Genomic DNA, 56,247 nt, shown 5'->3' on the forward strand with positions numbered 1-56,247 from the left:
CAACCACAGGCATGACGACCTCTACAAAGTACTGCTGAAGATGTTGCGGAAAATGACGTTAGGGTAAATTTGCTTCCTAAGCCCCTAAGCTAAAATGGCGGCCTTGCAAGCCAAGCCGCTCATCAGAAATTTCTTTTCGGTTGAACCCCCGCCGTTTGCGGCGGTAAAATTTGGTTTATCCGATAAGGGCGTGCCCTTTCCAGAACAGGGCAATACATAACATAGCTTTATGCTGCCCTGTGTGTTGAAACATTCTTGGAAAAAACATGTCTGCCATCAGCCTGAAAAAAATCTATTCCGGCAAAGTCCGCGACTTATACGAAATCGACGAAAAACGTATGCTTATGGTCGCTTCCGACCGCCTTTCCGCCTTCGATGTGATTCTTGACGACCCGATTCCCGGCAAAGGCGAAATCCTCACCCAGATTTCCAATTTCTGGTTCGGCAAACTCGCCCACATCATGCCCAACCACTTTACCGGCGATACTGTTTACGACGTGCTGCCTGAAGACGAAGCGCGTGCGTTGGAAAAACGCGCCGTGGTTGCCAAAAAGCTCACACCGGTTAAAGTGGAAGCCATCGTGCGCGGCTACCTGGCCGGCAGCGGCTGGAAAGACTACCGGCAAACCGGCACCGTGTGCGGCATCAAACTGCCCGAAGGCCTTCAGGAGGCGCAGCGGCTGCCCGAAGTGATTTTCACCCCCTCCACCAAAGCCGCCGTGGGCGATCACGACGAAAACATCAGCTTTGAAGAATGCGAAGCCATCATCGGCAAAGAGCTGGCCGCCGAAGTGCGCCGCAAAGCCATTCAGCTCTACACCGAAGCGGCCGCATACGCCGAAACCCGCGGCATCATCATCTGCGACACCAAATTCGAATTCGGCCTCGACGAAAACGGCATGCTGACGCTGATGGACGAAGTGCTCACGCCCGACTCGAGCCGCTTCTGGCCGGCCGACCAATACCGCGTCGGCACTAACCCGCCCTCGTTCGACAAACAGTTCGTGCGCGACTGGCTGGAACAAAGCGGCTGGAACAAACAGGCGCCCGCACCGAAAGTGCCCGATGAAATCATCCGCAAAACGGTGGAAAAATACCGCGAAGCGCTGAGCCTGCTCACACAGGGTTAAGCGGCCGCAAAGTTTGGGGTTTTTGCAAAATGCACCGAGGGCAGTTTTTTGAAGCTGCCGATATGGTTTGCAAAGCTTTGAGGCCGTCTGAAAATCTTTCAGACGGCCTCAAAGCTTTTATATAACGGATAAATTTAATTTCCACTATAAAACCGCAACCTGTTCTTTTTCCAACATTTCCCTGTCCATCAAGCCGCGTTCGTGCAATGACACCGCCTGCCGTGCCGTAACAACAAAATGATCGAGCAGAACCACGTCTACCAAATCCAGCGCCTGCGCCAGGCGGCGGGTGAAGGCGATGTCGGACTTTGACGGCTCGGGTGAACCGCCGGGGTGGTTGTGGGCGATAATTACGGCAGTGGCGTAATGTTCGAGCGAGAGCTTTACGATTTCACGCACATACACCGTGTTTTCCGCCACCGTGCCGCGCGACAGTTCGTGCAGGGCAATCAGTTGGTTGCGGCGGTTAAGCAGCAGCGCCACACTCACCTCCACCCGCTCGTGCCCCAAATGCAGCCGCAGTAAGTCGGCTACGTCTTGCGGGCGGTTGAAAACGGTGTTTTCCTGCAATTCTTCGCCCAGCACGCGCCGGCCGATTTCGCGCACCACCGCAAACTGCGTGTAGCCCGCCAAACCCATGCCTTTGTGTGCCGACAGGGTTTTGGCGTCGGCACTCAGCAATTTCCCCAAACTGCCGAATTCGTTGAGCAGGTGGCGTGCCAGATCCACCGCGCTCATGCCGCGCGTACCCACCCTTAACAGAATCGCGAGCAGCTCGGCATCGCTTAACGCCCCCGCGCCGCGCGCCAGCAGTTTTTCGCGCGGCCTTTCCCCTTCGGGCCACTGTTTGATACTCATGTTATTATTCCGAATATTATTATTTAATAATCATAACATCGTAATATTCGGAAAGAAACAGACCGGGAAAAATTTCAACTGTATCTCGAAAAAAATTGGGTATTTTCCAACTTAAGTAACAAATGACCGCCGATTGGTGTTTATTGTGCCTGAAAAAGTGCGCGGTAATGATGTGCGTATTGTGATTGAGCCGAACGGCAAAGAGTTGACGGCACATATGCCGGTTAATGCCTACGATAAAGACACAAGGCTGATAGCGGTGCGTCGGCCAAACGCCTTGCCGGTGCTGTTATGGAGCAATGCAGGGGTGATAAAGATACAGCAGAGATAAGTGTGTGAAGAATATTTTGAAAGGCGTTGGAAAAAGCCGGGTTCTGTTACATTGAAAAGAAACCGGCTGGCAGGGGCGGTCTGAGAAAGAGATGCTTTACCCCCGAGATCTTGGGGCAGTTTGGTTATTCAGACGGCCTTTGGGGTTATTTGCTGCGGTTCATCATAGAAGGCGGATGTTTGCCCGCCCGTTCGATAACCCGCTGCTTCAGTTTTTTCAGATCGGAAGGTGTTCCGTCTTCGCAGAATGCTCGGAAAAGGGGGGCGCGTACGGGGTCGGCTCCGCTGAGAATCGAACCGATGTTTTTCCAGCCGCCTGTGCGCGGTGCAATCCAGCGTTTGTTAACCGGATCACCATAACCGAACACTTTATAAGACGAACGTTTGCTCTCGCCGCCGAAAGAAGTGGGCGAGCAGTAAATGCCTTCGGCGGTTAAATTGTCGTGCCCCTGTTGCGACTGCACGTTCAACACATAACGGATAGTGCCGTCGGGCGCACGGCTGATGCTGTCGAGCAGGATTTTCGGCTGTTTACCGAAATTGTTGCCCACATAAATATCAAACCAGCCGCTGCTTTTCGTGTCGGGAAAAGCGGGCAGGGCAACATCGGCTTCTTTGAATTCGCGCGCCGCTTTGTCGGCTTCGTTTTCTTGATAGCGGGTGTTTTCGAGGGTGTCTTTATCGTGGTGCGGGGCGGCGGAAACCTGCAGGGCGGTTGCGGCCAACGCAAGCAGCAGAATACGTCGCATAAGGCTCTCCGTGGGTTGGAAACGCCGTCATTGTAAGGTGGCGGACAGGCGGGCGCAACGGCGCACGGCTGCGGCGGGCATTTTTTACGCAGCTTAGCATATGCTTGCAGAAAAGGCCGTCTGAAAGACGCAGGCGGGTTATCTGCACGGAAAAGGCGGAATTTTTCAGACGGTTCCGGTGTTTTACAAAATATCCCGAACGCGCCAATTCAGGCGTGTTTTATGCTAAAATGACGCAAAATTTTTTCTATGAAATCACTATTCCGCCATGACCGACGCAACCACACGCAACGACCATCATTTTGCCCTCGAAACCCTCCCCATCAGCCTTGAAGAAGAAATGCGCCGCAGCTACCTCGATTACGCCATGAGCGTGATTGTGGGGCGCGCGCTGCCCGATGTGCGCGACGGCTTGAAGCCCGTGCACCGCCGCGTGCTGTATGCCATGCACGAGCTGAAAAACAATTGGAACAGTGCTTATAAAAAGTCTGCCCGTATCGTCGGCGACGTTATCGGTAAATACCACCCGCACGGCGATTCTGCCGTATACGACACCATCGTGCGCATGGCGCAGGATTTTTCGATGCGCTATGTGTTGGTCGACGGCCAGGGCAACTTCGGTTCGGTTGACGGCGACGGTGCGGCAGCCATGCGTTATACCGAAATCCGCATGGCGAAAATCGCACACGAAATGCTGGCCGACATAGAAGAGGAAACCGTTAACTTCGGCCCCAACTACGACGGCAGCGAAAGCGAGCCGCTGGTGTTGCCCACCCGTTTTCCCGCCTTGCTGGTTAACGGTTCTTCCGGCATCGCCGTGGGCATGGCCACCAATATCCCGCCGCACAACCTGCCCGACACCATCGATGCCTGCCTGAAACTCTTGGCTGAGCCGCAAACCGATATCGACGAACTCATCAACATCATCAAAGCCCCCGATTTCCCCACCGGCGCCACCATCTATGGATTGGGCGGCGTGCGCGAAGGCTATAAAACCGGCCGCGGCCGCGTGGTGATGCGCGGCAAAACCCATATCGAGCCTATCGGCAAAAACGGTGAGCGCGAAGCCATCATCATCGACGAAATCCCCTATCAGGTAAACAAAGCCAAATTGGTGGAGAAAATCGGCGAACTGGTGCGCGACAAAGTTCTGGAAGGCATTTCCGATTTGCGCGACGAATCCGACAAATCGGGTATGCGCGTGGTGATTGAACTCAAGCGCAACGAAAACGCCGAAGTGGTGCTCAACCAGCTCTACAAACTCACCCAACTGCAAGACAGCTTCGGCATCAATATGGTGGCCTTGGTCGACGGCCAGCCGCGCCTGTTGAACCTGAAACAGATTTTGAGCGAGTTTCTACGCCACCGCCGCGAAGTCGTTACCCGCCGCACCCTGTTCCGCCTGAAAAAAGCGCGCCATGAAGGCCATATCGCCGAAGGCAAAGCAGTGGCTTTGTCGAACATCGACGAGATGATTCAGTTGATTAAAGAATCCGCCGACGCGCCCGAAGCGAAAGAAAAACTGCTGTCGCGCCCGTGGCAGTCAGGCTTGGTGGGCGAAATGCTCAGCCGCACCGATTTGGATATGCAGATGGCGCGCCCCGAAGGCCTGCCCGCAGGCTTGGGTTTGCAGGCGGGCGGCTACTTTTTGAGCGATATTCAGGCCGATGCCATTTTGCGCATGAGCCTGCGCAACCTCACCGGCCTCGACCAAGACACCATCGTGGCCGACTACAAAACCATCATGGGTCAGATTATTGATTTTCTGGATATTTTAGCCAAGCCCGAGCGCATTACCGCCATCATTCACGAAGAATTGGAAGAAATCAAAACCAACTTCGGCGACGGGCGCCGCAGCGAAATCAACCCCTTCGGCGGCGATATTGCCGACGAAGACCTGATTCCGCCGCGCGAAATGGTGGTAACGCTTACCCACGGCGGCTACATCAAAACCCAGCCCACCACCGATTATCAGGCGCAGCGCCGCGGCGGACGGGGCAAACAGGCTGCCGCCACAAAAGACGAAGACTTTATCGAAACCCTGTTCGTGGCCAATACCCACGATTACCTGATGTGTTTCACTAATTTGGGCCGCTGCCACTGGATTAAGGTATACAAACTTCCCGAAGGAGGGCGCAACAGCCGCGGCCGTCCGATTAACAACGTGATTCAGCTCGACGAAGGCGAAAAAGTGAGCGCCATCATGGCCGTGCGCGAGTTCCCCGAAGACGAATACGTATTCTTCGCCACCGCACAAGGTATGGTGAAAAAAGTGCAGCTTTCCGCCTTCAAAAACGTGCGCACGCAAGGCATCAAGGCTATCGCCCTCAAAGACGGCGACTCGCTGGTGGGCGTGGCCAAAACCTCCGGCACCAGCGACATCATGCTGTTCTCCAACCTCGGCAAAGCCATCCGCTTTAACGAATATTACGAGCGCAACGGCGAGGCCGACGATTTGGAAAACGAAGATTCAGACGGCCTTGATGCGGAAGCAGAAACCGAACACGACGAAACGGACGGCGCCGATGCGCCCGTGCTGAAAGGTAACGGCGTGCGCCCGTCCGGCCGCGGCAGCGGCGGCCTGCGCGGTATGCGCCTGCCCAAAGGCGGCCGCATTGTCAGCCTGCTGGTTTCCGCGCCCGACAACACCGAGCAACAGGTACTCACCGCCACGCAAAACGGCTACGGCAAACGCACGCCGATTGAAGATTACAGCCGAAAAGGCAAAGGCGGGCAGGGCATCATCGCCATCGACACCGGCGAGCGCAACGGCGAATTGGTGGCCGCAACTTTGGTTAACGAAAGCGACGATTTGATGCTGATTACCAGTGGCGGCGTGTTAATCCGCACCAAAGTCGAGCAAATCCGCGAAACCGGTCGCGCCGCCCAAGGCGTGCGCCTGATCAACCTCGACGAAGGCGAAACGCTGGTAAGTTTGGAAAGGATTGCCGAGCCGGAAGAAGACGAAGACGTGCCCGCAGAAGGCGGAGGCGTGGAAAATGATAGTGAAAACGCCGAAACAGAAGGTGCGGCCGACGGGGCTGCGGGCGATAACGCAGAAGCCTGACGGACAAAAAGCAGGTACTGTCAAGGCCGGTTTTCAACATTCCGCTCCAGCATACCCGGGATTGACCCGGGTATTTTTATCTGCAAAAACAGCAGATGTTTGGGGAAAGTCGGTGCATACAATGGAATAACCTATAGTGAGACAGAATAAAAGACAAGACTGAGGCCTTTGCAAAACCGCCATCTGCGGCGCATTTCTGCGTTGTGCGCTTATGCCCGTTAGGTACTGCCCTGCCCGCTGTGCTGCTGCGCCTTGAACCGCATCCGCATCTGACGGTTTTGCAAAGGCCTCAGACTGTTTGAAACGTTTGAGTATCGTTATTTGAGCCTGTGCGGAAACGGCAGGTTTCTGAAGTTGGCGGCAGTATTGTTCCGGTGCGGTTCTGATTTTTAAAACGGCTGCAATTTCGGGCTGTTAGCTTATTTTTTCGGATTGGTATAACATAGGCCGTCTGAAACCAATGATTCAAAGGGAAAATCTCATGGGTGACACACAGCATATCAGCGCGGTTCAAAAGGCCGGAATCCTATCGGAAGCCTTGCCGTATATCCGCCGTTTTTCCGGCAAAACCATCGTTATTAAATATGGCGGCAACGCCATGACCGATCCGCAGCTGAAAGACGGGTTTGCCAAAGACGTGGTGCTGTTGAAACTGGTGGGTATCAACCCTGTGATTGTGCACGGCGGAGGCCCGCAGATTAACGGTATGCTCAATAAGGTGGGTAAAGAAGGCGAGTTTGTGCAGGGCATGCGTGTTACCGACAGCGAAACCATGGATATTGTGGAAATGGTGCTGGGCGGTCATGTAAACAAAGAAATTGTATCGCTGCTCAACCTGCACGGCGGCAAAGCCGTAGGCATTACCGGCCGCGACAGCCATTTTATCCGCGCCCAAAAACTGTTTATCAATACGCCCGAGCGCAACGGTGTGGACATCGGCCAAGTGGGCGTGGTGGAAAGCATCGACTGCTCGCTGATTAAAAGCATCATCGCTTATGGTCATATTCCCGTGGTCGCCCCTATCGGTGTAGGCCGTAACGGCGAAGCCTTTAACATTAATGCCGATTTGGTGGCAGGCAGGCTGGCCGAAGAGTTAAGTGCTGAAAAACTGCTGATGATGACCAATATCGCGGGCGTGCTCGATAAAAACGGAAACCTGCTCACCAACCTCACGCCGAAACGTATCGATGAATTGATTGCAGACGGCACGCTTCACGGCGGAATGTTGCCGAAAATCAGCTCGGCGGTCGAGGCGGCGGTAAACGGTGTGAAAGCCACCCACATTATCGACGGGCGCGTGCCCAATGCGCTGCTGCTGGAAATCTTTACCGACTCCGGCATCGGATCAATGATTTTGGGCGGGGAGCGGGAAGAATAGGGCGTGCAACAGTTCTGGTATGGGTTGGAATTGTTTCCACCCTGTCAACCTTAATGCTGTCCGCATTTGGATTTCCGGCCGTCTGAAATATTTAATACCGTTATACCGCTTTTGAAAACACGGCATTAAATATTTCAGACGGCCTTTTTGTATACCGGGCTTATTTTTTCAGAAAGCTTTTCAAACTGCTTAAAAACTGGGGTTCAAGTTTGATCAGATAGGCAATCAGAGGCAGGTTGCCCGCCGCCACCGCCAGATAAAGAAGGGTGATGCTGTCGAACAGCCACAGCAGCGCGGCGCTCAAGAGTGCGGCGGTTACCATAAACAGGCCGTTGACGATATTGTTGGCGGCCACTGCGTGTGCGCGGAAGGCGTCGCTGCTGGCGGTTTGCAGCCAAGTGTAGAGCGGCACCGAGAAAAAGCCGCCGAAAAAGCCGATGGCAATCATGGTGAGGATAACGGGGTAGGCGTTGGCCTGCGACAAAAACCAGCCCAAACCTTGCAGCCCGGTAAAGCGTTGGCCGTGCGTGAGCCAAACCAGCAAAAGGCCGCCGGCGGTCAGGCCGAGCGCACCCACGGCCACCAAGCCCAAGTGCAGCCGTTGGCGGCTGACTTTGGCGCACAACACCGAGCCGGCGGCGATGCCGACGGAAAACAGCGCCAGCATCAGGTTAAATACGTTGTCGTTGCCGCCGAGGTGGATTTGCGTGAATGTGGGCAGTTGGGTGGTGTAAACCGAGCCGACGAACCAAAACCACGAAATGCCGATGATGGCGGCGTAGAGTTCGCGTTGGGCGAAGGTTTCTTTCAACAGCACCCAAGTGCCTTTGGCGATGTTGGGTTCGAGGCGGGCGGCGGGGTCTTTGGCGGGAACTGACGGCATAAACAGGCTGGTAACCGTGCCTGCTGCCGCCACCGCTACCACCATGATGCCGACGATATGCGGCGGAATGCCCGCCACCGCCGTGCCGAGAATCTGGCCGGACAGAATCGCCAGAAACGTGCCCGATTCGATCAGGCTGTTACCCATAATCAGCTCTTTATCGTTGAGGTAATCGGGCAGGATAGCGTATTTCAGCGGGCCGAACAGCGTGGATTGCGCGCCCATGCAAAACAGGCAGAACAGCAGCAGGGGGGCGGACTGCATATAAAAGCCGAGAGCCGCTGCCGCCATCACCACGATTTCCAACACCTTGATTACCCGTGCCAGCCCGGCTTTGTCGAATTTGGTGCTCAGCTGCCCTGAAATCGCAGAAAACAGAAAATAGGGCAGGATAAACAGCAGCGCGCCGAGGTTGAGCATCTGGCTGGCGGGCAGGAAATCGTTCTGCCCCAGGCCGTAGAAGCTGATCATCACGAACAGCGCGGTTTTAAACAGGTTATCGTTGAAAGCGCCGAGAAACTGCGTGCCGAAAAGCGGGGCGAAGCGGCGGCTGGTAGGGAAGTTGAGGTTGTCTTTAAGGCTCATTTTGTTGTTTTTCTTGCGGCTTGTCGGCGGCTTGTTTGTCGGTGGAATCATCGTCCATCAGAATGCGGTGGGCGGGGCCTTCCAAATCGTCGAACTGGCCGTTTTTGCCCGACCACCAGAAAAAATAGGCAATCAGAAACGCCAGAATAATGCTGATGGGTATCAGGATAAACACGCTTTCCATTAGAGGGTTCCCGTTAAATTGTTGAGCACCAGCGTTTGGCCGGCAAGGGTCAGGTATTCGCCGCGTATGCGGCCGAGGGCGGCGTTGTCGTCAAACAGGGCGACATGGTCTTTTTCGAGCGCCCAATAAAGCGGCGTTCCGGTGTTTTGGCAGGCGGCAAGCGCGCGCACGGCGGCGGTTTCCTGCGGCGGGTTTTCGCTTTGCAGCTTCACGGCGAAACGCCCGCTTTGCGGCGGGTTTTCGGATTCGTTGTCGGGCAGCATGATGAAAAAGCCCAAATGATCGCCTTCTTGAGTGTGGATGCTGAAATAGTGCATGGTTTTCAGACGGCCTTTCAGGTGGGTTAGGGCGTGTAGTCAGAAAGTGTTGCGGCGGTATTTTTGGTTTAAATCCGCATCTGCGCGTTAGGTAGCGAAGCGGACTTGCGAAGCTAAAATGCTCGCAAGATGTCTAATCTTGCTGTGCTTTTTGCCTTGCATCTGCGGATTTTTCCTCAAAAAACCGCTTCGCAAGCATTCTGACTACACGCCCTAATGTAACAGTTTGCGCGCGGGATAAAAAGGGGAAAATACGCAGAAACAAGGCGGTTTTGCTTTTCAGACGGCCTGAATGGTTTTGGCCGTCTGAAACATTTGCAGCCTTATTTGGGTTTGCTCGCCAGAATATTGATCACTTTTTTCGGCGCGGCGGCGGGCAGCCTGATTTCGCCATTTTCCGCTTTGAGACCGTCTGAAAACTGCTGCGGCACGGTTTCTTTATCGAAAGCCAGATCGCCGCCGTGTTTCAGTTTTTGGCCGCGCTGCAAACCGGCGAAGTCGAACAGGCCGGTGTCGGCCAGGTGGGAAGGCACCACGTTTTGCAGGGCGGAAAACATGCTTTCGATGCGGCCGGGAAAGCGTTTGTCCCAGTCTTGCAGCATTTCTTTAATCACCTGCCGTTGCAGGTTGGGCTGCGAACCGCACAAATTGCAGGGAATAATCGGGAACTGCCTGACTTCGGCGTAACGTTCCAAATCTTTTTCTTTCACATACGCAAGCGGGCGGATAACGATGTGTTCGCCGTTGTCGCTCACGAGTTTCGGCGGCATGGCTTTGAGTTTGCCGCCGTAAAACATGTTTAGAAACAGGGTTTCGAGAATGTCGTCGCGGTGGTGGCCCAGAGCGATCTTGGTGCAGCCTAATTCTTTGGCCACGCGGTAGAGCACGCCGCGGCGCAGGCGGCTGCACAGCGAACAGGTGGTTTTTCCTTCTTCAATCACGCGTTTGACCACCGAATAAGTGTCTTCTTCGATGATTTTATACGGCACGCCGATGCTTTCGAGATATTCGGGCAAAACGTGTTCGGGAAAGCCGGGCTGTTTTTGGTCGAGATTGACGGCCACCAGCTCGAAATCCACCGGCGCGGAGGCTTGCAACTGGCGCAGAATGTCCAGAAGCGCATAGCTGTCTTTGCCGCCCGAGAGGCACACCATGATTTTGTCGCCGTTTTCAATCATGTTGAAATCGTTGATTGCATCGCCCACGGCATGACGCAGGCGTTTGTTGAGTTTGTTGTTTTCAAGTTCGTGTTTGGGTTTTTTAGACATGGCAAAAAGCGGGCGGGCAAAAGCTATAATTGTACTCCAAAATCGGTTAGGCCGTCTGAAAACGAGCCGTGAACAAACGCAGCGAAGTTTTCAGCGTTTAAAATAAAACCGTGTTTGTTATCACGGGTTTTACATCACATATCGACTGAGCCGAACCGGCGGCGAACCGTTTTTCAGACGGCCTGACAAACTTTCCGCCGCTGGGCTATAATCCAAACCCGGTCTGTTTCTCTACCAAATGGAAGAGCTTTATGAAAAAGATTTTGTTAGCCGCCGCCGTGCTGCTGGTGGCCGCCTGCGGTTTCCACTTAAAAGGAATGGGCGGCATGTCCGGCACGCTGCCTTATCAATCTTGGCACGTTGCCAACGGCCAATCCATGCAGCAGCCGCTTGAAAATGCCTTGCGCCGCGCCAGCGGCAAACCGGTGGGCGCATCCGAAGCGCAGGCCACGGTAACAGTGAATCATATCGGCACCCGCCGCGATGTGTTCACCGTTACCCGCGCCGCCGTCATCAACGAATACCTGCTGGTGTTGCAGGTGGAAGCGCAGGCCAGTGTGAACGGCCGACCCGTGGGCGAACCGATAGCGGTGCAGGTCGAGCGCAAAATGGATTATGCCGACAGCGAAGTTTTGGGTAAGGCCGAAGAAGAAAACACCATTTGGTCGGAAATGCGCACCGATGCCGCCGACCAGATTGTGCGCCGCCTCACCTTTTTGAAAGCGCAGTAATGCCGGTGATGAATATCGGCGGGTTGTCGCCCGAACTGCCGCTCAAGCCCCTGTATGTGATACACGGCGAAGAAGATCTGCTGCGTGTGGAAGCTTTGGACGGCCTGCGCGCCGCCGCCAAAAAACAGGGTTACCTCAACCGCGAGGTTTATACCGCCGACAACGCTTTTGATTGGAACGAACTTCTGCAATCGGCAGGCAGCATGGGGCTGTTTGCCGATTTGAAACTTTTGGAAATCCACATTCCCGGTGGCAAGCCCGGCAAAAACGGCGGCGACGCACTGCAAACGCTGGCCGAACGCCTGCCCGAAGACACGGTAACCGTGGTGATGCTGCCCAAGCTCGAGCGGGCCCAAACGCAGGCCAAATGGTTTGCCTCACTGGCGGCGCACGGCGTGGTGCTGGAGGCCAAAGCTGTTACCGGCGCCGCGCTGCCGCAATGGATACGCGGCCGTCTGAACCGCCTCAACCTCGATATCGAAGCCGACGCGCTGGCGCTGTTTGCCGAGCGCGTAGAAGGCAACCTGCTGGCTGCCAAGCAGGAAATCGACAAACTCGCCCTGCTGCACCCCGCAGGACATCTGGTCAACATGGCCGATGCCGAAGCCGCCGTTGCCAACGTGGCCCGTTTCGACGTGTTCCAGCTCGCCGGCGCATGGATGGGAGGCGACGCCCCCCGCGTGGCGCGCCTGCTCGAGGGTTTGGAAGCGGAAGGCGAAGAACCCGTGCTGCTGTTGTGGGCGGTGGCCGAAGACGTCCGCACCCTTATCCGCTTAACCGCCGCCCTCAAGCAGGGGCAGAGCGTGCAGGCCGTGCGCAACAGCCTGCGCCTGTGGGGGGACAAGCAAACCTTGGCGCCGGCGGCGGTCAAACGCATCAGTATCAACCGCCTGCTTGCCGCCCTGCAAGACTGCGCCCGCATCGACCGCATCATCAAAGGAGCAGAAGAGGGCAACGCATGGGCCGAATTCAAACATCTGGTTACGGGATTGGCGGGATAAGGCTATAATGCGCCTGTTTTTCAAAAAGGCCGTCTGAAACCTTTCCGCCGCGCGGCAACTGCTTTCAGACGGCCTGTATCGAACCGAGAAGATTGTAAGGAACACCCGCATGGATAACAAAACCAAACTCCGCTTGGGCGGCTTGGCCGTTTTGGCCACGGCCGTGCTGAGCCTGATATTCGTTTTATTCACCGATTCGTGGCCGGTGGCCATTCTGCTGGCCGTTGCCGTGATGGCGGGCGTTATCGGCGGCATGATCTGGACAACGCGCCGCCAGCAGCGCCAGTTTCTCGAACGCCTGAAAAAGTTCGACATCGACCCCGAAAAAGGCCGCGTCAACGAAGCCAACCTGCGCCGTATGTACCACACCGGCGGACAGGCGCAGAAAGATGCGGTTACCATCATCTGCCTGTCGCAGAAATGCTCGGTGGAAGAAGCGCACGCCATGATGAAAAACCGCCCGACCCGCCAGCAGATGAACCAGATGGCACAGCAGCAGATGAAAGGCCAGCGCAGGCCGCACCGCTGACGGGGCATTACAGATAACGGCAGGCCGTCTGAAAGATTTTTCAGACGGCCTTGTTTATATAGTGGCTTAAATTCAAAATAGGACAAGGCGCCGAGCCGCAGACAGTACAAATAGTACGGCAAGGCGAGGCAACGCTGTACTATTTTGAATTTAAGCCACTATAACTTGGATTACTCGGTTCGTACTTTCTTCACTTCATAACCCAAAAAAGGTTTCGCGCACCATTGCTATTCCGCCGCATCCCTGCACACCTCCACCGCTTCCTGCAAACCGGCCACGCCGAAAATCTGCAAGTTGGGAAACTCTTTCGGATTGCGCGGCAGGTTGGCTTTGGGCACCACCGCACGTTTGAACCCCAGTTTCTCCGCCTCTTTCAGCCGCTCCTGCCCGCGCGCGACGGGGCGCACTTCGCCGCTTAAGCCGATTTCGCCGAAGGCCACCATTTTTTCGGGCAGCGGGCGGTTGCGGAAGCTGGATAACATAGCGAGGATAATCGCCAAGTCGGCCGCCGGTTCGTTGATTTTCACGCCGCCCACCGCGTTTAAAAACACGTCTTGGTCGAAGCAGGCGATGCCCGCGTGGCGGTTTAACACGGCCAGCAGCATGGCGAGGCGGTTTTGTTCGAGGCCGACGGTGAGCCGCTTGGGCGTGAAGCCGTGCGCGTCGTCCACCAGCACCTGAATTTCCACCAGCAGCGGGCGGCTGCCTTCCTGCGTAACCAACACGCACGAGCCGGGCACATCGTCGCGGTAACTGGCCAGAAAAATGGCCGAAGGGTTGGACACACCTTTCAAGCCGTGTTCGGTCATGGCGAACACGCCCAATTCGTTGGCCGCGCCGAAGCGGTTTTTGATGGCGCGTATCATGCGGTAGTTGGAATGCTGGTCGCCCTCGAAATAGAGCACGGTATCGACCATGTGCTCCAGCACGCGCGGGCCGGCGATGGCGCCGTCTTTGGTAACATGGCCGACCAATATCATGGCAATGCCCATCTGCTTGGCCATGCGGGTAAGCTGGGCGGCGCATTCGCGCACCTGCGACACCGAGCCGGGCGCGGAGGTGATTTGGTCGGAATACATGGTTTGAATCGAATCGATAACGACAACGGCAGGCCTGTGCTGTTTCAAGGCCGTCTGAATCGCTTCCATACGGATTTCGGCCAAGAGGTTCACGCCTTCGCTTTTCAAACCCAAACGCTGCGCGCGCAGCGCCACCTGCTGCGCCGATTCTTCGCCCGACACATACAGCACCTTTCGGCTTTTCGCCATCACCGCCACGGTTTGCAGCAGCAGCGTCGATTTGCCGATTCCGGGGTCGCCGCCGAGCAGAATTACCGCCCCGCCGACCAAGCCGCCACCGAGCACGCGGTCGAGTTCGCCGATGCCGGTCGGCTCGCGCGGCACTTCGACGGCGGTAACTTTTGACAAATCCTGCACCTGCGCCGTATCCGCCGCCCACGATTGGAAACGCGCGTTTTTCGGCTCGGGCGCGGCGAGGCTCTCTTGCAGCGTGTTCCACTCGCCGCAATGCGGGCATTTGCCCTGCCATTTGGGTGCGGTGCCGCCGCATTCGCTGCATTGGTAAACGGTTTTCGGGGCTTTTGCCATAGAGGTTCCTGCTGGATGGTGGAGGCCGTCTGAACGGCGGCGCAAAAAAGCCGATTGTAAGCGCAAAACCGCGCCGGATATACCCTTGGGCACTAAAAAATATCCGCATATCTTTATTTTGAATCTGATTAATATGCTTTTGTTATTATTTTTTTGGAATAATAACTTTGTATCGAACCATGAAAAAAAACGCATATTTCTGTTTAGCTGCCGCGGTGCCAGCCGTTTTTTCCCTGCCGGCTTCTGCCGACACCCGGGTGCCCGACCAACAGGCGCAATACGAGCTGGCACTGGCCTATGAAACCGGCAGCGGTGTCGAACAGAACCACGAACGCGCAGCCAAACTGTATCTCAAGGCTGCCAGAAAAGGCCATGCCGGTGCGCAGGCGCATTTGGGCACCATGTATCACGAAGGCCGCGGCGTGAAAGAAAACGCCAAAACGGCGGTGTCGTGGTACCGCAAAGCCGCCTCGCAGGGCAACGGCCATGCCCAAAACAACCTCGGCCTCATGTATTTTTACGGTTACGGTGTGGCGCAGGATTACAAACAGGCATTCGAGTGGTTTGAACAGGCGGCCGAAAGCGGCGACGACACCGCCCAGAAAAACCTTGCCTATATGTATGCGCACGGCACGGGGGGGAAGCAGGACATGAAACAGGCCGCCTATTGGTATGAACAGGCCGCTAAGCAAGGCTTGGCGGAAGCGCAGGCAGAAATCGGCTTCCTTTACGATGAAGGCCGCGGCGTGGAAGCCGATGCGCAGAAAGCCGCCCTGTGGTACACGCAGGCCGCCGACCGCGGCAGCGCGGTGGCCCAATATAATTTGGGGCATATGTATTTGGAAGGCCGTGGTGTGGCGAAAAACGTCGAGAAAGCCCATGCGCTGTTTCTGCAGTCGTGCAGCGGCGGCGACGAAGACGCATGCAAACTGGTATCACAGGCCGTGCAGGGCGGCAGCTGAACGGAGGGTTTGGCGGCAGCCGCAGCAAAGCATTCGTTCGGAGTTTCTGTAAAATATATTCAGGCCGTCTGAAAATCATTTTCAGGCGGCCTGAAACCTTTGCAAAGGTCTCAACAAAAAGATACTCGGGTCAAGCCCGAGTATGACGTATGTCATTGAGGTGCCGGTATGGCTTGAAAAGGCAGGCGTATCGGTTTGCCGCTGCTTAAGGGTAAGGCGCGGTGTTGGCGCATTCAAACCGTTTCTTTCACCGCACTGTGCAGCAATTTCCCACCCATCAGGCCAAGCAGGATGCCTGCGGTTTTATCCACATAAAAAGCGGCTTTGCCGAAGGCGCGGCGCACTTTGTGTTGCGAGAGTACGAATATAATCATCGTATCCCATACGAAAACCAACAACACCATCCACACGCCTAAGGCAACGGTAAGCCCCATGCTGATTTGCGGGGTCAGCACTACCGAAAACAGGCTTAAATAAAAGACAATGTTTTTCGGGTTGGACAGGCCCGAGGCGATGCCGAGGAAAAATTCAGCCCAAAAAGACGGCGCTGCTTTTTGCCGGGTATCCTGCGGTGTTTGCGTGATAAAGGCGTAATCGCTGCGTTTGGCGCGCAATGCGCCGTATGCCACATAGAGCAAAAAAACACCGCCTATGATTTTCAAGAGAAACATCAGCCATATGGAATGGGCAATTGCGGCACCCACGCCGACCATGCACAAAACAATATAGATGCCGTTTGCCAAGGCGATACCCAAGGCCACACCGACTGCACGGCGGCGGTTGTTGCGCAGGGCGCTGCGGATGACGAGTAAAAAATCCGGCCCGGGGCTGATTAAGGCCAAGAAATGTGCGACGACCACAGTGGCGATAATGACGGCGCTTTCGTTCATGTTTGTTCTCCGGATTTTTCAAGCAGGTGTAAATATTACGCTTGTTGATTTCGAGGGAAAAGGATTATTGGTGAGTTGCGCATCGGGCAAGCACGGCACGGTAGGTTGGATAAAAGCATCAATATGTTGGGTTTAACAACCCAACCTACGCTTGCTTGTGCAAGAGGGGAATCACTTTGGCCCAGTGGGCGGCGGCGCCCCAAAAGCCGTGTACCAATACGATTGCAGGTTTGTTCATGTTTATTTACTTTAAAGTTGATGTATGGATAGGCCGTCTGAAAGCCTGCAAACAAGCGTTCAGACGGCCTTTCGCTTTATTGCCCCGCCCAAGCGTAAAAGGCGGCGGCGAATTTGTTTAAAAATCCGGCGGTGCGCTCGTCGGCCACTTTGCCGTTGTCCAAAGCGGCGTTGGCGCGGCTTAGGAACACTTCGGGGGCGATTAACACGTCGGCGCCCAGCGATTGCAGGCTTTGGCGGATTTGCAGGCCACTGTTGATGCCGCCGTAGCTGCCGGGCGATGCGGTAACGATGGCCGCTTTTTTGCCCTGCCACACGTTTTGGCCGTAAGGGCGCGAGGCGGTGTCGATGATGTTTTTCACGGCGGCGGGCATGGCGCGGTTGTGTTCGGGGCTGACAATCAGCACGGCGTCGGCCACTTTGAGCTGCGCGCGCACGCGTTCGTAGGGCGGCACGTTTTCGGCATCGAGGTCTTGCGTGTAGAGCGGCAAGTCGCTGATTTGCACTTCTTCGATTTCCACGCCTGCGGGCGCTTGCGCGGCGATGTGTTCGGCCACGGCGCGGTTGATGGATTGGCGGCTCAAGCTGCCGATAACGAGGGCGATTTTGGTCATTTTTATTCCTTTTTTGATACGGTTAAACGGCTGCCATTCTAAACCTAATCAGGCCGTCTGAAATATTTCAGACGGCCAAACTGCTTTTATCGGCCGCCGGAGCCGTGCCGAAATAGCGTTTGTATTCGCGGCTGAACTGGCTGGGGCTTTCGTAGCCCACTTGGTAGGCTGCGCCGGAAACGGATAAATGTTCTTGGCAAATCAGCCGCTTGGCTTCCATCAAGCGCAGCGATTTTTGGTATTGCAGGGGTGAGAGCGTAGTGAGTTGCTTAAAGTGGTGGTGAAAGCCCGATAAAGACATGCCGCACAATCCGGCCAGCGTTTCCACCCGTATGGCGTCGCGAAAGTGCGCTTGCAGGTAATCCGTGGCTTTGGTGATTTTCTGCGTGTTTGAGCCGAAGCTCGCCATCTGTTTGAGCTTGCCGCCCTGTTCGCCCGTGAGCAGGCGGTAGTAGATTTCCTGCTGGAACAGCGGCGCCAGAAAGGCAATGTCGTTTGGATTTTCGTGCAAGAGCAATAAGCGCTCGAAAGCGTCGGCCAGATGGGCGCTTAAATGCCATTGCGCAAAAGCGGTTGCATCGGCTTCGTCGTCCCGAACCGATACGGCCTGCTCCAGCAGGATTTTGCCGACCGCCTGCAAATCGATTTTCATCGACAGTACCACAAACGGCTCGGCCGGCGTGGCGCGGGTAATCTTACCGCACATCGGAATATCCACGGGGCAAAACATGAAATGGCGGCTGTCAAACAGCAAGTGTTGCTCCCCCAGCCGTATTTCCCGCTCGCCTCTGACCACAATGCAAATGCTTGGTTCCTGAATCACGTTTTCATAAGAAAACGGCCGGTCGCAGTGGTGGATAACCAAGCCTTTAATGGGGGAGCGGTAGGTTTGGTTGTGCGGGATAAGCTTGAGCAGCCGCTCAAGGTTTTTGTTTGAAAGCATGGTTTTTTGGAGAAACAGGCAAGTGATTTGGAGGAATCATATACTCCCTATTCGTAAACATCAATATAATGAAACCTCATCTATACTGTTAAATAGGAGACTGACATGGCAAAAGACAGGCAACTCGCAATCTTGAAAGCAATGGCCAAAACTTGGTTTGGCAATTCGCAGCAGCACAGCATTCATGCCGAGATTATCCGACAAAAAGGCTACCCCAAGCTGGCAGACAAAATGCAGGCAGAAGCACAGGATGAGTGGCAGGAAGCACAACGCGTCAACGCCCGCCTGCTGGAACTTGGCGGTATGCCCGAAGTCGCGATTGATGCTTTTCCTGTTTTTGACGATATTCGTGAAATGTTGGCCTATGATTATCAGGAAGGCATTAAAGGCATGGCAGAGCTGAATGCGCTTGTGGCGGAATTTGCTGATGATTACATCAGCCGGCGCATGATTGAGGAATTCATCGTGGATGAGCAAGAGCACACTAATTGGCTTGCCGAACATTTGGGCTTGATTGAAGAAATCGGCTATCAAAATTATTTGATTCAACAACTTTGATTTATACAGGAGCTTAAAATGAAAATTTTCTACAAAACATCGGCCACCGCCACCGGAGGCCGCGACGGCCATACGCAGGTGGACGACGGCTCGATCGGCTTTGATTTGGTCGGCTTTCAAAACGACAACGGCAAACAGGGCACCAACCCAGAGCAATTGTTTGCCATGGGCTACGCCGCCTGTTTCGACAGCGCGATGAACCACGTTGCCCCGAGTTTGGGCTTGAAACCGACATCATCCAGCACCACCGTGGGCGTGGGCATCGGCCAAAAAGCCGACGGCGCCTTTGCCCTGGATTTGGACATCACGATTACGGTTGCGGGCTTGAGCGTGGAAGATGCGAAGAAACTGATTGAAAAAGCGCATGCCGTATGCCCGTATTCCAACGCCACGCGCGGTAATGTGGATGCGCGTTTGCATGTGAACGTGGTGCAGTCTTTCGATTTGTAAGCCGCTGCCGGAATTTTTAATCAGCCGTGGCATTGAGGCCGTCTGAAAAGTTTTCAGACGGCCTGAAAAATATCCAAATACGGATTGCCCCAGTTTAAATATTGAAAAAACAAGCGTTTTTTTATACAATTCGGCGCCTTGTTTTATCGGTCGGTTTGTATGGCAGGCCGTCTGAAAAAACTTTTCAGACGGCCTGTTTGGCAGTTGCGTGGTTTACCCGTTCAAACCAACCTAAGCCGAAACCGTTTTTCATATAGTGTATAGATTAAGAGCAGCCATGTCGAATATTCCACAAGAAGTGCGCCGCCGCCGCACCTTTGCCATCATTTCCCACCCCGATGCGGGTAAAACCACGCTCACCGAAAAACTGCTGCTGTTTTCGGGTGCGATTCAGAGCGCGGGCACAGTGAAGGGCAAGAAAAGCGGCAAGTTCGCCACTTCCGACTGGATGGAAATCGAGAAGCAGCGCGGCATTTCCGTGGCTTCTTCGGTGATGCAGTTCGACTACCGCGACCACACCGTCAACCTGCTCGATACACCCGGCCACCAAGACTTCTCGGAAGACACCTACCGTGTATTGACGGCGGTGGACAGCGCGCTGATGGTGATTGACGCGGCCAAAGGCGTGGAGGCGCAAACGATTAAACTCTTAAACGTTTGCCGCCTGCGCAACACGCCCATCGTTACCTTTATGAACAAATACGACCGCGAAGTGCGCGATTCGCTGGAACTGCTCGACGAAGTGGAAAATATTCTGAAAATCCGCTGCGCGCCGATAACCTGGCCGATCGGCATGGGCAAAAACTTCAAGGGTGTGTATCACATTCTGAACGACGAAATTTACCTGTTCGATGCAGGCGGCGAGCGTTTGCCGCACGAGTTCGACATCATCAAAGGCATAGCCAACCCCGAGCTGGAAAAGCGTTTTCCGCTGGAAATCCAACAGCTGCGCGATGAAATCGAGCTGGTGCAGGCCGCGTCCAACGAATTTGATTTAGACGAATTTTTGGCAGGCGGACTCACGCCCGTGTTCTTCGGCTCGGCGATTAACAACTTCGGTATTCAGGAAATCTTGAATTCGCTGATTGACTGGGCGCCCGCGCCGCAAGGCCGCGATGCGACCGTGCGCGAAGTGATGCCGTCTGAAGAAAAATTCTCGGGTTTTGTGTTTAAAATCCAAGCCAATATGGATCCGAAACACCGCGACCGCATTGCCTTCTTGCGCGTGTGTTCGGGCAAATTCGAGCGCGGTATGAAGATGAAGCACCTGCGGATTAACCGCGAAATCGCCGCCTCCAGCGTGGTAACGTTTATGTCGCACGACCGCGAACTGGTGGAAGAAGCCTACGCGGGCGACATCATCGGCATTCCCAACCACGGCAACATCCAAATCGGCGACAGTTTTTCCGAAGGCGAACAGCTGGCCTTTACCGGCATCCCGTTTTTCGCGCCCGAACTGTTCCGCAGCGTGCGCATCAAAAACCCGCTGAAAATCAAACAGCTGCAAAAAGGCTTGCAACAGCTGGGCGAAGAAGGCGCGGTGCAGGTGTTCAAACCGCACAGCGGCGGCGATTTGATTTTGGGCGCGGTGGGTGTGTTGCAGTTTGAAGTGGTTACCTCGCGCCTGGCCGCCGAATACGGCGTGGAAGCCGTGTTCGACAACGCTTCCATCTGGTCGGCACGCTGGGTGTCGTGCGCCGACAAGAAAAAGCTGGCCGAATTTGAAAAAGCCAACGCGGCCAACTTGTCGGTAGACGCGGGCGGCAACCTGGCCTACCTCGCCCCCAACCGCGTGAACCTGAATTTAACGCAGGAACGCTGGCCGGACATCGTGTTCCACGAAACGCGCGAGCATTCGGTGAATCTGAACGCTTGAGTTTAATAGGCAAACCGGGCCGAAGTCTTGGCCGGTTTGTTTGTTATTCCGCCTCCGCCTTCCGCTACCGCGGTCATACTCGGGCTTGACCCGAGTATCTGCTATTTTTTCGAAACAATAAGATGCTCGGGTCAAGTCCGGGCATGACGTAGAGATTTTAAAATACCGGAGAATTTTGCAAAGGCTTCAGGCCGTCTGAAAGATAATGCTTTCAGACGGCCTGTTCCATTGATGCTTGCCATTGGGCAAAAGCCGCCGGATTAATATTTCGCGTTTACCAGCCTGCCGTTTTTGAAAACCTGCTGCTGCATCACGTTGCCGTTGTAGGCATAGGTGGTCAGCGTGCCGTCTTCGGGGTGGGCGCGGAAATCCATCAGGCGGCTGCGGGGCAGGGTGTAGGGGTCGGTGCGTTTTTGGTTGTTGTCGCTGTAGAAATCCTGCACGGTGTATTCGTTGCTGCGTTTGCCGATCAGCCGGCGGTGAAAGCCGCCTTTAACCGGTTGGTTGCGGGCGTTGCCTTGGGCGTCGAAATAGGTAACGGTTTGCTCTTCCACTACGTTTACGCCGTCTTTGGTGTTGCCGCCGGTGCGGGTGCGGTCCAGCCCGACGGGGATATTGATGGAAGTGCCCAAGCCGACATGGCGGCCTATGCCGGTGCCCACACCCACGCCCACCGACATACCGGGCGTGCCTACGGTGCAGGCGCTCAGGGCGGTGCAGAGTGCGGCGGCAGATAAAATGTGTTTCATGATTGAATCCTTTGTTGAGGCGGCAGGGAGGCTCAAACAAATTTGAAGCTTCTGCAACAATACCGCCTGTTTTTCATGCTGTGCAAACGGGTTGGGGTTATTTTAATGGTGTTTCAGATTTTGCCAAGGTTAGGGTTGTGTAAAAATTCAGGCATATCTGTTTTGCCTGCGGGGCGGATATTGCCGGTAAAGCAGTTACGGCATTACCCGAAGGTTCAGACGGCCTCTGCCGATTCGGAAAATTTCGGGTGCAAACATGTACAATCTTTCATCACATTTTTGAAACAAAGGGATGCTGTATGGAACTTTCGCGCGAACGCTTATTGAAGCTTGCCACATATGCTTCTACCGCCACGGCTTTGCTGCTGGCCGGGCTGAAAGCTGCCGCTTGGCTGTTTAGCGGGTCGGTGAGCATTTTGGCGAGTTTTACCGATTCGCTCACCGACCTTGCCGCCAGCGCGCTCAATCTTTTGGCGGTACGCCTGGCTTTGCAGCCTGCCGACGAAAACCACCCGTTCGGCCACGGCAAGGCCGAAGGCTTGTCGGCATTGGCGCAGTCGGCATTTATCGGCGGCTCGGCGGTGTTTCTGTTTTTAAACGCCTTCGGCCGCCTGATGAAGCCCGAGCCTTTGCAGCATACCGGCTGGGGCGTTGCGGTGATGGTGGTGTCGGTGGTGATGACGCTGGCGCTGGTGGCGTTTCAGCGCTATGTGGTCAAACGCACGGGGTCGCAGGCCGTCGCCGCCGACCGGCTGCACTATGTTACCGATCTGCTTTCCAATTCGGTGGTGTTGGCGGCGCTGCTGACGGCATCTTACGGCTGGTATTCGGCCGACGCATGGCTGGCGCTGGGTTTGGCGGCCTGGATTCTGAAAAGTGCTTTCGATATCGGCAAAGAAGCGGTCAACACCCTGATGGACAAGGCCCTGCCGCACGGGCAAACTGAGGCTGTCAGGGAAGCTGCGCTGAACGTGCCGCAGGTGCGGGGCGTGCACGATTTGAAAACCCGCCGGTCGGGCGCGCAGGTGTTCGTGCAGCTGCATATCGAAGTGAGCGCCGCCGCCAGCCTCGAAGAGGCGCACGAAACGGCCAAAGCGGTGGCGGCCAATATCCGCGCCCTGTTTGAAAACGCAGAAGTGCTGGTGCACACTGATCCGGTGTGAAGCAGATTGTGAGCTGTATCAAGGCCGTCTGAAAAAGGGTGAACTTATCGCTTTTCAGACGGCCTATTCATAACCAGAGGAAAAATCGAAAACCCGCAACCGTTATCTCAAACAGGAGAAACCGCATGATTACCCCGCTTCACAACCCGCAACACCAACAATGGCTGATCAGACAGAGCAGGGCGCTGCTGGAATTTGCCCGCAAATCGAAAGTGCCGTTCGGCTTCGGCTATCTCGACAAACACGGCGAAGTCGATTTGTCGCAGCCCGTGCAAACCTGGATCAGCTGCCGCATGACGCATATCTACAGCATCGGCGCGCTGATGGGCATTGAAGGCTGCCACGAGTTGGCCGAACACGGCATCAATGCGCTGCTCGAGCATTTTCAAGACCGCGAACACGGCGGCTTTTTCGAAGCGCTCGAGCACCGGCCGGGCGCAGGCGGGCTGGCCGTACCCACCGAAGCCGGCACACAGAAAACAGCCTATGCCCACGCTTTTGTGCTGTTGGCCGCATCCAGCGGCCTGTTGGCGGGAATCAGGCGGGCAGACGAGCTGTTTGACGCCATAAGCGCGGTTCACGACCGTTATTTTTGGGACGAAGCCGCAGGAAAAATGCGCGAATCGTTCTCGCGCGACTTTTCCGAAAGCGAACCCTATCGCGGCGTAAACGCCAATATGCACACCGTTGAAGCCTGCCTGGCCGCATTCGACGCGCAACTGGCGCTGGGCGCCGCCCCCGGCGACGAACGTGCGGCACGCTGGCTCGGGCGCGCCAATTCGATTCTGCAATTCGTGTTCGGCCTTTGCGGACAAAACGCCTACCGTATTCCCGAACATTTCGACGAAAACTGGAACATCGTTTGGGACTACAACGAGCACGACAAAGCGCACCAGTTCCGCCCCTACGGCGCCACGGTCGGCCATGCGCTCGAATGGGCGCGCCTGGGCTGCCATGCCCTGGTAATGAACCGTAAATACGGCGTGAAAACCCCGTCGGATTATTCCGCCACCGCCTTCGGCCTGTTCCGCCAGGCACTCAACAATTGGCACGGCGACGGCGCGGCGGGCTTTGTTTACACCACCGATTTCGAAGGCAACCCGATTGTGCGCGACCGTATGCACTGGGTGTTGTGCGAAGGCATAGGCGCGTGCGTGGCGCTGGAGGGCATCAACGCAGGCCACGCCCCGATCGGCGGCTTGGGTGCGGCGCAAGGTTATGTGGAGGCTGAACTCGGCAGCGAATTTTCTTATTGGTACGAAACCTTTACCGCCTATACCGCGCAATATCTGCTGGAGGGCGAGGGGCGCTGGTATCACCAGCTCGACATCGAAAACCGCCCCGACGAAAGCGTTTGGTCGGGCAAGCCCGATATTTACCACGCCTTCCAATGCCTGCTGCTGCCGCTCTTGCCGTTCGGCCATTTCATCACCGCAGCGGTGAAGCAGCATCCCGAGAATGTAAAATAAGGGATTGCCGGTTGTTTGTTGCGGAAGCTGTATAGTCGGACGGCTTATTTGATAACCGTTTCGTCATACTCGGGCTTGACCCGAGTATCTAAAGATTTCTTTTGAAATAAAGAGATGCTCGGGTCAAGCCCGAGCATGACGCAGAGGTTTTAAAATGGCGGCATGGCTTGCAAAAGTCTCAGGCCGAGGCCTTTGCAAAAACACCTTAAAGCCGTCTGAAAACAGGCCGCTTCCGGTTTGTTTGCGACAGGGTTTATAATCCTACCTTTATTTTTCAGATTTCAGACGGCCGCATCGTGAATAAAGAACTGCTCGGTATCATTTTTCTGCCCGCAGGCGTGATCAGCATGTGTATGGCGGCTTTGTGGCAGATGTATGTGATGATCACCGAAAGCTACACGCTCAACCGCTTCAAAGACAAACAGCTGGTGTGGGTGGTGGCCGCCCTGTTTTTCAGCTTCAGCCTCGCCGTTTACTGGTTTTGCCCGAACGCGCGCAAGAAAGGCATTTTGTTTGTGCTGCTGGGCGGGGGTGGCGCACTGATGTATGTGTTGGCCAGAATATGGCTGCCGTTCGGCAGGTAAAGCTTTGGATTCAAAAGGAACAGGCCGTCTGAAACTTTCAGACGGCCTGTTTTGCTGTATGAAAATTACAGGCTGTTGGTAAAAGTGCGGGTTATCACATCGCGCTGCTGTTCGGGTGTGAGCGAGTTGAAACGCACGGCATAGCCTGATACGCGGATGGTCAGCTGAGGATATTTGTCGGGGTTGGCAACGGCGTCTTCCAAGGTTTCGCGGGTTAACACGTTCACGTTCAAATGTTGGCCGCCTTCCACTTTCGGGCGGGCGGTGATATCCACCGGCACTTCTTTGTAGGAAACGTCGCCTAAAGCAGACAAAGCTGTTACGTCGTCTTCGCGGTATTTGCTGCCTTTAACGCACAGGCAGCGTACTTCTTGGGTTTCGTCGTCCAGCAGCCAGAAAGAGCCTGTCAGGTCTGAATCGGTGCTGCGGGTGATTTGGATGCCTTTAATCATGGCTTATCCTTTCGTTCAGGGTGGGTGTTGAAAAATTACATGCAAACATTTTATACCCCGGGCCCGAACTGATTTTGACTTGAGTCAACTTACAAAATACTACACCGGCCGAATTGAAATTATTTCTACAAGGTATTTAATATGTTGTTTTAAATATGTTATTTAAATTACGGTTAAACGGCCTGCGTATTGGTTCAAACATTTGAAACAGTTTGCGGCTGTTTGAAACTATGTTAAAAATAAAGTTCATACTTTAATTCAGACATTCAGGATGGGCAGATGGACATTTCTTTATTACTGCAACTGGCCGTTTTACTGGGCGCGATTTTTCTCGGCGTGCGTTTGGGCGGCCTGGCCATCGGCTACACCGGCGGTTTGGGTGTGGCGGTGCTGGCGTTGGCATTGGGCATGGAGCCGGGCAAGGTTCCTTATGATGTGATTCTGATTATTATGGCGGTGATTTCCGCCATTGCCGCGCTGCAACTGGCGGGCGGTTTGGATTATCTGGTGCGCGCCGCCGAGCGCCTGCTGCGCCGGAATCCGAAAAACATCAATTTCTTGGCGCCCACAGTTACTTATTTTCTCACCATTCTCGCCGGCACGGGGCACACGGCGTTTTCGATGATGCCGGTGATTGTGGAAGTGGCCAAAAGCGAAAATATCCGCCCCAGCGCGCCGTTGAGCATCGCCGTGGTGGCTTCGCAGATTGCCATTACCGCTTCGCCCGTGAGTGCGGCGGTGGTGTTTATGAGCGGTGTGCTAGAGCCTTTGGGGGTGAGCTACCCCAAATTGCTGCTGGTGTGGCTGGTTACCACTTATGCGGCCTGTATGCTGGTGGCGCTGCTGATTAATTTGTTCGGCAATCTGGATTTGTCGAAAAGCAAGGCTTATCAACAGCGTTTGGCCGAAGGCTTGGTGCAGCCGCACAATGTGGGTGAGCGCGAAGCGCTGCCTGCGGGCGCACGCAAATCGGTGTGGATTTTCTTCGGCGGCGTGGTGGCGGTGGTGCTGTATGCCTGCGCGATTTCGCCTGCCGTGGGTTTGATTAAAGAGCCGGTGCTGCCGCGCGACGGCGCGATTATCAGCTTTATGATGATTATCGCCAGCCTGATTGTGATGTGCTGCAAGCTCGATACCGGCAAGCTGCTGGATATGAGCACGTTTAAATCGGGCATGGCCGCCTGCGTGTGTGTGCTGGGCGTGGCTTGGTTGGGCGACACGTTTGTGAGCGGCCATATCGATGCCGTTAAAGAAACCGCTTCGGCGCTGGTGGGCAATTATCCGTGGCTGTTAGCGGTGGCGCTGTTTTTCGCCAGCATGCTGCTGTATTCGCAGGCGGCAACGGCCAAAGCCATTATGCCCGCCGTGATTCTGGCGCTGGGCATCACGCCGGAAAACAATTCGCAAGTGTATATTCTGGTGGCCAGTTTTGCCGCCGTATCGGCGCTGTTTGTTTTGCCCACTTATCCGACCCTGCTCGGCGCGGTGCAGATGGACGACACCGGCAGCACGCGCATCGGCCGTTTCGTGTTCAACCACTCGTTTCTAATCCCCGGCGTATTGGCGATTGTGTTTGCCGTGGCTTTAGGGTTTGTGGTGGCACCGCTGGTGCTGTAGACGAAGATAAAAACAAACCCTTACATCCGCATAAGTGTGGTAATTATGCGGATGTAAGGGTTTGTTTTTATCTGAAAATAATCAAACGTTAAACAGCCACGGCTGAGAGGCTTTGCGCTTTTCTTCAAACGCTTTGATTTCACCGGCATGTTGCAGGGTCAGGCCGATTTCGTCGAGGCCGTTTAACAGGCAGTGTTTGCGGTGTTCGGTAATGTCGAAAGTAAAAGTTTGACCGCTGGGGGTGGTAAGTGTTTGCTTTTCCAAATCAATGGCCAGCCGGTAGCCTTCGTTGGCTTCGACTTCTTTAAACAGTTGATCGACTTCTTCTTCGCTCAACACAATCGGCAGCAGGCCGTTTTTGTAGCAGTTGTTGAAGAAAATATCGGCAAAGCTGGGGGCGATTACGGCTCGGAAACCGTAGTCGTCGAGCGCCCACGGGGCGTGCTCGCGCGAGGAGCCGCAGCCGAAGTTTTTACGGGTAAGCAGAATCTGTGCGCCTTGATAGCGCGGCTGGTTAAGTGAAAAATCAGGATTAAGCGGGCGCTTGCTGTTGTCCATGCCCGGCTCACCGTGATCGAGATAGCGCCATTCGTCGAAGGCGTTGGGGCCGAACCCTGAGCGCTTGATGGATTTTAAGAATTGTTTGGGGATAATGGCGTCGGTATCGACGTTGGCGCGGTCAAGCGGGGCAACCAGCGCGGTAATTTGCGTGAATGCTTTCATGTTTGTACTTTCGGGCGAAAAACGCCCCCGCGCGGTGCGGTGCGAGGGGGCGGGGCTTGTTTAGTTGGCGTGGCGGTCGGCAGATTGTTCGAGATTGCTGCCTACGCGGGAAATATCTTTGCCGAAACCGGACACGGTATTGCAGGCAGACAGTGAAACTGCAGAGGCCAAAGCGGCCAACAACATGAGTTTTTTCATGTTTTAATCTCCATAATATTTGAAAGTACTGGCAATATGCATTACTGCATGTTTGTTATCATGCCAAAGTTTTTTCTAAAAAACAATTTTCCGGAGCAGGCCGTCTGAAAGTTTTTCAGACGGCCTGTTGTTTTTTACAAACTGCGCACGTCGGTAAAATGGCCGGCAACCGCGGCGGCGGCGGCCATTGCGGGGCTGACCAAGTGGGTGCGCCCACCGTTGCCTTGGCGGCCTTCGAAGTTGCGGTTGGAGGTGGAGGCGCAGCGCTCCTGCGGAGCGAGGCGGTCGGCGTTCATGGCCAGGCACATCGAGCAGCCCGGTTCGCGCCATTCGAAGCCGGCTTCGGTGAAGATTTTGTCCAAGCCTTCGCGCTCGGCCTGCTCTTTTACCAAGCCGGAGCCGGGCACCACCAATACGCGGCTGACGTTGGCGGCTTTTTGGCGGCCTTTGGCCACGGCGGCGGCTTCACGCAAATCTTCAATGCGGCTGTTGGTGCAGGAGCCGATAAACACTACATCGACGGGGATTTGATTGAGCGGGGTGTCGGCAGTCAAGCCCATGTATTCCAGTGCGCGCTCCATACCGCTGCGTTTGACCGGATCGGCCTCGTTGGCGGGGTTGGGCACTTTGCCGTTGATGTCGAGCACCATTTCGGGCGAAGTGCCCCAAGTAACCTGCGGTTCGATATCGGCAGCGTCGAACTCGTAAACTTTGTCGAAAACCGCGCCTTCGTCGGAAACCAGCGTTTGCCAGTAGGCCACGGCTTTTTCCCAATCTTCGCCTTTGGGGGCAAGCGGTTTGTTTTTCACATAATCGATGGTGGTTTGATCGACTGCCACGATGCCGCTGCGCGCACCGGCTTCGATAGCCATGTTGCACAGGGTCATGCGGCCTTCCATCGACAAGCTGCGGATGGCTTCGCCGCCGAACTCAACCGCATAACCGGTACCGCCGGCGGTGCCGATTTGGCCGATGATGTATAAGGCTGCGTCTTTGGCGGTTACGCCGGGTTTCAGACGGCCGTTCACTTTAATCAGCATGGACTTGGATTTTTTGGCGGTGATGCACTGGGTGGCCATGGTGTGCTCGACTTCGGAAGTGCCGATGCCGTGCGCCAGTGCGCCGAATGCGCCGTGGGTGGAAGTGTGCGAGTCGCCGCAAACCACGGTCATGCCGGGCAGGGTGGCGCCCTGTTCGGGGCCCATCACGTGCACAATGCCTTGGCCTTTGTCTTTAAACGGAAAATAAGCCAGCGCGCCGAATTCTTTGATGTTGCTGTCCAAGGTGTCGACTTGCAGTTTGGAAACCGGATCTTGGATGCCTTTGTCCCAATCGTTGGTGGGGGTGTTGTGGTCGGCGGTGGAAACTACGCTGTCGATGCGCCACAGTTTGCGGCCGGCCATTTTCAGGCCTTCGAAAGCCTGCGGACTGGTAACTTCGTGCACAAGGTGGCGGTCGATATAGAGCAGGACGGTGCCGTCTTCTTCTTCGCGCACAATATGGCTGTTCCAGAGTTTGTCGTAAAGGGTTTGCGGTTTCATGGTTTGTGCTTTTGTTATCAAAGAAAATATCGCATGATGGTAGCGATTTGCGGGGCGGAATGCAAGCAAAATGTCTAAAAAAAATGGTTGACTTGGTTTTTGCTGGGATTTTTTAAAAATTTTAGACATTTTGTCTTGTTTTAGAACTTCGTATGCTATCAATAAACCATCTTGGTGCTTGTATAGGCCGTCTGAAAAACCTATTATGCGGGGGTTAACAGTTTTTAATGCAGGTGAAAAACCATGTCGCTGCCCGTGATGTCTAGTGCTTATCTGACGCAACTGCAAGAATTTGAAAGAAAAATCTTAAGCAACCAAACCAAAATCGAAGCTTGGTTCCGCCAACAGTGGGCGCAGCACAAGCCGCCTTTTTACGGTTCGGTCGATATCCGCAACGCCGGCTATAAAATGGCTTCAATCGATATGAACCTGTTTCCGGGCGGTTTCAACAACCTAAATCCGAATTTTATCCAACTGGCCGCGCACGCCGCGCAAGACGCGGTCGAGCGTTCCTGCCCGCAGGCCAAATCGGTGCTGATTGTGCCCGAAAACCATACCCGCAATACGTTTTATCTGCAAAATGTGTATGCCTTGGCCAATATTCTGCGCTCGGCGGGTTTTGAAGTGCGCTTGGGCAGCCTGAATCCCGAAATTACCGAAGCCACCGAATTTGAAACCGCGTTGGGCGATAAAATTTTGCTCGAACCTTTGCAGCGCACCCGTGGGCGCGTGCATCTGGCCGACGGTTTTTCACCGTGTCTGGTGTTGCTCAACAACGATTTGTCGGGCGGTGTGCCTGAGGTTCTGCAAGGCATCAACCAAACCGTGCTGCCGCCTTTGCACGGCGGCTGGACCACGCGCCGCAAAACCGCCCATTTTGCCGCCTATGAGCGGGTGGCCGCCGAATTTGCCGAAATGCTGGATATAGACGTGTGGCACATCAACCCGTATTTCGAGCAAATCAGCGGCTTGGACTTTCAGGAACGAGAAGGTGAAGACGCACTGGCCGAAGCAGTGGAGCGGATGCTGGCGAAAATCCAAACCAAATATGATGAAAAAGGAATTGCCGACAAGCCTTTTGTGATTGTGAAAGCCGATGCGGGCACATACGGCATGGGTGTGATGAGCGTGAAATCGGCCGACGAAGTGCGCGGCTTGAACCGCAAAAACCGCAATAAAATGGCAAAAATCAAAGAAGGCTTGGAAGTGAGCGAAGTGATTGTGCAGGAAGGCATCTATACTTATGAAACGCTTAACGGCGCCGTTTCCGAGCCGGTGGTGTATATGATAGACCGCTTTGTAGTCGGCGGCTTTTTCCGTGTGCACGAAGGCCGGGGCACCGATGAAAACCTCAATGCCACGGGTATGTCGTTTGTACCGCTCAATCAGGCGATTCCTGTTGCGGGGGCGGAAAACGGCAGCGACGAACGCTGCAAACGCATATTCGCCCAATGGGATTCGCTCGGGGTGCCGCAAACTGATTCGGCCAATCCCGATTGCGAATGCAACCGCCTGTATGTGTACGGTGTGATGGCGCGGCTGTCGCTGCTGGCAGCTTCCCTAGAGCTGGAACAGGCAGCAGGATAGGAGGTGTCGGAATACAAGCCCATACAGGGCGAACCGCAGCAGTCATGCCGTCTGAAACCAGTTTTTCAGACGGCATGACTGTTTTGGTTTTTATAAATTGTTATAGTATAACATATTGAAATGGAAATAAATTTGACGTTTCAAAGCATTTACTTTATAACCGCTGTATCGCAGTTTCCACCAACCTTGAAAGGACGGCAAAATGAAAGCAATGGCTTATTACGGTGCGGGCGATATCCGCTTTGAAGAAAAACCGAAACCGCAGATTATCGATCCCACGGATGCGGTTGTTAAAATAACCAAAACCACCATCTGCGGCACCGACTTGGGCATCTGGAAAGGCAAAAACCCCGAAATCTCGGCAGGGCGCATTCTCGGTCACGAAGGTATCGGCATCGTTGAAGAAGTGGGTTCGGCGGTAAAAAACATTAAAAAAGGCGATAAAGTTATCATTTCGTGCGTGAGCAAATGCTGCACCTGCGATAACTGCAAAGTCCAGCTCTATTCGCACTGCCGTAATGGCGGTTGGATTCTCGGCTATATGATCGACGGCACGCAGGCCGAATATGTGCGCACGCCCTATGCCGACAACAGCCTGATTCCGCTGCCCGATAATGTCAACGAAGAAGTGGCGCTGCTGTTGAGCGACGCACTGCCCACCGCCCACGAAATCGGCGTGCAGTACGGAGATGTAAAACCGGGCGACACTGTGTTTATTGCCGGCGCCGGCCCTGTGGGTATGTCGGCTCTGCTGACTGCACAGTTATACAGCCCTTCGGTACTGATTATGTGCGATATGGACGAAAACCGTTTGAAACTGGCGAAAGAGTTGGGTGCCACCCATACCGTCAACCCTGCTTCGGGTGATGTGGCGGCACAGGTATCCGGTATTGTCGGTGAAGACGGTGTTGATGTGGCCATTGAGGCGGTAGGTATTCCCGCCACTTGGGATATGTGTCAAGACATCGTAAAACCTGGCGGCAATGTGGCTGTAGTTGGGGTGCACGGCGTACCTGTTGATTTCAAACTGGAAAAACTGTGGATTAAAAATCTCACCATTACCACCGGTCTGGTAAACGCCAATACAACCGAAATGCTGATGAAAGCAATTTCAACCAGTTCAGTCGATTACACCAAAATGCTCACCCACCGTTTCAAATTCAGCGAACTGGAAAAAGCCTACGATGTATTCAAACACGCTGCTGAAAACGGTGCGATGAAAGTGGTGTTGGTTGCAGACTAATCTGAATATATCGTGAAACTCGGGTTGCAAAAGGCCGTCTGAAAACAAAGTTTCAGACGGCCTTGATTGTTCGCACAGGTTGAATAAAGTTCATTTGCCAAACATTTTATTGCAAATAATTTTCTTTTTTAACATATTGCCGTATTTGTATAAAAACATTATCACTTTCCTTTCGATTTTTTAGAAACTTAATGAAGCCAAAGTAATCTGACTACACAATGCAGCCTATTCTGCATCATGACGGCTTTATGCCGGCTTACTTATCGGCCCGCACCTTCCGGGGCGGCTGAAAAACCATTTCAATTGAAAGGACTTTATTCATGAAAAAAGTATTGATTGCTGCCGCTTTCGCAACCCTGGCTCTGACTGCCTGTTCCAGCAACAAAGACAAAGCCCCCGAAACCGCCAACATCAGCGTTGAACAAGCTCTGCAAGAGTGCCAGCAAACTGTGGGCAATACTCAAGACCGCGCTGCCTTTGATGCTTGCATGAAAGACAAAGGCTTTGAGCGTCCTGATGCAGCTTCTGCTCCTGCAGAGCCTGCTGCTCCGGCAAAATAAACCTGTCGGTAAAAAGTACCTTTATTCAGGTTTGAAAAACGGCTGCCCGGCAGCCGTTTACTTTTTTTGTTACCGGCATAAAACGGGCAGGAGGCCGCTCAAGCCGCTTGTATTTTTCCGGATATCTGCATCACAGGTTGAACTTTCCCGCAGTATTGTTATCTTAATTTCAAGGCACGTTCAGTGCAGGGCTGAAAACGTTTGCATATTCTTACCGAAATAAGATTGGTAAAAAAGCGCATTCAAGGCTACAATCAGCAAATGTTTTCCCGAATATTTCAAAACCATAATAACGGAGTATAAAAATGACCGCGAAAGGACAAATGTTACAAGATCCTTTTTTGAACGCTCTGCGTAAAGAGCATGTGCCTGTTTCCATTTATCTGGTAAACGGTATCAAGCTTCAGGGGCAGGTTGAATCGTTCGACCAATATGTCGTGCTGTTGAGGAACACCTCAGTAACGCAAATGGTTTACAAACACGCCATTTCCACCATTGTTCCGGCACGTGCGGTGAGTTTGCAGCACGAAAACAAACAACCACAACCCCAGGCGGCAGCCCCCGTTCAAGTGGAAACCCAACAAGCTGCCGAATAAGGCATAAAAAATACCTTACCGTATCCGACACGGTAAGGTATTTTTTATCACGCTGTTTTTCAGACGGCCATGCGATGCTGTTAAACAATATTCTGCCTTTCACTCACGATTTGCTGCGCCACAGCATCCGCCCCGGCGAAAGCGTGCTTGACGGAACTGCTGGAAACGGACACGACACCCTGCTGTTGGCACAGTGCGCGGGATCGGAAGGTAAGGTGTGGGCATTTGACGTGCAACAGAAAGCGCTGGCTAAAACCGCAGCCCGCTTGGCAGATGCCGGCATACAGGCTCAGGTGGAATATGTGTGTGCGGGGCATGAAACATTGGCGGAATATATCAATGAACCGTTGGCGGCGGCAGTGTTTAATTTCGGCTGGCTGCCTGGTGGCGACAAAACGTTAACCACCCAAGCCGACACCAGCATATGCGCCTTGAATGCCGCATTGGCGCTGTTGAAACCGGGCGGCCTGCTGGCAGCGGTACTCTATCCCGGTCATGATGCCGGATATAGGGAGGCGAATGCTGTAGAAGCATGGGCAGCAGATTTGCCGCAACGGCAATATGCCGTGTTGAAATACGGTTTTATCAACCGCAAAAACTGCCCGCCTTATTTACTGGCTGTTGAGAAATTGTAGATTTAGGGTAGGTAACCGGCAGCAAATGGTGTTGTAGCTCCCTCTCTCATCTCGTAGTGTTACAATGTTTATGGGGTTGCCTGTGCTCCTTTTGAAGTTGTAGCTCCCTCTCTCATCTCGTAGTGTTACAATTACCCCAGCCTGAAACCCTTGTCTCATCAGGGTTTCAGGCTTTTTTGCCGGTAAAATTTCCGGATTAAAACAGCAAAAGCTGGTTGGCATTGACTTTTTTTTCTCGCGGTTTGATGTCGTCAATCAGTATATGCATCCCCGCAAACTGCTTTTCCGTTACTCCAAGCAGCGTATCCGCCCCTCTTGCGGCAGGTTTTTCTGCAGACGGGAGTAGTGTTTTTGCAACGCATCGCGCCCGAGCGTGCGGGTGAATTTATTGCCGAAGAGCAGAAGAAAATAGAGTGTGGCAGTCTGGCTTTCGTTAAAAGTTTTATCGCCCGATTTCACTGTTTCCGCTAAGGCATTCAGACGGCCTGCAGCAATATCGTGGCCGCTGTAATCCAACAACCACGCCTGATTGCGGATTTTCTGTTTCACAATCTGCTTGCATTCGCATTTCAAGTGCAACACTCAAATGCTGTTTGAGAGCCCTTGGAATTGCTGTTATTTCCAAATGCTGTTTTCGGCGCGCAAAAAACGCGTATCGTCGAAAGTGGCCAGCCATTGCGGCCGCAGTGCCACAAAAACCGCCGTAAGGATACCGCTTAAAAAAGCCTCTCCCCAAGCGAGCAGGAAAAACACCGGAAATGCCGACTGCCAAAGCGTTTCGGCGGCAAACACGCCCGCAAACTGCAACAGTGCCACCACCGACAGCCCCGTCAGCAGCATACCCGCCGCAGCGGCAAGAAAGCCGTTCAAAAAAATATAGATAAACAGGTTGTCGGGCAGTCCGGACGACAGGCGGCGGAACAAAAAATTAACCGTCGCGGCGGGCAGCAGCACAAACAGCGCGTTCAGCCCGGCGGCGTATAAATTGTCTGCACCGTGCAAACCGAGATAAGGCACCAGCAGCAAAGTACCCAGCCACAGTGCCGCAGGCAGGCCGAACATCAGCGTAAGCAGATTGATGCCGAGCAGGTGGTAGCTCATGCCGGCCAGTTGGCCGCCGCCCAAGCCTGCGTTAAGGCCCCACAGCACGGCCAAATAGGCCGCGGCAGCAACAACCGCCCCGCTGCGGCGGTTCAGCGCAGCAAAAGCCGGTTTGGCCGCCGCCAGCAAAACCGCCGCCCACAACAGCAGGGCGGTAAAGAGCAGGGAAGGGGGGAACCATTCGGCCAGAAAATACATTTGTTTACGGAGCAAAGGTGTTCAGACGGCCTGATTTATACCCCCGCGCTGCGATATAATCAAGGCCGTCTGAAAAAAGGTTGCAGGACGGTTTTATGGAAACTTTAAACATCACCCCCGTTGCCGCGTTATCCGACAACTATATCTGGATTGTTTCTCATAACGGCCGCGCTGTATGCATAGACCCCGGTGAGGCCGCGCCCGTGCTCGATTATCTGCAACGGCAGCGGTTGGAGCTGGTGCAGATATGGATTACCCACCACCATCACGACCACACCGGCGGCATTGCCGGGCTGAAGCAGGCGTATCCGCAATGCACGGTATACGGCAACCGCGACATTGCAGCGGCCGGCCGGCACGTAAACGAAGGCGCACGGCTAACGTTCGACAGCCGCAATATAGAAGTGTGGCACACCCCCGGCCACACCGATACCCATCTGGGCTATCTGCTGCACGGCTCCGACGGGCTGCACGTTTTCTGCGGCGACACGCTGTTTTCGGCGGGCTGCGGACGCGTGTTCACCGGCACGCCCCGGCAGCTTTACGCCTCGCTGCAACGCTACGCCGGCCTACCCGAAAATACTTTGTTTTACCCCGCGCACGAATACACCGCCGCCAACCTGCGCTTTGCCGCCTGTGTCGAGCCGGATAACTCGGCCGTGCGTGCCGCCCAAGCCGCCGCGGCATGCATGCCCACGCTGCCGGTGAGCCTTGCGCACGAGCGGCAGGTCAACCCGTTTCTGCGAACGGATTGCGCACAGGTGGCGCGGAAGGCGGAGGAAGAGGCCGGCAGAAAATTGGCAGGAGGCGCCGACGTATTCATTGCTTTGAGAGAATGGAAAAACCGTTTCTAAGCCGGCTGATCCGCACGCTGTTTTCAGACGGCCTGATGTTTCGGACTACCCCTCTCAGGCAGATTCAACTCTTTCCCGGCTTTCCGGCCTGTTATGGTGCCGAATCCCTTTGTTGCCAAAAGCCGCTTGGAGGCGTGAAAATTATTCTTTTTAAGGCCGAAACACGTTAGAATAACGCCTTTGCCGAAACCAACCTGGCCGTTTTATTTTATGTTGTGGACATTTTTACTGATTGTGCTGCTGTGCGCGATAGCGGGTGTGTTATGGGTGCGCCACCGCCAAGAGCAGGAATGGCTGCGCGAGCTGACTTACCTGAGCCGCCACGAGGCGGAGGCAGAAGCTGAACCTGCACCCGAAGCGGGCGGCGGCAAGCCGCCCAAAGCCTTGCGCGGCGTGGATCCCAACCTGCAAAATACCCGTCAGAGCCACCGCGCTGCCGAAGAGGCCAAAGCGGTTTACGACAAAGCTGTTGAAAAATTCCGCGCACTCTCGCCCAAACACAGCCGCAGGCTTGATGCTACTTCGGGAGGCAGGCGCGAAACACAGCAGGAAGACGATTTCAACGAGTTGCCGATTTTCGCTGCCGCACCGAAAATCGAAGTTCAGCCCGAACCCGAATTTGCCGAAGCGGGCAGCGGTGCCGGAAACGCCGAAGCACCCATTCGTGCGCTGAAAGCCGAACCGCTGCCTGAAAATGCGGCCGGGCAGACAGAAGCAGCGCAGGAGCCGTCTGAAAACGGAAACACACCGGCGGAAGAGGGCGGCAGCATTCCCATGTTCGGCGCCGTGCTGCCTGAAGAGCCTGAAACCGCACAAACCGCCGCGCCCAAAAGCCACGGCATCACCGGCAAAGCCATCGACATCGCGCCTTATGTGTCTTTCGATGAAAACGAATACTGCCCGTCGGGCAAGCCCGTTGATGCTTCGCTGCCTGTGATCACGCTGGAAGAAGCAACCCGTTCGCTGCACGAAACCCATCTTGCCGACCGTTCCCAAAGCGAGGCCGGCCCGCCCGCTCCGAAACCGTTTTCCAACCCCTCTCCCGATATGGAGGTGGTGGAACTCAACTGGCAGTTCAAACCCGCGCTCGAAGAAACCGCCCCGCCCAAGCCGGTTATCGAACCGAAAGTTATCGGTTTGGATGATCCCGCGCTGGTGCGCACCCGCGAACGGGTGCTTTCGGAAGTGCGCCAGCTTTCGCATTCCGTGCCGCGCACCGAAATGACGCAGTCTGTGGAGCAGGCATTGGCCAACCCCGAAACCATAGGCGAAGACGATATCCGCTCCAACCTGCTGCGGCAGCGTTTGGCGCGCCGCCGCCAAGTGTCGGCGCAGGCGCCGGTGCAGGTTTTGCAGCCCAAAGTGATTCCCGAAGGCGAAGTGTTCGCCAACCTCGCCAAAACCGATTCGCCGGTTAACCGCCAGCGTATCCGCCGCATCAACACCGCGATGCGCGAAAGTGTGATTCCCGATGCAGCCCGGGTGGGGCAGAGCCATTCGGTGCAGCTGCAGCCGGCTCCCGTTGCCGCCACGCCGCCGATTTCCACCCGCTTTACGCCGTTTGCCGCTGCGGCAGATGCCACGGTGGTTGAGCCGCCGCCCGTACCCGAGGTGGAGTGGCCAGTGATTGATATTCCCGTGCCGCCCGTGTTCCGGCATGAACCCTCACCGCAGCAGACTGTCGTGCCGCATGGTGCCGAATATGCCGGGCAGGCCAGTGCACATATCAGCAGCCGTCCGAGTTGGTCGATTACCGACCGTCTGCTGCAGGAGTCTGCATCTGAAACGGAGAGGCCGCTTTCTGCCCGACCGGCCGCCGCTATGGTGCCGGATCGTGCCGATGAAACCACGGCTGCGGTGTTTGAACATAAAACGCCCGAACCGGCCGCCGAACCCCTAAGGCCGTCTGAAACGGTGCCGGCAGATGTGGCGGGCGTTGTGCAAAGTCAGGCAGGCTCAGGCGGACCGCACCTGCCCACTGTGGCCCTGCTGCAACCGCCGCAGTTCGATCACAGCGCCACCCAAACCGAAGAAGCCCTGCTCGAAAACAGCATCACCATTGAAGAGAAGCTGGCCGAATTTAAGGTGAAGGTGAAAGTGATGGATGCCTATGCCGGCCCTGTGATTACCCGTTATGAAATCGAACCTGATGTAGGCGTGCGCGGCAATGCGGTGATGAACCTCGAAAAAGATTTGGCCCGCTCGCTCGGCGTGGCCTCTATCCGCGTGGTGGAAACCATTCCGGGCAAAACCTGCATGGGTTTGGAGCTGCCCAACCCCAAACGGCAGATGATACGCCTGAGCGAAATCTTCAATTCGCCGGCGTTTCAGGAATCCAAATCCAAACTCACACTGGCCTTGGGGCAGGACATTACCGGCGGGCCGGTGGTAACCGATTTGGCCAAAGCGCCGCACCTCCTGGTGGCGGGCACCACGGGTTCGGGCAAATCGGTAGGGGTGAACTCGATGATTCTGTCGATGCTGTTCAAAGCCACGCCCGACGAAGTGCGCATGATTATGATCGACCCGAAAATGCTGGAACTGTCGATTTACGAAGGCATTCCGCATCTGCTTGCGCCCGTGGTAACCGATATGAAGTTGGCCGCCAACGCGCTTACTTGGTGCGTGAACGAGATGGAAAAACGCTACCGCTTGATGAGCCATATGGGCGTGCGCAATGTGGCGGGTTTCAATCAGAAAGTGGCCGAAGCGGCAGCGCGCGGCGAGAAATTGGCCAATCCGTTCACGCTCACGCCCGAAGACCCCGAACCGCTGGAAAAACTTCCGTTTATCGTGGTGGTGGTGGACGAGTTCGCCGATCTGATGATGACGGCGGGCAAGAAAATCGAAGAGCTGATCGCCCGTTTGGCGCAAAAAGCCCGCGCCGCCGGCATCCACCTGATTCTTGCCACCCAGCGCCCCAGCGTGGACGTGATTACCGGCCTGATTAAAGCCAATATTCCCACGCGCATTGCATTCCAAGTGTCGAGCAAGGTCGACAGCCGTACCATTCTCGATCAAATGGGCGCGGAAAACCTGCTCGGGCAGGGCGATATGCTGTTTCTGCCGCCCGGTACGGGCTATCCGCGGCGCGTGCACGGCGCGTTTGTGGCCGACGAAGAAGTTCACCATGTGGTTGAATATCTGAAACAATTCGGCGAGCCGAACTATATCGACGACATCCTCACCGCAGGTGTGGGCGGCGACGACTTGTTCAGCAACGCCAACGGCCAGCGCAGCGGCGACGAAGAGCAAGACCCGATGTACGACGATGCCGTTGCCTGCGTGATTAAAACCCGCAAGGCCACCATTTCTTCGGTGCAGCGCTATTTGCGCATCGGCTACAACCGTGCCGCCCGCTTAATCGACCAGATGGAAGCCGACGGTATTGTGTCTGCCCCCGAGGCCAACGGCAACCGCACGGTGTTGGCGCAAAGCAGCGAACATTTGGATTAAGTTTTTCAGACGGCCTGATGCAGTATGCAGGCCGTCTGAAAACATAACTAATAATTTTAAAACCATACATTATGAAACCGGAAAACCTTATTCCTGCCGAATTTTTACTGCGCCGCCGTCTGCTGGCGGCGGGCGGCGCGTTATTACTCAGCCCCGCCTTGGCACGGGCGGGGGCGCAGCGCGAAGAAACTCTGTCCGACGATGTGGCTTCGGTGATGCGCAGCTCCATTAACAACGTCAATCCCGCGCGGCTGGTATTCAACCGCGCCGAAGAGGGCGAACGCTGGCTGCGCGACATGTCGGCACGGCTGACGCGTTATGTGGCCGACGAGGGCGAGCGCAAACGGCTGCTGGTCAATATCCAATATGAATCCAGCCGCGCCGGGTTAGACACACAGGTGGTACTCGGCCTGATAGAGGTGGAAAGCGCGTTCCGCCAATACGCCATCAGCAATGTGGGCGCGCGCGGGCTGATGCAGGTGATGCCGTTTTGGAAAAACTATATCGGCAAACCTTCGCACAACCTGTTCGATATCCGTACCAACCTGCGCTACGGCTGCACTATTTTGCGCCACTACAACAACGTGGAGCGGGGCAATCTGGTGCGTGCGCTGGCGCGCTTCAACGGCAGCCTCGGCAGCAGCAAATACCCCAACGCCGTGCTCGGCGCATGGCGCAACCGCTGGCAGTGGGGTTGAATTTTAACCGCACCTTTTTTCAGACGGCCTGAAAGAGGAGGCCGTCTGAAAACACTTGACCGGATTATGGCAAAAGAAAACCGCACACAGATGTATCCGCACGAATGGCGCGCGGGCACTTCGCTGGCAGGCGTGTATGCGCTGCGTATGCTCGGCATGTTTTTGGTGCTGCCCGTGCTGGCGCTCTATGCCGCCACTTTGTCCGGCGCGGAAAGCAACAAAGCGCTGGTCGGCATGGCGATGGGTATGTACGGTTTGACGCAGGCCGTGCTGCAACTTCCGCTGGGCATGGCTTCCGATAAGTTCGGCCGCAAAAAAGTAATTTATTCCGGCTTAATCGTGTTTGCCGCCGGCAGTTTTATGGCCGCCGCCGCCGACACGCTGGAAATGCTGGTGCTGGCGCGGGCGGTGCAGGGTGCGGGTGCCGTGAGTGCGGCGGTTACTGCCCTGTTGGCCGACCTCACCCGCGATGAAGTACGCACCCGCGCCATGGCCATGATCGGTTTGAGCATAGGGCTGACTTTCTCGGCCAGCCTGGCGCTGGCGCCCGTATTGGCCGCATGGATAGGCGTTAGGGGGCTGTTCGTTTTAACAGGCGTGCTAACCGTGGCCAGCATTGCCGTTGTGGCTTGGTTTACGCCCAACCCTTCCGAGTCGAAGCTGCATGAAGACGCTCAGGCGCAGCCCTCGCGTTTGGGCGAAGTGATGAAAGACGGCAGGCTGCTGGCACTCGATTTCGGCATTTTCGCCCTGCACGCTGCGCAAATGGCATTGTTTACCGCGCTGCCTTTCGCTTTGGTGGAGTTGGGGCTGTTTAAAGAGCAGCATTGGAAAATCTACCTGCCCGCCACGCTTATCGGCCTGATTGCGATGGTGCCGCTGATTATCGCCGGTGAAACGCGCAACAAACTCAAAGCGGTGTTTGTGATCGGCATCGCCTGCATTGCCGCCGCCCAAGCCGGCCTGCTGTTCGGGCTGCATTCCGTTTGGGCGGCAGCCGTTTTTTTAACGGTTTACTTTATCGGCTTCAACGTGCTGGAAGCCAGCCTGCCCTCGATGGTGTCGAAAATCGCCCCGTCCGATTTGAAAGGTACCGCTATGGGGGTGTATAACACCATGCAGTCGGTCGGCCTGTTTGCCGGCGGCGCGGTCGGAGGAGTGTTGTTCCAACACTACGGCTTCAACGGCGTGTTCGCTTTTTGCAGCGGTCTGGTTCTGCTGTGGTTGGCGGTTGCCGTGTGTTCACCCGCTCCCAAACCGGTTAAAAACCTCACTTTTCCGGTGCCGGAAACTTGGCGCGGCAGGGAGGAGCAATTAAACTCTGCCTTAACCGCATTGGAAGGCGTAGAAGCCGTCAGCTTCAGCGCCGACAAAAAAATCGTTTTTATCAAGGCATTGCAAAAAGGTTTCGACCCCAATGCCGCCGAACAAACCATATCAGGAGCAAATTGATGTCATCGTTAAACAAAGTCATCCTTATCGGCAATCTCGGCCGCGACCCTGAAGTGCGCTATATGCCCAACGGCGAGGCCGTCTGCAATTTCAGCATAGCTACCAGCGAAGTTTGGAACGACCGCCAAACCGGCCAGCGTCAGGAACGCACCGAATGGCACAACATCACCCTCTACCGCCGTTTGGCCGAAGTGGCCGGCCAATATCTGCGCAAAGGCAGCTCGGTTTATATCGAAGGCCGCATCCAAAGCCGAAAATACACGGGTAAGGACGGCATAGAGCGCACCGCCTACGACATTATCGGCAGCGAAATGAAAATGCTTGGATCGCGCAGCGGCGGCTCCGCCGAATACGGCGATGCCCAAGGCGGCTACCAGCAGTCTGCGCCGCAGCAGCATTACCAAAACGCCCCCGCTTACCAGCAGGAAGCCTCGAGCGCACCGCCCGCCGCTCCGCGTCGCCAAGCCCCTGCGGTCCCTGCTGCGCCGGTGGACGATATCGACGATGATATTCCCTTCTAAACCCAAGCTAAGCCGGCACATTAGTTTTCAACTCAACCGGTTTGGTGTGGTGATGGAAAAATAAGCCAAAGGCCGTCTGAAAACATTGACCGGAAATGTTTTCAGACGGCCTTTGGTTATAATCAAATAAAAAACCATTCTTTCCCAATGCGGCAGGGGCGGGCGCACAATGCGGCAGAAAAAAGAATACGGAACCCTACCATGTCGCTATACGCCCCCAAACTTTGGCAGATTCCTGCCGTTTCAGAAGCCGAAGCCGCGCAACAGCCCGCTAAAGAACAGGTTTTGGCCGCGCGTTTGCAGGAAGTCGCCGAACGCTTTCCCAAAGCCGTTTTCGCTTCCAGCCTGGCGGTGGAAGATATGATTATCACCGACCAGATCGCCCGCCTGAAGCTGCCGCTGCGCATCATCACGCTTAACACCGGCAAACTCAATCCCGAAACCGCCGCTCTGATTGGAGAAACCGACAGCCGTTACCGCATCTGCATTGAAGTGTTCAGCCCCAATGCGCAAGCGGCAGATGTGTTCGAGCAGGAATACGGCAGCGCCGCCATGTATGAAAGCGTGGAATTGCGCCGCCGTTGTTGTCGTATCCGCAAAATCGAACCGCTCAACCGCGCCTTGGCCGGTGCGCCCGCCTGGCTGACCGGACAACGCCAAAGCCAGTCAGAAACCCGCAGCGGCTTGAGTTTTGAAGAGCATGACGGTGCACGCGGTATCTTCAAATTCAACCCGATTTTCGATTGGGCAGACGGTGATGTGTGGGCTTATGCCCAAGCGCACCAAGTGCCGCTCAACGCGTTATACCGCGAAGGTTACCCCAGTATAGGCTGCGAACCCTGTACGCGCCCGGTGAAAGAGGGAGAAAGCATCCGTGCCGGACGATGGTGGTGGGAGAATAAAGACACTAAAGAGTGCGGCCTGCACAAATAGCGGATTTGCGCAGCTAATGACGGTAGTCAGCATTTTTCAGACGGCCTGAGACAGTTGCAAGCCATTTCGGTATTTTAAAGCTCTGCGTCATGCTCGGGCTTGCTCCGGGTATCTGCTGTTTTTTGAACAATTAAGATGCTCGGGTCAAGCCCGAGCATGACGGAATCGTTGTCAAGTAAGTGATCAACTCTCAGCCTGTGCCGCATCCAGCGCGGCGGAAATATCTGCCCAAATGTCTTCCACATCTTCCACGCCGATAGAAAAGCGCAGCAGGCCGGTTTTGATGCCGGCGGCGGTTTTGATTTCGTGCGGCACGCCGCTGTGCGATTGCGAATAGCAGTGGTTAATCAGGCTTTCCACGCCGCCCAGGCTGGAAGCCATCTGAACCATTTGCAGGTTTTTAATCACGCTGCCGGCGGCTTCTTTGCTGTCGTTTTTCAGCCAAATGCTCACCACGCCGCCGAAATCCCTCATTTGCCGTTTCGCCAAATTGTGATGTTCGTGCGAAGGCAGGCCGGGGTAGAACACCTTTTCAACCGCAGGATGCGCTTCCAAACGGTGGGCGATTTCCAGCGCGTTTTCGCAATGGCGCTGCATGCGCAGGGCCAGCGTTTTGATGCCGCGCAGCACCAGCGCGCAATCCATCGGCCCGGCCACGCCGCCGGTGTTCATCATCATGGTGCGCATCGGGCGCGCCAATTCTTCGGTTTTCACCGCCACCACGCCCATCAGCACGTCGGAATGGCCGCACAGATATTTGGTGGCAGAATGGAACACGATGTCGCAGCCCATATCGAGCGGGTTTTGCAGATAGGGCGTGGCGAAAGTGTTGTCGATGCCCACCAGCGCGCCGGCGGCTTTGGCTTTGGCGGCCAGCGTTTCGATATCAACCAGCCGCAGCAGCGGGTTGGACGGGGTTTCCAGCCACACCATCTTCACGTTTTCGTGTCCGGCCAGCGCGTTATCGAGATTGGCGGGGTCGGTTAAATCGGCAAACACCACGTTCACGCCCCACAGGGCATACACTTCGGTGAGCAGGTCGTAGCTGCCGCCGTAGATGTCGCTCACGGCGACAATGGTGTCGCCGGGGCGCAGAAAGGCGCGGTATACGCAGTCGATGCCGGCCATGCCGCTGCCGAAGGCGAAGCCCGCCGCGCCGTGTTCCAGCGCGGCAACGGTGTCTTCCAGCACTTTGCGGGTGGGATTGCTCGCGCGGGCGTAGCGGAACGGAATCTGTTCGCCGATTTCCTTCATGCGGAACATGCTGTTTTGATAAATAGGCGGCATGATGGCGCGGTTGTGGTCGTCGGGGTTATAGCTGCTGTGGATGGCTTCGGTTGCAAATTTCATGGCGGATCTTTCAGTTGGAATCTTTCAGTTTGAAGTCAAGAATTTTAGCACTATCCGAAAAATAGAAACAATCAATGTCCGGCGGGGCGCTAAGTGATATAATATCGCATTTGGAAATTCGGGCGGCCTGTCCGGATCTGCTGCAAGGCCGTCTGAAACTTTATTTCAGGCGGCCTTGCATTTTGCACCGCCTGCGCGCACATAGGGCTCCAAGCCCCTTCAGATTCTAAGGAAATCCGACGCATGAACGCCATTGCAGACGTGCAATCCTCCCGCGATTTACGCAACCTGCCGATTAACCAGGTCGGTATCAAAGACTTACGCTTCCCCGTTACGCTCAACACCGCCGAAGGCACTCAGGCCACCGTTGCCCGCCTGACTATGACGGTTTTTCTTCCCGCCGACCAAAAAGGCACGCACATGTCGCGCTTCGTCGCCCTGATGGAGCGCCAAACCGAAGCGCTGGGTTTCGATCGCCTGAAAACGCTCACTGAAGAGATGGTGTCGCTGCTGGATTCGCATTCGGGCAGAATCAGCGTGTCGTTTCCGTTTTTCCGCAAAAAAAGCGCACCGGTGTCGGGCATACAGTCGCTGCTCGACTACGACGTAACGTTGACGGGCGAAATCAAAAACGGCGAGTACAGCCACACGCTCAAAGTGCTGGTGCCGGTAACCAGCCTGTGCCCCTGCTCGAAAGAAATCTCGCAATACGGCGCCCACAACCAACGCTCGCACGTTACCGTAACCATCACCTGCGGCAGCGAAGTGGGCATTGAGGAAGTAATAGACTGCGTGGAATCGCAGGCATCGTGCCAGCTATACGGCCTGCTCAAGCGCCCCGACGAGAAATTCGTTACCGAGCAGGCATATGAAAACCCGAAATTCGTCGAAGACATGGTGCGCGACGTCGCCACCCGCTTAATCGCTGACGGCCGTATCTGCGGTTTTACGGTCGAAAGTGAAAACTTCGAGTCGATACACAATCATTCGGCTTATGCCTATATCGCCTATCCTTAACCGTGCCGGGTTTAAACCGAAACAGGCCGTCTGACATTTTCAGACGGCCTGTTGCCTGTTGCATGACGGCGTTTGGGTTTTAACCTGCAGCCTTAAGGCACGGAAGCGGCGGTTTCGGCCTCGGGCAGCATATCCGCCTCGGTGAATTCCGGTTCGGGTGCGGTTTCGAATATTTTACCGTTGAGTTTCAAATGGCTGTTGTCCAGCTCGACTAGTGTTTTGATGTTACCGTTGTCAACGGTGAGGTATTGCTCGCGCGCCATCGAGTTGACGGTGCCCTCCACCATCAGGCGCAGGGTTTCGTTGATGTCGTCGAGGCTGGCACGGCCTTCGGCAAGGTCTTCGGCATTGACGCTGAAGATATTGCCGGCCTGGTTGACGGCCAGTTGCTCGAGTAGTTTTTGCGGCACCTGCATATCGAAACGGGCATGGGTTTTTTTAAGCATGGCGCTAAAGTCGTCCATTTCGGCCCGGGTGAGGCCGTTGAAGCTCAGACGGCCTTTCACATCGACCAAACCTTGCGGCATTTTGAAAGTGAAGTTTTTGATGTGCAGCACGGGATTTTGGGTGAACAGGCCGGCGGCTTCGTTGCGGGCGGTTTTTAACAGCTCGCTTTGAATCTGCTCTTCTGTCATTTCTTTCGACGAGAGTTCGGCCATTTTGTTTTTAACGGCCAAAAGGCTCTCGGCGTGCAGATGATCGGCCGCCACATTGATGTCAAGCGGGCCGTAGCGCTCGTCGCCGTAGGCGAGGGTTTCGAAGCGGAAGCGGCCTTCGCTGTTTACCCATTCGCCGTTTTCACCGGTCCGGGTGTCGAAGCCGAGCTTTTCAACGGCGATTTTGGAAGGGGCGACGGTGCCGGTAGGGTTGATAAACGCGCCGATTTGCAAATCAGTAACCAAGTTCACCAGCTCGTTGATTTTGATGTTGTAGTCGAAGCCTTCTTTCCACTGCATGGAAAACTTATCGAGCTTAAAGCTGCTGCTGCCCAGAGCCAATCGGTTGCCGCCGTCGGTGGTTTCGGTGCGGATATGCAGGTTTTCCAGCGCAACGCTGCCTTTGTCGGCCAGCTTGGCCTGCAGCGAAGGAGCGGTGTAATCGTGGGTGTAGGCAGTAAATTCGGGTTGGTAAACAGTGGTGCCGCCCAAGCCTTTCCAGTTGAGTTTGATGCCCGAAAGCTCTTCGTAATCGAATGCGGGCACGTTTAAGGCCAGCTCGCCGCCGCCGCCGAGGTGAACAGTGTTGGTGAGGTTCACGGGCGCCTGCGTGCCGAAGAAGCGGGCCAGCACTTTGGCTGTTTCGGGGTGGTATTTGAATTCGGTTTCCACGCGGGCGCGCACAGGCGGAAATCCGCCGGCAAACGGGCCGTGCTTAACATGGTTGATAACTGTAACCGGTTCTTTCAAAACGGTTTTAAGATTGTCGGGCAGGTATTTTCCGGCGTTGTGGAGCAGGGTGGGTTTCAGCCGCACGACGGTGGTTTCGGTGGCGCCGAACCAGCCGCGTTGGTATTGGTGCGATTCGACGGTGAGAAAGCCGGATTGCGACAACAGTTTCTGCTGGTCGGCCAAGCTTTCTTCAGCCTTGATGCCGAAATAATAAGGCAGTGCGCCGAATACGAGAACCAATACGGCGGAAAGGGCGAATGCCAAGGAAACCAATAGCTTTTTCATTGCATCACACAATAAACGGAAAGCGCGAAGCATAGCATTTTTTATGGTGCTTGTCTTTGATTGAACGGGGTATTTAAACGGCATCCGATAGTATTGCGCCGTTGCCGCGCTTGATGTGCCCGGGTCGGAAATGGTATTGTGCGTGAATCTCAACGCGAGGGGCAGATGATGAAAAAATTGGCCGGCATATTGGCCGGAGCGTGGCTGGGTTTGCAGTTGGGTGTGGGTTATCTGGTTGCACCGGTGTTGTTTCAAAATTTGGAACGGATAGAGGCGGGCGCGTTGGCCGGTGTATTGTTTACTGTAACAGCCTATATCGGCTTGGCCGTTTGGCTGCTGGTTTATTTCACGGGCAGATTGGAAGAAAAACGGGCTTATGCACGCCCGCACACGGGCAAATGGGTATTGCTGCTGTTGGTTTTGCTGGCGGCTAACCAGTTCCTGGTTACCCCCGTGATCGAAGCGCACAAAACGGGAGCGGCCAATTGGCTGCTGACGCTTCTGGGCGGTTCGTTCGGCAGATGGCACGGCATTTCATCCGTTATTTATATGGTATGCAGCATGCTGGGGCTGGGCTTGGTGTTTCGTTTGGTTAGAATGGAGTGGCGGTAACCGTTATAAAGCAGGCCGTCTGAAAAGGTTTCTACTTTAAATAACCTTTTCAGACGGCCTGTTTGATTGTTTTGCCGTCTTGTTTTAGTTTTCGGTTTTTTCACGCCATAAAACCAGCAGCTTGCCGATATGCTGCACCAATTGCGCGTCCACCGCTCTGCATAAGGCTTCGCAAATGGCGATGCGTTCGGCGCGGTCGTCTCCCAATACGCGCACCTTGATCAGCCCGTGCGCCGTCAGCGCCGCATCGGTTTCTTTGATAACGGATTCGGTTAAGCCGTGCTGACCTACCATCACAACGGGGTTTAAATGATGGGCGCGGGCTTTGAGTTCTAAAATTTCCCGAGTGGTGAGTTTGTCGGCCATATTCTCTGCTCAAATATTAAAATCGGTTAAATGCGTTATTCTACGCGAAGCGGCGCCTTTAAGGGAGAAAATAACGTACAATAGCGGCTTTATTGTTGTGTGGCTACGGTATGTCGGTGCGTTCGAAATCTTCCAAAGCATGGCTTAACGAACACGTTAACGATCATTATGTGCATCTGGCTCAAAAAGAAGGCTACCGCGCGCGCGCGGCCTACAAGCTTTTGGAAATCAACGACAAAGACAAGCTTATCCGCCCCGGTACCGTATTGGCCGATTTGGGCAGCGCCCCCGGCAGTTGGTCGCAGGTGGCGGCGCAGCTGGCCGGCAGCAGCGGGCAGGTGTTTGCCTTGGATATTCTGCCGATGGAGGCGGTGGAAGGCGTATCGTTTATTCAGGGTGATTTCCGCGAAGAAGCCGTATTGGCCGAATTTGAGCGGCTGCTGGGCGGCCGCCCGTTAGACCTTGTAATTTGCGATATGGCACCCAATATGTCGGGCAATGCTGTAACGGATCAGGCGCGCAGCTTTTATTTGTGTGAGCTGGCTTTGGATTTTGCCGCCAACCATCTGAAAACAGGCGGTAATTTTCTGGTTAAAGTGTTCCAGGGGGCGGGATACCAAGAATATGCCGCCACTATGCGCGAAGTGTTCGCTTCGGTGCAGACCAGAAAACCGAATGCCTCCCGCAATCGTTCCAGTGAGATTTATTTATTGGGCAAAAATAAACGCTGACAATGCGTATAGCCTGATTTACAATCCGTCCTTATTTTTGACCCTTATATGGAGCCTGTTTCAGTGGGGAATATGTTAAAAAATGTGTTGGTTTGGCTGGTGTTGATTGTTGCCATGCTGATGGCGTTCAACGCCATCAGCGACAGCAAAGAAAACAAACAGCAGATCGAATATTCGCAGTTTATCGAACAAGTAAACAAAGGCGAAATCGCCAATGTGAACATTGAAGGCTCGGTGGTCAGCGGCTACCTGATTAAAGGCACGCGTACCGACAAAACCGAATTCTTCACTAACGCGCCGTTAGACGAAAAACTGGTTCCGACGCTGTTGGATAAAAAAGTGCGCGTGAAGGTTACTCCTGAAGAAAAACCGAGCATGTTTACCAGCCTGCTGTTCAGCCTGTTGCCGGTTATGCTCCTGATCGGCGCATGGTTCTATTTCATGCGTATGCAGTCGGGCGGCGGTGGCAAAGGCGGTGCTTTTTCATTCGGCAAAAGCCGTGCCAAACTGCTGGATAAAGACACCAACAAAGTAACTTTTGCCGATGTGGCCGGCTGCGACGAAGCCAAAGAAGAAGTGCAGGAAATCGTCGATTATCTGAAAGCCCCCAACCGCTATCAGAGTTTGGGCGGACGCGTGCCGCGCGGTATCCTGCTGGCGGGCAGCCCCGGTACGGGTAAAACCCTGCTGGCCAAAGCCATCGCAGGCGAAGCGCAAGTGCCGTTTTTCAGCATTTCCGGTTCCGATTTCGTTGAAATGTTTGTAGGGGTGGGTGCCAGCCGTGTGAGAGATATGTTCGAGCAGGCCAAGAAAAACGCCCCCTGCATTATCTTTATCGACGAAATCGACGCCGTAGGCCGCCAGCGCGGTGCAGGTTTGGGCGGCGGTAACGACGAGCGCGAACAAACACTCAACCAGCTTTTGGTTGAAATGGACGGTTTTGAGAGCAACCAAACCGTTATTGTGATTGCCGCTACCAACCGTCCCGACGTGCTTGATCCCGCTTTGCAGCGCCCGGGCCGTTTCGACCGCCAGGTGGTGGTGCCGCTGCCCGATATCCGAGGCCGGGAGCAGATTCTGAAAGTGCATGCGCAAAAAGTGCCGCTCGACGAATCGGTGGATTTGGTTTCACTGGCACGCGGCACTCCGGGGTTTTCAGGTGCAGATCTGGCGAACCTGGTGAACGAAGCGGCGCTGTTTGCGGGCCGCCGCAACAAAGTGAAAGTGGATCAAAGCGACTTTGAAGATGCCAAAGACAAAATCTATATGGGTCCCGAACGCCGCTCGATGGTGATGCACGAAGACGAAAAACGCGCCACCGCTTATCACGAAGCCGGTCATGCGATTGTGGCGGAAAGCTTGGAATACACGGATCCTGTTCATAAAGTAACCATCATGCCGCGCGGCCGTGCGCTGGGTCTGACTTGGCAGCTTCCCGAGCGCGACCGTATCAGTATGTATAAAGATCAAATGCTGAGCCAGATTTCGATTCTGTATGGCGGCCGCATCGCTGAAGATATTTTTGTCGGCCGTATTTCGACCGGCGCCTCCAACGACTTCGAGCGCGCCACTCAAATCGCCCGCGAAATGGTTACCCGCTTTGGTATGAGCGACAAAATGGGGCAGATGGTTTATGCTGAAAATGAAGGCGAAGTGTTCCTCGGCCGCAGCGTAACCCGCTCGCAGCATATTTCTGAGAAAACCCAGCAGGAGGTGGATGCCGAAATCCGCCGCATTCTTGACGAACAATATGCCGTAGCCTATAAAATTTTGGACGAAAACCGCGATAAGATGGAAACCATGTGCAAAGCGCTGATGGAATGGGAAACCATAGACCGCGATCAAGTGTTGGAAATTATGGAAGGCAAACAACCCAGCCCGCCGAAAGATTACAGCCATAATATCCTTAAAGAGAACGATACGGCGGCTCAATCTCGGGCAGAATATGCGGATGAGGCGGAGTCTCAAATTAACGGAGCCCCATCCGAAGGTGATGCAAACAGTCAGGCAATTGCAGCGGAAGCAGGTGTGTCGGAAGAAACACGCAGCTCAGCCGATAAAGTATAGAATCCATCCGATTGAAAAGCGGCCGTTAAGGCCGCTTGCTTTTTTTATCAAGTTTCCTTTTTGGTTGAGCTTCCGCTATTTGTGGCGGTAGAGTGTGGGTTTATCGGGTAGGGGTCTAACCCTTTACAATCAAGGCAGTACGTAGGGCGGCGCTCTATGTGTCGTCCTGTGCGTTGAAACATGTTTTGATATTGAAATCAAAGGCATCAGGTTTCGAGTATCGGTTTTTTTTCAAAATTCCGATTGGTTTTTGCGTATCGTTTTGAGCACCTGTTTTTCAGGTTTAACCTGAATATGGCGGCAAGCAAATGTTTTCAGGCGGTATAGGGGATTCGCTTGGTTTTTGTCTTGGTTCAAAGAAAACGATTTTGCAAAGGTTTCTGAAAATATGTAAGCCACTATAAAAACAGCCGAAGCAAACGGGATCAACAGCCCGGTTTGCTTCGGCTGTATTTTTTACCGGCTGCCGTTCGGCAGTACGGCGTTATTTGGCCGCTGTTTTACCGCCCTCAACGATTTTCAAACCGGATGCAACCAAACCGCCGATATCGGCAATGTTGGCGGGCATAATCAAAGTGTTGTTTTCTTTGGCCAGTTTACCGAAGGCTTCTACATATTGCTCGGCCACTTTCAGGTTGACGGCTTCGCTGCCGCCCGGGTTTTGCAGGGCTGCAGCCACCGCGCGGATGGCATCGGCGTTGGCTTCGGCCACTAGCCGCAGGGCTTCGGCTTCACCTTGGGCACGGTTGATTTGGGCGATTTTCTGGCCGTTTGATTCGTTGATGGCGGCCTGCATTTCGCCTTCCGACTGTTGGATTTCCGCTTCTCGCTGGCCGCTGGCCAGGTTGATTTGTTCGATTTTCCGGCCTTCCGATTCGGCGATGCGGGCACGCTTTTCGCGTTCGGCAGTAATTTGTGCCTGCATGGCGCGAAGAATTTCTTGCGGGGGAACCAAATCTTTGATTTCGTAGCGTAAGACTTTTACACCCCATGATACTGCGGCCTGATCGAGCGAAGAAACGACGGTTGAGTTGATTTCGTCCCGTTCTTCAAAGGTTTTGTCCAATTCCATGCGGCCGATGATTGAGCGCAGAGTGGTTTGTGCCAATTGGGTGATGGCCATGATGTAGTTGCTCGATCCGTATGAGGCCAGTTTGGGGTCGGTAACCTGAAAATAAATGATGCCGTCTACCGTGAGCTGGGTATTGTCGCGGGTAATGCACACTTGGCTGGGCACGTCGAGGGGGATTTCTTTTAACGTATGGCGGTAGGCTACACGGTCGACAAACGGTATCAAAATATTAAGGCCGGGGTTTAGGACTTTATAAAAACGCCCCAACCGTTCGACCACATAGGCTTCTTGCTGCGGTACCACGGTAAAGGCCTTGAAGCCGAATACGATAACGGCGATAAAAATCAGGATGGGAAAGCTGACGAAGATGCTGAAATCCATAGTTTTTCCTTTGGCTTAAGTTAATGCAGGTTAATCAATAGGATATTGCCTTTTTTACCGGTGATGACGGCAGTTTGCGGTTGGGAGGCAGTTTGGGTATTGGCGGCTTCGGCCTGCCAAACGGCGCCGCGGTAGTGTACTTCATACACATTGCCGTGCAAGCGGCGGCTGATGCGTACGGTTTGGCCGATGTCCAAATCGTTAAGCGATGCGTCGCCGTTGCCGGGGCGGCGGTGGCGCTTGATCCAGCGGTTTGCCCAAGCGATACCCACGGAGGCCAGCACGGCGGCGGTGATGATGCTGACGGTCAGGTTGTTAAACAGAAGGGCAGCCAAGCCTGCGCCGAATAGGGCGGCGCTGACCACCAACAGGTAAATCGTGCTGACGAACAGTTCGAGAATCAGCACCAATGCCGCAGCGATAAACCAATATGTCATGAGGTTGCCTTTCTGTGGTTGGGATTCGTGTTGAAAATAAGCCTGCCTGCAATAAAAATCAATGCTGTTGCAACGGGAGGGCGGGTGATTCGTTAAAAGTTTACTTGGCTATCGACCAAACGTAAATATAGCAAAACCATTTGTTTAACAACCGTTCCGTCATAATCGGGTCAGACAAGATTATGACATATGTGCTTTTTATTAAGTTTATTCACGATAAGTTTTTTCAGACGGCCTAAGGGCTGTCGACATTTAACCGACGAAGCGGTTTTTTGAGGCAAAAACCGCGTATGCAAGGCAAAAAGCGCAGCAAGGTTGGATACCTTGCGAGCATTTTTAACGCCGCAGACGGGGTATTTTGGCCAAAAATACCGCCGTTGCATTGAATGTCGACAGACCCTAAGGGCAAATAAAAGGCCGCCTGAAAACAAAACGGCTTTCAGACGGCCTTGTATTCGGTTGGTAAACGCAACAGGCCGGTTTATCCGGCGGCCGACACGCGGCGGCGGCGGGTTTCGCTCAACACCATGCCGGCGGTTACCGACACGTTCATACTTTCCACCGTGCCGAACATGGGCACGGAAACCAGCATATCGCAATGCTCGCGGGTGAGGCGGCGCATGCCTTCGCCTTCGTTGCCCATCACCCAGGCGATGCTTTCGGGCAGCTCGGCGTGATACAGATCGGCTTCGCCGCCCATATCGGTGCCGACCACCCAGATGCCGTATTCCTTCAGCTCGCGCAGGGTGCGGGCGAGATTGGTAACGGTGATGTAGGGCACGGTTTCGGCGGCACCGCAGGCCACTTTGCTCACAGTGGCGTTCAGCCCGGCGCTTTTGTCTTTCGGCGCAATCACGGCGTGCACGCCCATGGCATCCGCAGTGCGCAGGCAGGCGCCGAGGTTGTGCGGATCGGTGATGCCGTCGAGCACCAGCAGCAGGGCGGGTTCGCGCAGGTTTTCCAAAACGTCTTCCAGATGAACGTGGTTTTTGGATGCGTCGATAAAGCCGGCCACCCCTTGATGGCGTGCGCCTTTGGCGATGGTGTTGAGGCGCTCGGCGGCGGCGAAGTGCACGCGCACGTTTTCGGCGGCGGCTTTTTCCAACACTTCCCGTGTGCGCACATCTTGCCGGCCTTCCTGTATATAAAGTTCGGTGATGCTTTTGGGGTTTTGCCACAAACGGGCGTTAACGGCGTGAAAACCGTAGATAAGTCGCTGATTGGCCATGGCTCTGCTTTTACTAAAGATTAGAGGCGGCATTATACAGGGTTTGCACACAGGCCGTCTGAAAAGCAGGGCGGTTTGTTATACAATCGGTTTTATTTTTCAGACGGCCTCACAAACACCATGCAGATTTATCTTGTCGGCGGCGCAGTCCGCGATACTTTGCTCAACCTGCCCGTTACCGACCGCGATTGGGTGGTGGTGGGGGCGGATGCCGAAACCATGACCAAGCGCGGTTTCCAGCCTGTGGGCAAAGATTTTCCCGTGTTTCTGCACCCCGAAACCCACGAAGAATACGCGCTGGCGCGCACCGAGCGCAAAACCGCCAAAGGCTACGCGGGCTTTGCCTTTTATGCCGACAAAAACGTTACGCTGGAGCAGGACCTGCAGCGCCGCGATTTAACCATCAATGCCATGGCGCAAGATTCAGACGGCCTGATTATCGACCCTTTCGGCGGACGGCAGGATTTGCACGATAAAATCCTGCGCCACGTTTCGCCCGCTTTTGCCGAAGACCCCGTGCGGATTTTGCGCACCGCCCGCTTTGCCGCCCGCTACGGCTTCGAGGTTGCGCCCGAAACCATGGCGCTGATGAAACAAATGGTGGAAAACGGCGAAGCCGACGCACTGGTGGCCGAACGGGTGTGGCAGGAACTGGCGAAAGGGCTGATGGAGCCGCAGCCGCGCCGCATGATGGAAATCCTGCGCGAATGCGGCGCTTTGAAAGTGTTGCTGCCCGAAGTGGATGCGTTGTTCGGCGTGCCGCAGCGTGCCGACTACCACCCCGAAATCGACAGCGGCATCCACACGCTGATGGTGCTGCAACGCGCCGCCGATATGGGGCTGACGCTGCCGGAGCGCTACGCCGCGCTGCTGCACGATTTGGGTAAGGCGCTCACACCGGCCGACATCCTGCCCAAACACCACGGCCACGACATTGCCGGCGTGGTGCCCGTGCGCACCGTCAACGCCCGCTGGAAAGTGCCGAAAGCCTGCGCCGAGCTGGCCGAACTGGTGTGCCGCTGGCACATCATGTTTCACAGCGTCGGCGGGCTGAGGCCGAAAACCGCGCTGGATACCTTGAAAAAAGCCGACGCATTCCGCCGCCCCGAACGCTTTCAGACGGCCTTAAACGTATGCGTGGCCGACACGCAGGGCCGCCTGCACCGCGAAAACGAACCGTACCCGCAGCGCGCGCACTGGCTGGCCCTGCTTGCCGCCGCCAACGAAACAGACACCGCCGCCATCGCCGCCGTCTGCGCGGATAATCCGCAAAAAACCGCCGCAGCCATCGACAAAGCGCGTTTGGAAAAAATCACACCGCTTCAGACGGCCTATAGAAAGTTATTAAGCCATTGAAAAAAGGTTTTTTACTATGGCGGATGCGGATTCAATTGCTCCGATACGGGGCAGCAAGCCGCTAACGGCTGTCTGAAAAATCAAACCGCCGCATCTTTCATTGAATGATGCGGCGGTTTTTTACCGTTTGCCGTCATATTTCCGGGTTCGGTTTCAGACGGCCTGTTATATATTTTTATCCGGGAAAAATATTCCGGCAAAAAAAGCAGCAGGTTCTACCTCAGGCAGGCATTCAGCCAATACTGCCGTTGCGACGGTGTGAGCAGCTTATAGAAGCGGTGCTGTATGGATAATTCGTCAACCGCAAAATCCATGCTGGAAAGATAACGGTTTTCTACATAATCGCGTGCATCGTCGGCATTGAATTTGGTGCTGGAAAGGATTTTGATAATGTCGCGGCGGCGGTTTTTATTCACCCGTTCGTTTTTACGCAATGTTTTTTCGATGGCTTTTTTGTATTCTTTGCGGATGGTGTGCAAT

Annotated in this window: 55 protein-coding genes and 1 pseudogene (1 of these 56 only partly in view); 32 read left to right on the forward strand and 24 right to left on the reverse strand. The window is 54.9% G+C overall.

All coding sequences use genetic code 11. The annotated features are described in order from the left end of the window. Window positions 1–266: 266 nt before the first annotated feature. Complete coding sequence (locus Q3970_RS03940) at window positions 267–1,130, forward strand: phosphoribosylaminoimidazolesuccinocarboxamide synthase (RefSeq protein WP_303099307.1); 864 nt, start codon at window positions 267–269, stop codon at window positions 1,128–1,130. Between the two features lie 144 nt (window positions 1,131–1,274). Here the strand turns inward: Q3970_RS03940 and radC are convergent, their stop codons facing one another. After that, window positions 1,275–1,988, reverse strand: a complete 714-nt coding sequence (radC, locus tag Q3970_RS03945; RefSeq protein WP_303099308.1) for a DNA repair protein RadC — start codon at window positions 1,986–1,988, stop codon at window positions 1,275–1,277. Between the two features lie 133 nt (window positions 1,989–2,121). Here radC and Q3970_RS03950 point away from each other — a divergent pair, with 133 nt between their 5' ends. Beyond that, complete coding sequence (locus Q3970_RS03950; RefSeq protein ID WP_303099309.1) at window positions 2,122–2,319, forward strand: hypothetical protein; 198 nt, start codon at window positions 2,122–2,124, stop codon at window positions 2,317–2,319. Window positions 2,320–2,464: 145 nt separating this feature from the next. Here Q3970_RS03950 and Q3970_RS03955 read toward each other — a convergent pair whose 3' ends face one another. Further along, entirely contained in the window at window positions 2,465–3,067 is a 603-nt protein-coding gene (locus tag Q3970_RS03955; RefSeq protein WP_303099310.1) for a CNP1-like family protein, read from the reverse strand. 268 nt (window positions 3,068–3,335) lie between these two features. On the opposite strand from Q3970_RS03955, the gene gyrA reads away from it, so the two are divergent. The 3 genes and pseudogenes from gyrA (at window position 3,336) to argB (ending at window position 7,512) form a co-directional block, all read left to right on the forward strand. After that, window positions 3,336–6,134, forward strand: coding sequence for a DNA gyrase subunit A (gene gyrA, locus Q3970_RS03960; protein WP_303099311.1), 2,799 nt, complete (start codon window positions 3,336–3,338; stop codon window positions 6,132–6,134). Between the two features lie 159 nt (window positions 6,135–6,293). After that, window positions 6,294–6,436, forward strand: a pseudogene (locus tag Q3970_RS03965) (lipoprotein signal peptidase). A 179-nt stretch (window positions 6,437–6,615) separates the two neighbouring features. Further along, window positions 6,616–7,512, forward strand: coding sequence for an acetylglutamate kinase (gene argB, locus Q3970_RS03970; protein WP_303099312.1), 897 nt, complete (start codon window positions 6,616–6,618; stop codon window positions 7,510–7,512). A gap of 160 nt (window positions 7,513–7,672) precedes the next feature. On the opposite strand, the gene Q3970_RS03975 is transcribed toward argB, so the two are convergent. The 4 genes from Q3970_RS03975 to ttcA all read right to left on the reverse strand — a co-directional run bounded on the left by Q3970_RS03975 (window position 7,673) and on the right by ttcA (window position 10,749). Continuing rightward, window positions 7,673–8,980 carry an MFS transporter gene (locus Q3970_RS03975; RefSeq protein WP_303099313.1) on the reverse strand — a complete coding sequence of 436 codons (1,308 nt, stop codon included), beginning with the start codon at window positions 8,978–8,980 and terminating at the stop codon, window positions 7,673–7,675. Continuing rightward, entirely contained in the window at window positions 8,970–9,164 is a 195-nt protein-coding gene (gene ccoS, locus Q3970_RS03980; protein ID WP_257067761.1) for a cbb3-type cytochrome oxidase assembly protein CcoS, read from the reverse strand. Before ccoS ends, Q3970_RS03975 begins: the two co-directional genes overlap by 11 nt. Next, on the reverse strand, window positions 9,164–9,481 hold the full coding sequence (locus tag Q3970_RS03985) for a hypothetical protein (protein ID WP_303099314.1): 318 nt from the start codon (window positions 9,479–9,481) through the stop codon (window positions 9,164–9,166). The genes ccoS and Q3970_RS03985 overlap by 1 nt, the downstream gene beginning before the upstream one ends. A gap of 323 nt (window positions 9,482–9,804) precedes the next feature. Further along, window positions 9,805–10,749, reverse strand: a complete 945-nt coding sequence (gene ttcA, locus Q3970_RS03990; protein ID WP_303099315.1) for a tRNA 2-thiocytidine(32) synthetase TtcA — start codon at window positions 10,747–10,749, stop codon at window positions 9,805–9,807. Between the two features lie 251 nt (window positions 10,750–11,000). Between ttcA and lptE the strand changes: the two genes are divergently transcribed. The 3 genes from lptE to Q3970_RS04005 all read left to right on the forward strand — a co-directional run bounded on the left by lptE (window position 11,001) and on the right by Q3970_RS04005 (window position 13,010). After that, window positions 11,001–11,480, forward strand: a complete 480-nt coding sequence (gene lptE / locus Q3970_RS03995; protein WP_303099316.1) for an LPS assembly lipoprotein LptE — start codon at window positions 11,001–11,003, stop codon at window positions 11,478–11,480. Further along, window positions 11,480–12,481, forward strand: coding sequence for a DNA polymerase III subunit delta (gene holA, locus Q3970_RS04000; protein WP_303099317.1), 1,002 nt, complete (start codon window positions 11,480–11,482; stop codon window positions 12,479–12,481). The genes lptE and holA overlap by 1 nt, the downstream gene beginning before the upstream one ends. Window positions 12,482–12,590: 109 nt before the next feature. Continuing rightward, window positions 12,591–13,010, forward strand: coding sequence for a hypothetical protein (locus tag Q3970_RS04005; protein WP_085365738.1), 420 nt, complete (start codon window positions 12,591–12,593; stop codon window positions 13,008–13,010). 227 nt (window positions 13,011–13,237) lie between these two features. Here the strand turns inward: Q3970_RS04005 and radA are convergent, their stop codons facing one another. Next, on the reverse strand, window positions 13,238–14,617 hold the full coding sequence (gene radA, locus Q3970_RS04015; protein ID WP_303099318.1) for a DNA repair protein RadA: 1,380 nt from the start codon (window positions 14,615–14,617) through the stop codon (window positions 13,238–13,240). A 215-nt stretch (window positions 14,618–14,832) separates the two neighbouring features. Between radA and Q3970_RS04020 the strand changes: the two genes are divergently transcribed. Next, window positions 14,833–15,579 (forward strand): tetratricopeptide repeat protein, encoded by a 747-nt coding sequence (locus tag Q3970_RS04020; protein ID WP_303099319.1) that lies wholly within the window; start codon window positions 14,833–14,835, stop codon window positions 15,577–15,579. Window positions 15,580–15,812: 233 nt separating this feature from the next. Here Q3970_RS04020 and Q3970_RS04025 read toward each other — a convergent pair whose 3' ends face one another. The 3 genes from Q3970_RS04025 to Q3970_RS04035 form a co-directional block, all read right to left on the reverse strand. Further along, entirely contained in the window at window positions 15,813–16,469 is a 657-nt protein-coding gene (locus Q3970_RS04025) for a LysE family translocator (protein WP_303099320.1), read from the reverse strand. A 314-nt stretch (window positions 16,470–16,783) separates the two neighbouring features. After that, window positions 16,784–17,320, reverse strand: a complete 537-nt coding sequence (locus Q3970_RS04030) for an NADPH-dependent FMN reductase (protein ID WP_303099321.1) — start codon at window positions 17,318–17,320, stop codon at window positions 16,784–16,786. A gap of 67 nt (window positions 17,321–17,387) precedes the next feature. Next, window positions 17,388–18,263, reverse strand: coding sequence for an AraC family transcriptional regulator (locus Q3970_RS04035; protein WP_303099322.1), 876 nt, complete (start codon window positions 18,261–18,263; stop codon window positions 17,388–17,390). A gap of 105 nt (window positions 18,264–18,368) precedes the next feature. Here Q3970_RS04035 and Q3970_RS04040 point away from each other — a divergent pair, with 105 nt between their 5' ends. The 3 genes from Q3970_RS04040 to Q3970_RS04050 all read left to right on the forward strand — a co-directional run bounded on the left by Q3970_RS04040 (window position 18,369) and on the right by Q3970_RS04050 (window position 21,147). Continuing rightward, complete coding sequence (locus Q3970_RS04040; protein WP_303099323.1) at window positions 18,369–18,821, forward strand: bacterioferritin; 453 nt, start codon at window positions 18,369–18,371, stop codon at window positions 18,819–18,821. 18 nt (window positions 18,822–18,839) lie between these two features. After that, entirely contained in the window at window positions 18,840–19,271 is a 432-nt protein-coding gene (locus tag Q3970_RS04045; RefSeq protein ID WP_303099324.1) for an organic hydroperoxide resistance protein, read from the forward strand. 277 nt (window positions 19,272–19,548) lie between these two features. Next, on the forward strand, window positions 19,549–21,147 hold the full coding sequence (locus Q3970_RS04050; protein ID WP_303099325.1) for a peptide chain release factor 3: 1,599 nt from the start codon (window positions 19,549–19,551) through the stop codon (window positions 21,145–21,147). Window positions 21,148–21,407: 260 nt separating this feature from the next. On the opposite strand, the gene Q3970_RS04055 is transcribed toward Q3970_RS04050, so the two are convergent. Then, a complete protein-coding gene (locus Q3970_RS04055) occupies window positions 21,408–21,896 on the reverse strand; it encodes a NemA protein (protein ID WP_303099326.1) in 489 nt (162 codons plus the stop codon). A 299-nt stretch (window positions 21,897–22,195) separates the two neighbouring features. Here Q3970_RS04055 and Q3970_RS04060 point away from each other — a divergent pair, with 299 nt between their 5' ends. The 3 genes from Q3970_RS04060 to Q3970_RS04070 all read left to right on the forward strand — a co-directional run bounded on the left by Q3970_RS04060 (window position 22,196) and on the right by Q3970_RS04070 (window position 25,112). Continuing rightward, a complete protein-coding gene (locus tag Q3970_RS04060; RefSeq protein WP_303099327.1) occupies window positions 22,196–23,059 on the forward strand; it encodes a cation diffusion facilitator family transporter in 864 nt (287 codons plus the stop codon). Window positions 23,060–23,184: 125 nt separating this feature from the next. Continuing rightward, complete coding sequence (locus Q3970_RS04065) at window positions 23,185–24,528, forward strand: AGE family epimerase/isomerase (protein ID WP_303099328.1); 1,344 nt, start codon at window positions 23,185–23,187, stop codon at window positions 24,526–24,528. A 296-nt stretch (window positions 24,529–24,824) separates the two neighbouring features. Then, window positions 24,825–25,112: a hypothetical protein gene (locus Q3970_RS04070; RefSeq protein WP_303099329.1), complete on the forward strand. Its 288-nt coding sequence runs from the start codon at window positions 24,825–24,827 to the stop codon at window positions 25,110–25,112. A 65-nt stretch (window positions 25,113–25,177) separates the two neighbouring features. On the opposite strand, the gene grcA is transcribed toward Q3970_RS04070, so the two are convergent. Next, window positions 25,178–25,564: an autonomous glycyl radical cofactor GrcA gene (grcA, locus tag Q3970_RS04075; protein WP_303099330.1), complete on the reverse strand. Its 387-nt coding sequence runs from the start codon at window positions 25,562–25,564 to the stop codon at window positions 25,178–25,180. A gap of 279 nt (window positions 25,565–25,843) precedes the next feature. Here grcA and Q3970_RS04080 point away from each other — a divergent pair, with 279 nt between their 5' ends. Further along, a complete protein-coding gene (locus tag Q3970_RS04080; protein WP_303099331.1) occupies window positions 25,844–27,181 on the forward strand; it encodes an anaerobic C4-dicarboxylate transporter in 1,338 nt (445 codons plus the stop codon). 81 nt (window positions 27,182–27,262) lie between these two features. On the opposite strand, the gene leuD is transcribed toward Q3970_RS04080, so the two are convergent. The 3 genes from leuD to leuC form a co-directional block, all read right to left on the reverse strand. Next, window positions 27,263–27,904, reverse strand: a complete 642-nt coding sequence (leuD, locus tag Q3970_RS04085; protein ID WP_303099332.1) for a 3-isopropylmalate dehydratase small subunit — start codon at window positions 27,902–27,904, stop codon at window positions 27,263–27,265. A gap of 60 nt (window positions 27,905–27,964) precedes the next feature. Continuing rightward, window positions 27,965–28,102 carry an entericidin A/B family lipoprotein gene (locus Q3970_RS04090; protein WP_303099333.1) on the reverse strand — a complete coding sequence of 46 codons (138 nt, stop codon included), beginning with the start codon at window positions 28,100–28,102 and terminating at the stop codon, window positions 27,965–27,967. Between the two features lie 134 nt (window positions 28,103–28,236). Further along, window positions 28,237–29,643, reverse strand: a complete 1,407-nt coding sequence (gene leuC, locus Q3970_RS04095; RefSeq protein WP_303099334.1) for a 3-isopropylmalate dehydratase large subunit — start codon at window positions 29,641–29,643, stop codon at window positions 28,237–28,239. A 243-nt stretch (window positions 29,644–29,886) separates the two neighbouring features. On the opposite strand from leuC, the gene gshA reads away from it, so the two are divergent. From gshA to Q3970_RS04120, 5 genes are all read left to right on the forward strand, one after another. Further along, entirely contained in the window at window positions 29,887–31,230 is a 1,344-nt protein-coding gene (gshA, locus tag Q3970_RS04100) for a glutamate--cysteine ligase (RefSeq protein ID WP_303099335.1), read from the forward strand. Between the two features lie 202 nt (window positions 31,231–31,432). Beyond that, window positions 31,433–32,473, forward strand: coding sequence for a zinc-dependent alcohol dehydrogenase family protein (locus tag Q3970_RS04105; protein WP_303099336.1), 1,041 nt, complete (start codon window positions 31,433–31,435; stop codon window positions 32,471–32,473). A gap of 320 nt (window positions 32,474–32,793) precedes the next feature. Beyond that, window positions 32,794–33,033: a hypothetical protein gene (locus tag Q3970_RS04110; protein ID WP_303099337.1), complete on the forward strand. Its 240-nt coding sequence runs from the start codon at window positions 32,794–32,796 to the stop codon at window positions 33,031–33,033. A 305-nt stretch (window positions 33,034–33,338) separates the two neighbouring features. Then, a complete protein-coding gene (gene hfq / locus Q3970_RS04115; RefSeq protein WP_303099338.1) occupies window positions 33,339–33,629 on the forward strand; it encodes an RNA chaperone Hfq in 291 nt (96 codons plus the stop codon). Window positions 33,630–33,703: 74 nt separating this feature from the next. Further along, complete coding sequence (locus tag Q3970_RS04120) at window positions 33,704–34,264, forward strand: class I SAM-dependent methyltransferase (protein ID WP_303099339.1); 561 nt, start codon at window positions 33,704–33,706, stop codon at window positions 34,262–34,264. Window positions 34,265–34,552: 288 nt separating this feature from the next. On the opposite strand, the gene Q3970_RS04125 is transcribed toward Q3970_RS04120, so the two are convergent. Together Q3970_RS04125 and Q3970_RS04130 are read right to left on the reverse strand one after the other, a co-directional pair. Continuing rightward, a complete protein-coding gene (locus Q3970_RS04125; protein ID WP_303099340.1) occupies window positions 34,553–34,846 on the reverse strand; it encodes a hypothetical protein in 294 nt (97 codons plus the stop codon). Window positions 34,847–34,879: 33 nt separating this feature from the next. Continuing rightward, complete coding sequence (locus Q3970_RS04130; RefSeq protein ID WP_303099341.1) at window positions 34,880–35,578, reverse strand: energy-coupling factor ABC transporter permease; 699 nt, start codon at window positions 35,576–35,578, stop codon at window positions 34,880–34,882. Between the two features lie 80 nt (window positions 35,579–35,658). Between Q3970_RS04130 and gloB the strand changes: the two genes are divergently transcribed. The 6 genes from gloB to Q3970_RS04160 all read left to right on the forward strand — a co-directional run bounded on the left by gloB (window position 35,659) and on the right by Q3970_RS04160 (window position 43,477). Beyond that, window positions 35,659–36,417 (forward strand): hydroxyacylglutathione hydrolase, encoded by a 759-nt coding sequence (gloB, locus tag Q3970_RS04135; RefSeq protein ID WP_303099342.1) that lies wholly within the window; start codon window positions 35,659–35,661, stop codon window positions 36,415–36,417. 210 nt (window positions 36,418–36,627) lie between these two features. Further along, window positions 36,628–39,873: a DNA translocase FtsK gene (locus tag Q3970_RS04140; protein ID WP_303099390.1), complete on the forward strand. Its 3,246-nt coding sequence runs from the start codon at window positions 36,628–36,630 to the stop codon at window positions 39,871–39,873. A 68-nt stretch (window positions 39,874–39,941) separates the two neighbouring features. Further along, the gene (locus Q3970_RS04145) at window positions 39,942–40,571 is read left to right on the forward strand and encodes a lytic transglycosylase domain-containing protein (protein ID WP_303099391.1); all 630 of its coding nucleotides are present in this window, start codon (window positions 39,942–39,944) and stop codon (window positions 40,569–40,571) included. Window positions 40,572–40,637: 66 nt separating this feature from the next. Further along, window positions 40,638–42,023 carry an MFS transporter gene (locus Q3970_RS04150; protein WP_303099343.1) on the forward strand — a complete coding sequence of 462 codons (1,386 nt, stop codon included), beginning with the start codon at window positions 40,638–40,640 and terminating at the stop codon, window positions 42,021–42,023. After that, entirely contained in the window at window positions 42,023–42,544 is a 522-nt protein-coding gene (locus Q3970_RS04155; protein WP_303099344.1) for a single-stranded DNA-binding protein, read from the forward strand. Before Q3970_RS04150 ends, Q3970_RS04155 begins: the two co-directional genes overlap by 1 nt. Window positions 42,545–42,745: 201 nt before the next feature. After that, the gene (locus tag Q3970_RS04160) at window positions 42,746–43,477 is read left to right on the forward strand and encodes a phosphoadenylyl-sulfate reductase (RefSeq protein ID WP_303099345.1); all 732 of its coding nucleotides are present in this window, start codon (window positions 42,746–42,748) and stop codon (window positions 43,475–43,477) included. Between the two features lie 183 nt (window positions 43,478–43,660). Here Q3970_RS04160 and Q3970_RS04165 read toward each other — a convergent pair whose 3' ends face one another. Continuing rightward, entirely contained in the window at window positions 43,661–44,827 is a 1,167-nt protein-coding gene (locus Q3970_RS04165; protein WP_303099346.1) for a PLP-dependent aspartate aminotransferase family protein, read from the reverse strand. Between the two features lie 243 nt (window positions 44,828–45,070). Here Q3970_RS04165 and folE2 point away from each other — a divergent pair, with 243 nt between their 5' ends. Next, window positions 45,071–45,844, forward strand: a complete 774-nt coding sequence (gene folE2 / locus Q3970_RS04170) for a GTP cyclohydrolase FolE2 (protein ID WP_303099347.1) — start codon at window positions 45,071–45,073, stop codon at window positions 45,842–45,844. Between the two features lie 92 nt (window positions 45,845–45,936). Here the strand turns inward: folE2 and Q3970_RS04175 are convergent, their stop codons facing one another. Continuing rightward, window positions 45,937–47,517, reverse strand: a complete 1,581-nt coding sequence (locus tag Q3970_RS04175; protein WP_303099348.1) for a YdgA family protein — start codon at window positions 47,515–47,517, stop codon at window positions 45,937–45,939. Between the two features lie 168 nt (window positions 47,518–47,685). Here Q3970_RS04175 and Q3970_RS04180 point away from each other — a divergent pair, with 168 nt between their 5' ends. Then, window positions 47,686–48,129 carry a DUF4149 domain-containing protein gene (locus tag Q3970_RS04180; protein ID WP_303099392.1) on the forward strand — a complete coding sequence of 148 codons (444 nt, stop codon included), beginning with the start codon at window positions 47,686–47,688 and terminating at the stop codon, window positions 48,127–48,129. 84 nt (window positions 48,130–48,213) lie between these two features. Here Q3970_RS04180 and yhbY read toward each other — a convergent pair whose 3' ends face one another. Beyond that, window positions 48,214–48,495 carry a ribosome assembly RNA-binding protein YhbY gene (yhbY, locus tag Q3970_RS04185; protein ID WP_303099349.1) on the reverse strand — a complete coding sequence of 94 codons (282 nt, stop codon included), beginning with the start codon at window positions 48,493–48,495 and terminating at the stop codon, window positions 48,214–48,216. 110 nt (window positions 48,496–48,605) lie between these two features. Here yhbY and Q3970_RS04190 point away from each other — a divergent pair, with 110 nt between their 5' ends. Further along, on the forward strand, window positions 48,606–49,226 hold the full coding sequence (locus Q3970_RS04190) for an RlmE family RNA methyltransferase (RefSeq protein WP_303099350.1): 621 nt from the start codon (window positions 48,606–48,608) through the stop codon (window positions 49,224–49,226). Between the two features lie 63 nt (window positions 49,227–49,289). Continuing rightward, entirely contained in the window at window positions 49,290–51,293 is a 2,004-nt protein-coding gene (gene ftsH, locus Q3970_RS04195; RefSeq protein ID WP_303099351.1) for an ATP-dependent zinc metalloprotease FtsH, read from the forward strand. 484 nt (window positions 51,294–51,777) lie between these two features. Here ftsH and Q3970_RS04200 read toward each other — a convergent pair whose 3' ends face one another. The 3 genes from Q3970_RS04200 to rlmB all read right to left on the reverse strand — a co-directional run bounded on the left by Q3970_RS04200 (window position 51,778) and on the right by rlmB (window position 54,411). Further along, window positions 51,778–52,746 (reverse strand): SPFH domain-containing protein, encoded by a 969-nt coding sequence (locus tag Q3970_RS04200; protein WP_303099352.1) that lies wholly within the window; start codon window positions 52,744–52,746, stop codon window positions 51,778–51,780. A gap of 20 nt (window positions 52,747–52,766) precedes the next feature. Then, window positions 52,767–53,183, reverse strand: coding sequence for an NfeD family protein (locus Q3970_RS04205; RefSeq protein ID WP_303099353.1), 417 nt, complete (start codon window positions 53,181–53,183; stop codon window positions 52,767–52,769). Window positions 53,184–53,664: 481 nt separating this feature from the next. Further along, complete coding sequence (gene rlmB / locus Q3970_RS04210; RefSeq protein WP_303099354.1) at window positions 53,665–54,411, reverse strand: 23S rRNA (guanosine(2251)-2'-O)-methyltransferase RlmB; 747 nt, start codon at window positions 54,409–54,411, stop codon at window positions 53,665–53,667. A 120-nt stretch (window positions 54,412–54,531) separates the two neighbouring features. On the opposite strand from rlmB, the gene Q3970_RS04215 reads away from it, so the two are divergent. Further along, a complete protein-coding gene (locus Q3970_RS04215) occupies window positions 54,532–55,767 on the forward strand; it encodes a multifunctional CCA addition/repair protein (RefSeq protein WP_303099355.1) in 1,236 nt (411 codons plus the stop codon). Window positions 55,768–55,982: 215 nt separating this feature from the next. Here the strand turns inward: Q3970_RS04215 and Q3970_RS04220 are convergent, their stop codons facing one another. Continuing rightward, a protein-coding gene (locus tag Q3970_RS04220) for a Spy/CpxP family protein refolding chaperone (protein ID WP_303099356.1) crosses the window boundary here: on the reverse strand, window positions 55,983–56,247 show its 3' portion. 170 nt of this gene lie beyond the right edge of the window; the window shows 265 of its 435 coding nt (coding positions 171–435); its start codon lies off the right edge, out of view; its stop codon occupies window positions 55,983–55,985.

The sequence above is a fragment of the Neisseria sp. genome (genome assembly GCF_030530745.1).
Lineage (GTDB): Bacteria > Pseudomonadota > Gammaproteobacteria > Burkholderiales > Neisseriaceae > Neisseria.

Excerpts from the sequence above, each read along its gene's own strand:
- Q3970_RS03940 (WP_303099307.1), top strand. The coding sequence starts at position 267 with ATGTCTGCCATCAGCCTGAAAAAAATCTATTCCGGCAAAGTCCGCGAC.
- radC (WP_303099308.1), bottom strand. The coding sequence starts at position 1,988 with ATGAGTATCAAACAGTGGCCCGAAGGGGAAAGGCCGCGCGAAAAACTG.
- Q3970_RS03955 (WP_303099310.1), bottom strand. The coding sequence starts at position 3,067 with ATGCGACGTATTCTGCTGCTTGCGTTGGCCGCAACCGCCCTGCAGGTT.
- gyrA (WP_303099311.1), top strand. The coding sequence starts at position 3,336 with ATGACCGACGCAACCACACGCAACGACCATCATTTTGCCCTCGAAACC.
- argB (WP_303099312.1), top strand. The coding sequence starts at position 6,616 with ATGGGTGACACACAGCATATCAGCGCGGTTCAAAAGGCCGGAATCCTA.
- Q3970_RS03975 (WP_303099313.1), bottom strand. The coding sequence starts at position 8,980 with ATGAGCCTTAAAGACAACCTCAACTTCCCTACCAGCCGCCGCTTCGCC.
- ccoS (WP_257067761.1), bottom strand. The coding sequence starts at position 9,164 with ATGGAAAGCGTGTTTATCCTGATACCCATCAGCATTATTCTGGCGTTT.
- Q3970_RS03985 (WP_303099314.1), bottom strand. The coding sequence starts at position 9,481 with ATGCACTATTTCAGCATCCACACTCAAGAAGGCGATCATTTGGGCTTT.
- ttcA (WP_303099315.1), bottom strand. The coding sequence starts at position 10,749 with ATGTCTAAAAAACCCAAACACGAACTTGAAAACAACAAACTCAACAAA.
- lptE (WP_303099316.1), top strand. The coding sequence starts at position 11,001 with ATGAAAAAGATTTTGTTAGCCGCCGCCGTGCTGCTGGTGGCCGCCTGC.
- holA (WP_303099317.1), top strand. The coding sequence starts at position 11,480 with ATGCCGGTGATGAATATCGGCGGGTTGTCGCCCGAACTGCCGCTCAAG.
- Q3970_RS04005 (WP_085365738.1), top strand. The coding sequence starts at position 12,591 with ATGGATAACAAAACCAAACTCCGCTTGGGCGGCTTGGCCGTTTTGGCC.
- radA (WP_303099318.1), bottom strand. The coding sequence starts at position 14,617 with ATGGCAAAAGCCCCGAAAACCGTTTACCAATGCAGCGAATGCGGCGGC.
- Q3970_RS04025 (WP_303099320.1), bottom strand. The coding sequence starts at position 16,469 with ATGAACGAAAGCGCCGTCATTATCGCCACTGTGGTCGTCGCACATTTC.
- Q3970_RS04030 (WP_303099321.1), bottom strand. The coding sequence starts at position 17,320 with ATGACCAAAATCGCCCTCGTTATCGGCAGCTTGAGCCGCCAATCCATC.
- Q3970_RS04035 (WP_303099322.1), bottom strand. The coding sequence starts at position 18,263 with ATGCTTTCAAACAAAAACCTTGAGCGGCTGCTCAAGCTTATCCCGCAC.
- Q3970_RS04040 (WP_303099323.1), top strand. The coding sequence starts at position 18,369 with ATGGCAAAAGACAGGCAACTCGCAATCTTGAAAGCAATGGCCAAAACT.
- Q3970_RS04045 (WP_303099324.1), top strand. The coding sequence starts at position 18,840 with ATGAAAATTTTCTACAAAACATCGGCCACCGCCACCGGAGGCCGCGAC.
- Q3970_RS04050 (WP_303099325.1), top strand. The coding sequence starts at position 19,549 with ATGTCGAATATTCCACAAGAAGTGCGCCGCCGCCGCACCTTTGCCATC.
- Q3970_RS04055 (WP_303099326.1), bottom strand. The coding sequence starts at position 21,896 with ATGAAACACATTTTATCTGCCGCCGCACTCTGCACCGCCCTGAGCGCC.
- Q3970_RS04060 (WP_303099327.1), top strand. The coding sequence starts at position 22,196 with ATGGAACTTTCGCGCGAACGCTTATTGAAGCTTGCCACATATGCTTCT.
- Q3970_RS04065 (WP_303099328.1), top strand. The coding sequence starts at position 23,185 with ATGATTACCCCGCTTCACAACCCGCAACACCAACAATGGCTGATCAGA.
- grcA (WP_303099330.1), bottom strand. The coding sequence starts at position 25,564 with ATGATTAAAGGCATCCAAATCACCCGCAGCACCGATTCAGACCTGACA.
- Q3970_RS04080 (WP_303099331.1), top strand. The coding sequence starts at position 25,844 with ATGGACATTTCTTTATTACTGCAACTGGCCGTTTTACTGGGCGCGATT.
- leuD (WP_303099332.1), bottom strand. The coding sequence starts at position 27,904 with ATGAAAGCATTCACGCAAATTACCGCGCTGGTTGCCCCGCTTGACCGC.
- Q3970_RS04090 (WP_303099333.1), bottom strand. The coding sequence starts at position 28,102 with ATGAAAAAACTCATGTTGTTGGCCGCTTTGGCCTCTGCAGTTTCACTG.
- leuC (WP_303099334.1), bottom strand. The coding sequence starts at position 29,643 with ATGAAACCGCAAACCCTTTACGACAAACTCTGGAACAGCCATATTGTG.
- gshA (WP_303099335.1), top strand. The coding sequence starts at position 29,887 with ATGTCGCTGCCCGTGATGTCTAGTGCTTATCTGACGCAACTGCAAGAA.
- Q3970_RS04105 (WP_303099336.1), top strand. The coding sequence starts at position 31,433 with ATGAAAGCAATGGCTTATTACGGTGCGGGCGATATCCGCTTTGAAGAA.
- Q3970_RS04110 (WP_303099337.1), top strand. The coding sequence starts at position 32,794 with ATGAAAAAAGTATTGATTGCTGCCGCTTTCGCAACCCTGGCTCTGACT.
- hfq (WP_303099338.1), top strand. The coding sequence starts at position 33,339 with ATGACCGCGAAAGGACAAATGTTACAAGATCCTTTTTTGAACGCTCTG.
- Q3970_RS04120 (WP_303099339.1), top strand. The coding sequence starts at position 33,704 with ATGCTGTTAAACAATATTCTGCCTTTCACTCACGATTTGCTGCGCCAC.
- gloB (WP_303099342.1), top strand. The coding sequence starts at position 35,659 with ATGGAAACTTTAAACATCACCCCCGTTGCCGCGTTATCCGACAACTAT.
- Q3970_RS04140 (WP_303099390.1), top strand. The coding sequence starts at position 36,628 with ATGTTGTGGACATTTTTACTGATTGTGCTGCTGTGCGCGATAGCGGGT.
- Q3970_RS04150 (WP_303099343.1), top strand. The coding sequence starts at position 40,638 with ATGGCAAAAGAAAACCGCACACAGATGTATCCGCACGAATGGCGCGCG.
- Q3970_RS04155 (WP_303099344.1), top strand. The coding sequence starts at position 42,023 with ATGTCATCGTTAAACAAAGTCATCCTTATCGGCAATCTCGGCCGCGAC.
- Q3970_RS04160 (WP_303099345.1), top strand. The coding sequence starts at position 42,746 with ATGTCGCTATACGCCCCCAAACTTTGGCAGATTCCTGCCGTTTCAGAA.
- Q3970_RS04165 (WP_303099346.1), bottom strand. The coding sequence starts at position 44,827 with ATGAAATTTGCAACCGAAGCCATCCACAGCAGCTATAACCCCGACGAC.
- folE2 (WP_303099347.1), top strand. The coding sequence starts at position 45,071 with ATGAACGCCATTGCAGACGTGCAATCCTCCCGCGATTTACGCAACCTG.
- Q3970_RS04175 (WP_303099348.1), bottom strand. The coding sequence starts at position 47,517 with ATGAAAAAGCTATTGGTTTCCTTGGCATTCGCCCTTTCCGCCGTATTG.
- Q3970_RS04180 (WP_303099392.1), top strand. The coding sequence starts at position 47,686 with ATGAAAAAATTGGCCGGCATATTGGCCGGAGCGTGGCTGGGTTTGCAG.
- yhbY (WP_303099349.1), bottom strand. The coding sequence starts at position 48,495 with ATGGCCGACAAACTCACCACTCGGGAAATTTTAGAACTCAAAGCCCGC.
- Q3970_RS04190 (WP_303099350.1), top strand. The coding sequence starts at position 48,606 with ATGTCGGTGCGTTCGAAATCTTCCAAAGCATGGCTTAACGAACACGTT.
- Q3970_RS04200 (WP_303099352.1), bottom strand. The coding sequence starts at position 52,746 with ATGGATTTCAGCATCTTCGTCAGCTTTCCCATCCTGATTTTTATCGCC.
- Q3970_RS04205 (WP_303099353.1), bottom strand. The coding sequence starts at position 53,183 with ATGACATATTGGTTTATCGCTGCGGCATTGGTGCTGATTCTCGAACTG.
- rlmB (WP_303099354.1), bottom strand. The coding sequence starts at position 54,411 with ATGGCCAATCAGCGACTTATCTACGGTTTTCACGCCGTTAACGCCCGT.
- Q3970_RS04215 (WP_303099355.1), top strand. The coding sequence starts at position 54,532 with ATGCAGATTTATCTTGTCGGCGGCGCAGTCCGCGATACTTTGCTCAAC.